The organism is Jeotgalibaca sp. A122 (assembly GCF_052266715.1).
Lineage (GTDB): Bacteria > Bacillota > Bacilli > Lactobacillales > Aerococcaceae > Jeotgalibaca.
On the sequence record NZ_JBQPRB010000001.1, the window covers coordinates 115,344 to 173,014 of the forward strand.

The window sequence follows — 57,671 nt, forward strand, 5'->3', positions numbered from 1 at the left end:
ACCGACGACATAATCATCTCCAGTTCGTGGTAATCATCTTCACGTTTAAACAAGACGTCTAGTGTCAGATTAATCTTCGCAGGCGCACGTTCAATCCATTCCATCCGAATACTCCCCCTTTTCTATTAATACTACATGATAATCAGGGTTTTAGAAAGAAAAAAAGATCAAAATCCCAATTAAGGATTTTGATCTTTGCTATGTATTCTATAATTACTAATGCGAGTGGTTATGCGTATTGACTCGTTTCTTCATCGTAGAAGGAAATTTCAACGGAAGATGTTAGCACATCGGCATAACTATATGAAACACGTTCAAATGCATTCTCTTCTTGATCTAAATCCACGACAAAAACGGAATGGTAAGTTTCACGTAAAATTCCTTTTCTTTCCGTTTTACGCTTTCTACCTGCTTGAGCTGTCAACAACACTTTTTTACCTAAGCGACTGTCAAGTTCTTCTTTAATATCCATCAAACTTTCTGGCATGCTCTTCACCTCACTGAGGATTATTGTACCACATTATTATAAAATTTTCAAGTATATCATAGGACGTATTTCTTGACAATACTAATTTTATATTTTTTAGATGTTTTCTGAAAAAATTGATGCTTCAAATCGAACTTCGTTCTAGTAGGCCCGTAAATGGCGGTAGAGATAAAAAGGAAAGATGCCAGACACGCATCTTTCCTTTTCACTTTTATTTAAAATCGTCTTGATGCTTCCGAAAAAAATCATAATATGTCCGGACATTAGCTAATTCAGTCCATCTCTTTACCGAAACCGGATTGGTATCCAAATCGTAGATACGTGCTTCTTTCAAAGCCAACAGGAATGGTGAGTGGGTGGAGATGATGAACTGGCAACCAAAAAATCGGGCAGAATCCTCTATAAACTGCATCAATTCCAATTGTCTGGCGGGAGACAAACTGTTTTCTGGCTCATCCAATAAATACAAACCATTTTCTTCTATCTGGTTCGTAAAATAACGAAAAGCATTTTCACCGTTGGAATATTCACGCACGTTACCTGGCATTTCTTGACGCACATAACGGGATTGCGTTTTTCGACGTGCCTCGACCACTTGACGGAGTTGCTCATAATCATCAAGTGAACGTAATTGAAACTTGGAATGTTTAAGACTCAAATATTCTTCAAACATTTCTTCCCGTTTTTCATCGATTCCCTCATTTACCGTTCGAATATTCAAAATATAGTCAAATACATCATCACTCGTAATGATACGGCTATGTTCAGGAACGGTAGTTTGATAGGTTGCCGTGCAAAACTTCAAATAGTCTTCATAGAAATTTGAACGGTTGTATTTTGCTTGCCTACGCAAAGCCAATTTTTCCGCAATCACATTTAAAGCCGTCGTTTTCCCGGACCCATTACCCCCATATAGAATGGTGATAGGAGCACAGTCAATTCTGTCCAGGCCTTGATTTGATAAAACCTGGAAGGGATAGAAAGTATCATAAACAGTACGCTTTATTTCAATGAAAAAATCAAATTCCGCTTCACGATTCGGAAAATTAAACGAATCCAGATAGAGCATAAGCGACCTCCTGGCTAGTTGAATCCTAACCTATGCGTTTTTCAAAACATCCGATTTAAATAATTCATTGGCCAACTCTGCGAATTCTTCAATCGAAAGTGTCTCAGCACGGCGACTGGCTTCAATACCAACTGCTTCCAAACCAACACGGAGCGCTTCTTTGGCTTCATCAGATTTACCAAAGATAGCCATTAAATTATTCCACAAGGTTTTACGGCGATGTTGAAAGGCACCGCGAGTCAAGCGGAAATAAAAATCTTCATTGGTTACGACAACTTTTGGGGTTTCTCGGCGTTTTAATCGCAATACCGCAGAGTCTACATTCGGTTGTGGTACAAACACCGTTTTTGGCACGATAAATGATATTTCAGCTTCGGTATAGTAATCAATAGCAATGGTCAATGAACCATAATTCTTTGAATTTGGCGATGCGGTCATTCTTTGTGCGACTTCTTTTTGCATCATCATGACATAAGCATCAACTGGCAGGTTCGCCTCGATGAAGTTCATGATGATAGGTGTCGTGATGTAGTAAGGCAAGTTTGCGGCTACAACAATTCTGTCAGTCGGTTCGAAGCGGCTGGCGAATAATTCCGGTAGATTCGCTTCCAGAATATCCTGGAAAATAATCTCGACATTATCGTAAGGCGCTAATTCTGTTTTCAAAATCGGCTCCAAGCGTCTATCCACTTCAAAAGCGATGACTTGTTTAGCAGACTGTGCCAAGCGTTCAGTCAAAGCCCCAATCCCGGGTCCGATTTCGATTACAACTGTATCTTTATCAATTTCCCCGGCCGCCAACATTTTGGTTAAAATGTTTGGTTCAATCAGAAAGTTTTGACCCAAACTTTTTTTCATGGTCAGACCATATTTCTTAATAATTTGTTTCGTTCTGCTTGGTGTCGCGATGTCTTTATTCATCATCAAACCAACTCCTGTCCTTGTGCCGTTGGAATCGGAAGTCCGATTTTTTCCATAGCGGCAATGATTTCTTGTTTTGTTATTTGAAACATGTGTACTTTTTTGACAAATTGTTTCCCGTTGGTATGCCCAATCCCCAATTCATCGCCCAGCTTTTCCCGATAAATTGCGGAGTGAGGTTGTCCCAATAATCCAGCTTCCAGGAAAAAAGGTTTTAAATTTTCAGTGGGTGCATTCAGATAAGGTGTTTGGATATTTTCCAAAGCTTGCCTTATAACTGCGACTGAGGCGTGTTCAACGCCCAAGCTTCCACCTACAGGCGATTGACAATCCTGTTTCCGGATAAAAGCATGTTTGATTCCTGGAATCCGTTGCGTCAAGGTTTCACGGATCTTTCCACCCGGAAAATCAGGGTCAGTCAAAACAATAACGCCACGTGACGCTTGCGCCTTTTCCACTTGTAAAATGGTTGCTTCATCCAGCGCCGACCCGTTGGTTTCGATGGTGTCTGCTTCTACAGCCATTTTGATACGTACGGAATCGTCCTTGCCTTCCACAACAATTATTTCTTTAATTTTCATATTTGATCCAATCTAAAAAGCTTATTTGCATTTTGCATTGTGATTGTCGCAATTTCTTCGGTTGTCATTCCACGTAATTCGGCAATTTTTTCGGCTACGTATTTCACATAACTTGGTTCATTCCGTTTACCGCGGTAAGGAACAGGGGCCAAATAAGGGGCATCGGTCTCGATCAACAATTTATCCAAAGGAACTGCTTTTGCGACTTCATGGACTTCTGTCGCTTTCTTAAAAGTAACGACCCCACTAAGGGAGATATGCATGCCCAAGTCCAAAAACTTCTCCATGTAAGAAACGTCCCCACTGTAGCTATGCATAATACCACCAATTTCCGACACACCTTCGTCTTTTAAAATACGATAGGTGTCTTCAATAGCGTCTCGCATATGAATCGAAATCGGTAAATCGAGTTCCTTGGCGATTTGAATTTGGCGACGGAAAACATGTTCCTGGACTTCTTTGGAATCTTCCATCCAATAGTAATCCAGACCCATTTCCCCCATCGCGACCACACGCTCGTTTTTCAAAAGGGGAATTAACGCCTCTTCCACATCCAAGGTATAACTGCCGGCCTCGGTTGGATGCCAGCCAATGATACTATAGATTTCAGGGTGAGCAGCGCTAAGGGACAGTGATTTTTTGATTGTGGCCGCATCAAAACCAACCACAGCGAAGCGCTCCACACCAACTTCTTTGGCACGCTCAATGGCGGCTTCGACATCATCTGCAAAAGCATCAACATTCAAATGACAATGTGTATCAAACAACACGCGCTTCATCTTCCTCTCTCAACAATATTTAGGTCTATTATACATGAAAATAGGGTTGGAGCCTAAGCGCCAACCCACATTTTCATTATGCTACCGTTGAGCCGTTTTCTGCTTCTTGCGGTGCCAAAATAACTTGTAACTTGCCATCTTTTTCAGCGGACAAAATCATGCCTTGACTTACTTCACCCTTCATCTTACGTGCTTTCAAGTTCGCAACGATGACTACTTTTTTACCGATGAAATAAGATGGATCTGAATACCATTCCGCAATACCGGAAAGGATTTGGCGATGACCTTCATCACCAGCATCCAGACGGAATTTCAATAGCTTGTCAGCCCCTTCGACTTTTTGACAGTCCATTACTTCTGCTACTTTTAATTCCACTTTATCGAAATCATCATATTTAATTTGTTTTTCTTTTTCAGAAACAAGTTTTGTTTCACTCGGATCAAAAGCTGCTTCTTCTTCCGCTTGAGGCGTTCCAGTGGCAGCGATTTGTTCTTTTAAAAACGCAACTTCTTCTTCTTGGTCCAAACGTGGGAAAATCGGTGTACCTTTTTTAACAACGTTTGTGCCGGCTGGGAACTGGCCGAATGCCAAGTTCTCCCACGCTGCATCAGTTTCAAAATCCAAGCCCAATTGTTCAAAGATTTTAGCTGGTGATGTTGTCAAGAATGGAGAAAGCAAGATTGCCGTAATGCGCAATACTTCCGCCAAATGAACCATCACGCTACCCAATTCTTCTTTACGGGATTCATCTTTAGCCAATACCCATGGTTCTGTTTCGTCGATGTATTTATTCGAACGGGAAATCAAACGCCATACCTCAGCAAGTGCCACACTGAATTGCATGTTATCCATTTCTTTGGAATATTTTTCAATAACAGCATTTGCAGTTGCTTCCAAGTCTGCATCAAAAGCAGTCTTATGATCTGCCCATGCCGGGATTGCACCATCGAAGTATTTATTGATCATGGCAATCGTCCGGTTCAACAAGTTCCCCAGATCATTTGCCAAATCAAAGTTAATGCGGTTGATGTAATCTTCCGGCGTAAAGATACCATCACTACCAAAACTTACTTCACGCATTAAGTAATAACGTAGGGCATCTAAACCATAGCGTTCCACCAATGGTTCAGGGTAGACAACGTTTCCTTTAGATTTGGACATCTTGCCGTCTTTCATTTGTAACCAACCATGACCAAAAATTTTGTCTGGCAATGGAATATCCAAAGCCATCAACATGATTGGCCAATAAATAGTATGGAAACGCACGATTTCTTTACCGACCATATGAACATTGGCTGGCCAATATTTTTGGTAAAGCGAATCATCATCCGACCCATAGCCCAGTGCCGTGATATAGTTTGCCAATGCATCAATCCACACGTACACAACGTGTTTTGGATTACTCTTCACCGGAATACCCCATGAGAAAGTTGTCCGTGATACAGCAAGATCTTCAAGACCTGGTTTGATGAAGTTGTTGATCATTTCATTTTTACGAGATTCTGGTTGAATAAATCCTGGATGATCCTCATAATATTTCAATAGACGATCGGCGTATTTACTCATGCGGAAGAAATAAGATTCTTCTTTAACAAGTTCGACTTCGTGACCACTTGGAGCCACTCCACCGATAACTTTACCATTCTCATCTTTGTATACTTCAGCCAGTTGTGTTTCCGTGAAGAATTCCTCATCAGATACAGAATACCAACCTTCGTATTCACCTAGATAAATGTCACCTTGTTCAACTAATTTTTCAAACATCATTTGAACAGCTTTAACATGGTTTTCGTCCGTCGTACGTACAAAGTAGTCATGGGAAATATCCAGTTTCTTCCATAAAGATTGAATATCTTCTGCCATTTTATCAACATATTTTTTTGGTGAAACGCCAAGTTCAGCGGCTTTCTTTTCAATCTTTTGTCCATGTTCGTCCGTTCCCGTTAAATAGAAAACGTCGAACCCTTGCAGTCGTTTATAACGTGCCATAACATCACAAGCAATCGTGGTGTATGAATTCCCGATATGCAATTGACCACTTGGGTAATAGATCGGGGTCGTGATGTAAAATGTTTCCTTTTCTTTAAACACGAATGAGTGCCTCCTTAGAAATTCTAGTTCTATATATGCAGAATCCATTCTACCACAGAATTGACATTCATGCGTGTTTATTTACAAAATCTATTCCGCCGCAAATATACGAATCGCATCCCGTAAAAACTGTGCTGCGCCTTCACCGGCTGGCCCATCATAATAGTTCTTAAAGCGTTCATCCACGACGTACATATCTGCCAAACCACGATGTGCTTCTTTGGAGTAGCTTGGCCATGTGAATGCCAACCATTCTTTATGCAGAGCGGCCACTGCTTGTGCTTCTTCTCCACTAGGGTCATTCGTTTTCATGGCTGCTTGTAAATCGTTCAGGATTTGGCTAGCCATTTCTTGGAGTTGATTATATTGGTCTTCACTAAGGTTTCCAAATTTCTTATTGGCTTTCTCGATGGTGTCTTTCCCATATTTCTCACGGATTTCGTTCCCGTATTTTTGTTCGTTTTCATCTAATTGTTTTTGTTTGAAGCCTTCGAATTTTTCTTTATCAGTCATGCCACTCTCTCCTTTTATATGTTGTATCGTCTTGTCGATGGTTTTTAACAGATGGTCCAGACGCTCCCTTTTGGCCAGGAGTTGCTGGCGATGATGAGTCAGGGCTTCACTGTTTTTAAATTCCGGATCATCCAGGTAACTTTTTATTTCTTCAAGCGGGATTTCAAATTCCCGGAAAAATAAGATTTGTTGGAGCCGATCAACTTCGGCTTGTCCATAAATTCTGTATCCTGAGGAATTAATTCGCTTCGGCTTCAGTAAGCCAATTGTGTCGTAATAACGCAGTGTGCGGCTACTGACTCCTGCGAGTTCCCCTAATTTTTTGATGCTGTATTCCATCTGCGTCCCTCCTCGTATCTCTATACTAAACCTTTACGTTGCGTCAAGGTCAAGCGGGAAATACCAAAAGTCAAAAAATATCTTTCGAACCGTATTGTTGGTCAGGTGCGGCGTTCGTGTTTCCCATAATTTTTAATCGCCGCTTTTTAACTCGTAAGTGCGGCGATTAAATTTCTTGCGAGTGCGGAACGCCGCTTTTTAACCAAAAATGCGGCGTTAAGGTCCAGCATTTTCACTGAACGCCGCATTTATGAAGAAAGTGCGGCGTTCCCAACCTATATATTTTTTTAACGCCGCATCCAACGACCAAAAAAAGACAGCCCTCTCGGACTGTCTTGTCATATTCAGTATTAGTTTACACGTACTGCAAATTGTGGTGTGAAGTATTGTGTATAGTTAACTTCAACTGTACGGCCTTCGTATGGAGCATGGATATATGCGCCACCACCTAAAGAAATCGCTACGTGATAAGTACTTCCTGGACTACCCCAGAATAATAAGTCGCCTGCTTGTGCTTCAGAAACGCTGATTTTTGTTCCAGCACTTTCTTGAGCAACTGTGTTGTAGCCAATGTTCATTCCATAAACTTGTTGGAATACATAGTAAGTAAGTCCTGAACAGTCAAATCCTGATGGTGACTTACCACCCCAAACATAAGGAACTCCCAGATATTTGTAAGCTTCGCTGACTGCATCACCTGTGTAAGATGGCGCTGGAGCTGGTGCTGGTGTAGGAGCCGGAGTAGGAGCTGGTGTAGAAACTGGTGTTTCTGCCACTTCTACAACTTCTACAACTTCTTCCACTTCTTCTTGAACTACTGGTGCTGGTGTTGGTTGTGGCGCGTTAACAACAGTTTGAGCAACAGGTGCGTTGTTTGCTGCTGTAGGGGCAGTCGTTGCAACAGATGCAACTTCCACTACTTCTTCTGCTGCGGCTTCAGCAACGCGCGCTGCTTCTTCAGCGGCTGCGACAGCTGCAGCTTCTGCTGCGGCAATAGCTGCGGCTTCTTCAGCTGCACGACGGTCTGCTTCTTCTTTTTGAGCCATGAATTTATCACGGTCTGCTTGAACCGTTGCTTTTTCAGCATTCAAGCCAGCAATCGCGCTTTCTTCTTCAATCTTTTTAATATGTAAGTCCGCTTTTAGTTGTTCCAACTCAGTAGACATACTGATAATTTCTTGAAGTTTTTCTTCAGAAGTTTGTTTTTTTGCTTCAACAGCTTCTTGGTCGGCTACTTGTTGTTCAACCATTTCTTTATTAGCAGAAACCATTGTTGTTACAACATCAACACGTGCAAATAAATCTGTTAAAGATTCTGATGCAAAAATGAAGTTCATGTAGTTTGTATTAGAGCCGTTCACTTGTACAGAACGAGCTTGTTCTTTTAATTGACCTTCACGTTGTTCAATGATTGTTTGTAATTTCGCAATTTCTTCAGCTAATGTATTTACTTCATCTTGTGCCGTTACACGTTGATCAAGCAACTCATTTGAACGCGTTTCTGCAGAAGCAATTTCTGCTTGAACTGCGGACAAAGCTTCTTGAGCTGAGGAAACCTCAACCTTGATTTCTTCTAGTTTTGATTCTTGTTCTTCAATTTTATCTACTAATTCATCTGCGGAAGCTGTGATAGGTGCTAGCATCGTTGATGCAAGCATGGAACTTGTTAATAGTAATGTGGCAAGTTTCTTCTTCAAGTTAGTACCCCCGGTTTTTATCATCTATAATTTATATAAAATTAATTATTTTTGTCAGTGATGAAATCATAGCACAGTTAAGTAGTAAAAAATCGTTTTTCGACAACTTGTATTTTTTTTGTAATAGTCCTGTAACAATCAGCGACTTTTGTTTGAAAACGCTTTAATTAGTTGACGGAACTATTTCCGACCGTTATAATTATTGCAATCAAAAGAATATAAAAAGTTATGACGGAATCCAGTAGGGATAAGGTTTTGCGATACTTAGAGAGCCGGTGGCAGGTGGGAACCGGTACAACCTTAAACTGAATTACACTCCCGAACTTTCTTAAACAAGCGTTGAGCATACGTTACATGCACAAGAGGTTTCTTCCTTGCGGAGAAGCAATCTGGGTGGTACCACGGTAAATTATCGTCCCTGACAGCAATGTCAGGGGCTTTTTTTATTCTTATAAAACGGAGGAGATAGTGATATGAATATTATTGAAGATTTAGAATGGCGCGGCGCCATCAATCAACAAACAGACGCTGAAGGATTAGTAAAATTAATTGAAAAGAAAAGCATTGGTCTATACTGCGGTATTGATGCTACAGGCGCAAGTATGCACATCGGCCATTTGATTCCTTTTATGATCCTGAAAAGATTCCAGCTCGCTGGTCACAAACCGGTTATCCTGATTGGGGCAGCTACAGGTTCAATCGGGGATCCAAGTGGAAAATCGGAAGAACGTGTGTTGCAATCTGAAGAAACGGTTGCTTACAACGCTCAAAAAATTACCGAGCAAATGCAAAAACTATTCAAGGCTGGGGAAGCAGATTCCCAAATACGTTTGGTAAACAACCTTGATTGGACGAAAAACCTTACACTTTTGGACTTTTTGCGTGACTTCGGTAAAAACTTCAACTTAAATACCATGCTGGCAAAAGATATCGTGGCCAGCCGGTTGGAAACGGGAATTTCCTTTACTGAATTCTCTTACCAAATTCTGCAGTCCATGGACTTCCTTCACTTATACCGTAACCTGGATGTACAATTGCAAGTCGGTGGTGCCGATCAATGGGGAAATATCACAGCCGGTTTGGAATTAATCCGTAAAAAAGAAGGCACGGAAGCAGAAGCATTTGGCTTAACCATTCCTTTGATGTTAAAAGCTGATGGAACAAAATTCGGTAAAACAGCAGGAGGCGCAGTTTGGCTGGATGCTGAAATGACTACACCTTACGAATTTTACCAATTCTGGGTAAACCAGGACGACCGCGATGTCATTAAATACTTGAAATACTTTACTTTCCTGACACAAGAAGAAATCAACGCCTTGGCTGAAAAAGTAGAAACAGAACCGCATAAACGTGAGGCACAAAAAACACTTGCTGCGGAAATGACAAAATTTGTCCACGGTGAACAAGCTTTGAAGGATGCCTTGAAAATTACCGAAGCTCTTTTCACAGGAAACGTGAAGGAGCTCAACGCCAATGAAATCGAACAAGGCTTCAAAAACATGCCTACCTTCGAATCCGATTTGACAGAACAAGAATTGGTAACGTGGTTGGTAGACTTGGGGATCGAACCATCCCGACGTCAATCACGTGAAGATATTCAAAACGGCGCTATTACCATCAACGGTGACAAAGTTACTGATTTGGATTTCGTCATTACCAAAGAAAATTCATTTGAAGGCCGCTTCATCATCGTCCGTCGCGGTAAGAAAAAATACTTCCTTGTGAAACTGGTGTAAGGGATGACTAAACTCGTTGCGGTAAAAGACACGCTTCAAGTCGAAGACATTGCCCAGATGGCAGATATCATCTGGCGCGAATATTACACACCCATTTTAGGCGAAGACCAAGTCAACTATATGCTGACCCATTTGCAATCTGAAGCCAAAATGATCCAAGATATTGCAGACAGTAAAGCCGAGTATTTTATCGTGGAAGTTGGGGTAAGCGATAGTGGCTACGTCGCTATCGAATGGCACGAAGATGCACTTTTCCTGAGCAAGCTCTATCTTTTGAAAGAAGCACGCGGACAAGGTAATGCCTATGTGATTTTGCAACAATTAATTGAAATGGCTAAAAACCGTCATCTCGGTGCAATTGAACTGACTGTAAACAAATACAACGATGCCTCCATCGCCTTCTATGAAAAAATAGGCTTTGAACGCATCGATGCAGTCGTTTCCGATATCGGTGGCGGCTACGTGATGGACGATTTCGTCTACCGCCTTAGCATCCACTAAACGTAGGAAAGAGGCTGGGACAAAATGAACTGCCCCCTGTCAAGTAGACAGGTAAAAAAACAAAGTATTTTAGACCATGCATGTAAAAATGTGTGGTCTTTTTTGTCGCGTTTATGCAATCATTTGTAGAATCTTCTCTTCCGTAGGAATCGCTAATCCCATATCCAAAGTGACGCGTTCATTGTTGAAGAACGCGATGTATGCCTTGATTTTCCGGTCTAAGTACGCCGGTGTGTCAAACGTATCCAGGTTAAACATCTCCACCTTGAGCGTACCCCAAAAGCCTTCCATAGGGCCGTTGTCAATACATTTCGAGACGCGCGACATACTATGGATTATCTCGTGATCTTTGATTATCTTGTTAAAGGCATGGGAGGTGTACTGGGAACCGCGGTCGCTATGGATCAGGGTAGTTTCAGGATTTACATCACCCAAAATCTGCTTTAGTGTATCCAGTACTAACGGGTTGTCATTGCGGTGACTTGTTTTATAAGCCACGATTTTCTTTGACCCAAGGTCATAAATGGCGCTCAGGTAACGTTTCGTCCCGTTGGTCAACCGAAACTCCGTGACATCAGTCAGTAACTTCTCCATGGGATGCTCTGCGTGGAACTGACGGTTTAACAGATTCTCCGCTACATGTAAGGCCTTGTGCGGCACATAGTTCTTTCTCTTGCGACGGATGACTGCTGCTATCCCCATGATTTTCATTAAGCGATGGATACATTTGTGATTCACTTCTGCTCTTCTAAAGAAGTTTAGAAAGATGGTCATTCTCCGGTAGCCGTAAATCCCTCCAAAAACCTCATGGATCCCTTTAATCGCTCGCATCAGTTTCAGGCGCTTCAATTCGGCTTCTGAAGGCTCGCGTTTCAACCATTTGTAATAGCTCGATCTGGCAATGCCCAGTATATCGCAAAGATGGGTAATGGGATATTTATGCTTTAATTCTTCAATAGTCAGATATTCTACTTCTTGTCTAACTCCTGAGATTTGAGACTCCCAGCGATCTTTCGGCGCTTTTTTAACGCATCGTTCTCCATCTCCAGCCATTTGTTTCTGGCTTTGAGTGTCTCTACTTCTGCGTTTAAATGTTCTTCCGTTGTTTGAATTTCCGTGGGCTTCCCGCGGCCCCGGTTGTCTTCCAGACCTTTCGGTCCATGCTTTTTGTATTTGTTCACCCAGGAATAAATGTTATTGTAACTTACCTGGTTTTCTCCGCTGCTTCCTGATAAGTCAGGCGATTGTCGATGTAATCTTCTACGATTTTTAATTTTTCTTCATATGATTTTTTGACACCCGTCATGTGGTACACCTCAGATTTCGGAGAATACGTCTCATTCTCTTTTCCTTCAGTATACCGGTTTACCCATTTGTTTACCGTTGTTTTCGATGGAATGTTATATTTAGCGGCTAAGTATGAAAAGCCGTAACCCGTCTGTAGATATTCAGCCACAATTTTCTGCTTGAATTCTTTCGAATAACTGTGGTAATTCTTTTGGTATCGGATCCCTTCCATGCCATGGTCCTGGTACCGATGGACATAATTCATAAAAGTGGTGTCAGATAGTTTTAGATGGTGCTGATCGACAAGCGTTTGATAAGGAACACACCTCAGGTGTAAACCAATGAAATGTAACAGTTCTGCCTCGGTATGTTTTCTAGCCATAGAAAAAAGCCCCCTTCAAAGTAGTTTGCTTTTTACAGTGTCTACTATGAAGGGAGCTTATCAAAACTCCCAGCCTCTTTCCTGTATACGTACATCTGCCCCGTAAACGTGTTCCAAAAGGCAGCCCCGACGTCACTTCACGAAATAATGCTCAGATGGTCTGCGACCATCTGAGCATTATTCGTTCCAGTGATTCGGGGCTAAACGCCTTTTGTCCCACTCTCGTTCTTTTTGATTTCTCTTCTTTTTAATTTGATGACAACGTTGATGCCAATAACCAACACACCCACAATGACCATTATCCAGATATTGGTGACATGCAACCAGTGCAGCACCAACAATGCGATTCCGTAAAAGATAAATGTTACAAAATCCCATTTATCTTCCCAATTATCACCTTCACTGCCACTTTTATCCAGGCGCTTCAATACCCAATTGACGGAAAAAAGCCCCAGGGCGGCAACAAAGACAAATATGATGTTCTCATAATCACCCAGTATCTCACCAAAATTCCGCTTCAAAATAACTATCAAAACGACGAATAAAGCTTGAAAAAGATTTTCTTTTTCCTTTAAATTCATACAGACGTCAACCTTTTATAATAGTTTTGTCCCAGTACTTCGCCCTTTTGAACATTTTCTTTCCCCATAATCATATCTACAAAGGTCGGCACTTCTGATTCTTCCAGATTATACAGGACTTCAATTTCCCGATTTAAAAGGAACGGTGTGGTTTGCATCACGATATCCAGGCTCGGAACTGGTGTCTGAATCAATTCATCCACGCCCAAGACTTGTTTCAAGGCGTTTTCCAATGCTTCATACGGTTGAGCACCGACAATTTTAACCCCTTGGTTTTCTTGGTTAACCAATACAATGGTCGGGAAACCAGTGGCTGTCAATGCTTGTGACAAGCCCAAATCACTATTAAGAAGTGTGCGTCCTTCAAAAGAATCCGCATCATCCAAAATTTTAACTGAATCGAGACCCATCTCATCCAGAATCGAAGCCAGAACATCACGTTTGGAAATATCCTGGTTCCAGACCATGACGTTTTCGCGTAATTTACGTAAAAAAGGACTCGCTTTTTCCGGGAAATCACGGCGCACAATTTGGTACGCTTGGGAACTCGGGAAAGATGAATCAATCGGTTCATCTAACCATATACGGCCATCAATGACCATGCGCGAGTAATCGCCAATTTCACGCCAGTGTTGCGCTACATCAGCCGCTGTGTTAATACCGTTACCACTATCGCCCCCAAATTTTTCCCATTTCTCAATCATGCCACCCATTACGGTTACATCTTTATTGAAATAGGAAGCATATTGATAACGAAATTTTCGTAACGTGGGCTCAAATGCCCAACAAAATGAACACAAAGGATCCGTTGCGTAATACAAATCAACTTTATTCATCAGCTTCACTCTTTTCTTCAGCTTCGTCGTTTGTTTCAAGCACTGGTCCACATAATCCTGTAACAGGATCACAGAACATCCCTGCGGGTACTTCATTTGTTTCTGGTTCAATAAAAGTAAATTTAGGTGTTGTCATTCATTATTCCCCTCTCATCATCTAGTTGCCCCACTCTTTCGGACTCCAAGAACGCCCATCAATTTCACCTTCAGCTTGTTCAATTCGTTTATACTGTTCCTGAATGAGTTCGGCGAATTCCTGATACAAGGCAATCTGGCGGTAATCTTTACTTATTTCTTTTAAATAGTTAATTTGAGAAAGCATCCATTCCTTTTGTTCCATCGCTTACTCCTTCATTTCCTGAAGTGTCCAGTTCAAGTCATTCAAATATTCACGGTTGGTTTGCATTTGATCAATTAACAAATCAACCAATGTACGGTCTTCGGCTGGTAACATTTCTTTTCCAAGTATCAATAGCTCCCGTTCAAACCACATTTCCCGCTCTTCCAACGTCATTTTCGCTGGACCTGTTAAAGCTTGACGATAACGAATCAATAACTTGCGGCGTTCACTTTCACTCATGTAATCAAATTGTGAAATGACAAATACCGGCAAATATACCAGCTCGCATTTTGTTGCCATAGCTTGAAAGGGCCGTAATAGTTCTGGAAGGGTGAAATCTTCAGATTCACCCGGTTGGTAGGCTTTTTCAGGGACCCCAGTAGCAATGACCAGCAAGAGTTCTTTACTTGCAAGCTGACTACCATAACGACCATATGCAAAGCCCTCCGTTAAAACCGAATCTTGCCATTTCTTTAATAATGGTGGCGAACTGTACCAGTAAAGAGGAAATTGAAATACGATTCGGTCATGTGCTTTTAACAAGTTTTGTTCCTGGTTCACATCGATGATGCCATCCGGGTATTTCTCTTCTAAATGATGCCACGTGATATTTTCTGTTGGCAAACTTTCCCATAAAAACCGCTGTGTGTGCGACTCCCTTAATTCGGGATGTGAAACGATGACTAAAGTCTTCATGAATTCTCCTTCCTCTACTGATAGTGCTTCTAAAATCATAGCAAGGGTAGTCGAAAAAAGCAATTTTACTGCTTATTTTAAAGGAAAGCAAAGAAGCCAGGACAATAGCCCCAGCTCCTCTCTTGCTTGCCAACCATTATAGTTTAGCTTGCCATTTGTTCGCCCAAACATTCTCGTTAGGCGTTCCTTTAAATTCGGATTTGCCTTCCAGTTTGTCAATTACTTGACGAATTGTTTCTTCGTTATTGTGGTAAGCATTCACGAATGTCTTAACCATTGTTGCATCATGCAAGTGTGTCGTGAAGTTCAATGAAACAAATACGGTTGGAACTTCCCAGACATACCAAGGAACTTCATTGGACATTGCTGTCTTCCATTGGATACGGTAGTTGTTTTGTGCACCATAACCAGCAACATTTGAAACAGTCAAAGCTAAGTCAACATTTTCACGGTATTCCAAAGTTTTACCTTTGACACGTGTATTTCCATCGTTGACTGTAACTTCGTAACCGCGACGCTTTAATTCCTCAACAAAGAACTCCAAAGCGTTATCCTCTGTTGCTACGTTCATCGCTTTTTCGCCTTCTAAGTAATACAAACGCACTCGGCGGTGTGTTTCCGGGCTGATTGGCAAGTTGTTTTGTGTGTCCTTAACCAATGTAATTCCTTTGTCAGCTGCATCTGCACGCATTTGTAAATGTTTTTCAGAACCAATGACTTCAAGTTCGGATTTGTCTTTCAACAAAGTACCTTCTGCTTGTTTCACATGTAGGTTCAATTTAGCTTTCAAACCGAGGATACGACGCAATGCATCTGTCATACGCTCTTCAGTGATGACACCATTTTTATAGCCGTTCATCATGAACATGAAGTCTTCTTCAATATCATTGAAGAACAGGAACATGTCACAACCTGCTGCGATGGATTGTGGTACATAGTCTTCACGGCGCATTGCTGACGTCATACCCAACATGTGAGCAGCATCAGTAATAACCATACCGTTAAAGTCTAGATTAGTTTTTAACAAACCGTTAATCAATTCAGGAGCCAATGTTGCAGGCAAGATCTCTTCATCTTTCAATGAAGGATCTAATTGTTTTTGGTATTCAGGCAACGCGATGTGACCTGCCATGATCATTTCAACACCGTTTTCGATGTGGTTGCGATAAACGCGGCCAAATGAATCTTCCCATTCGTCAACGGACAATTCGTTAACACCTAAAACCAAATGTTGGTCACGTTCTTCAGTACCGTCTCCTGGCCAGTGTTTGATACATTGGATGATTTCACTTTGCGTTAAACCTTCCAAGTATGCATTTGTATATTTGATTACACTGTCTGCGTTGGTACCGTAAGCACGTGTGTTTACGATGGTATTGCGCCAGTTCATTAAAATATCTACACATGGGTCGAAGTTCGTATTAACACCTAATGCAGTCGCTTCAACGCCGGAAACATATCCAGCATTGTAAGCAACAGACGTATCTCCAGCCGCTTCGGCTTGTGCACCAGAAGCGATGTAAGTACCATCGTTCGTTGCACCGTTACCACCCGCGTCACAGTTTGCAGCGACAAGCAAAGGAATTTTACTGTATGACTGCAATTCGTTCAACAAGTTTTGTACTTGTTCTGAATCTTGGCCTTTATAACGTGCCCCACCAATGTGATATTTCTGAACAATTTGTTCGTTTGTCAATGCATTACCACTGTACTCGTCTTTCCCCGGGAAGAACAAGTTAACAAAAAGTTGCCCTATTTTTTCCTCGTCAGTCATGGATGCAATCGTATCTTCCACCCATTTGATTTGATCAGAATTCAAGTTATAAGGCTTCTTTGTTAAGTCTACTAATTTAGCCACTATTTTATCGCTCCCTTTTCTTTTCTTAGTCGTATTGACTTAGTAAATCATGGAATTCTTTTTTCAGCATTTCTTGATATTCGCCAGCGAATTCGCCGTTCATCAATTTAGGAAGAGCTTCGTTCTCTAGACGATCCCAAGAAGCTTTTTCTGATCCGAATAAGATTGGGTAGAAGAATACGCCGTTTTTATCAGCAGCTGCTTCATCCCCAGGAGCATCTCCAACCATTAGGATGTTTTCTTTATCGTAGCCGTATGTTAACAAGTCAGCGATTGCTTCTGCTTTGCTGCCTCTTTCTTGTCCGTAAACCACGTCAACAGAAGCCATCAAACCATGACGGTTCCATTCGCTATCGATTGCTTCGCTGTTAGCAGAACTTACGATTGCAACGTCTGTTAATTGTGTGATATGTTCCAAACCTTCTTTAGCGCCATCGAATGGACGGTCGTCACCAGCAAGTTCTGTTTCAATACCGTGATTAACTTTTTTACTCCAGTCAAGAGCTTTTTCTAAATCTTCGCTTGTTCCTTCAGCAATCAATGCTTCCAAAGAACCATTTGATAAAGAGCTAGCTGTTTCTGCCCAGTCAGTCAATTTAGCGATGTCGCCAACTTCTTCACCACGTTCGATAGCGTTTTGCAAAGTCATTACCAACGCTTTGAAACGGTTAACGCCACGTGTGCTTGAGAATAAGTTGATACGGTTCCAGTCTTTTAAGTATGTTTCACGATCTTTGATACCGAAAACGTCAGCGGAAATAGGTCCGAAGAAACGTTCATGTTTTACGTTCATCGTGTCCATTGCACATCCGTCAGAATCCACACAAACCAAGAAATCTTTTTGTTTAGTAAAAGTTGTCATTAATTTTTCCTCCCAGAAAAAAAGAGGGGTAGATAGAATCCTCTTCGAATGAAGTATTTTTCTACCTTTCCCCTCTCCTGATTAGTTAATCTTATTAAACGCCAGAGTAAGCGCTGAATCCACCGTCGATCGGTAATACTACACCGTTTACGAAGCTAGCTGCTTTTTCGTCAGCCAAGAACATTAGTCCACCTAATAGTTCTTCAGAATCACCGAAGCGACCCATTGGTGTGTTGTTGATGATTTTTTGTCCACGAGGTTTCAAAGTTTCGTGGTCAGATTCGAACAACAAGTCGCGGTTTTGGTTTGAAACCAAGAAACCTGGTGCGATTGCGTTACAACGGATACCTGCTTTAGAGAAGTGAACTGCTAACCATTGTGTAAAGTTAGAGATAGCAGATTTAGCACCTGAGTATGCAGGGATTTTTGTTAGTGGTGTGAAAGCATTCATACTTGAAATGTTGATGATGTTTGCTCCCTCACGGCCAACCATGTCTTTAGCAAAAACTTGTGTTGGCAACAATGTTCCCAAGAAGTTTAAGTTAAATACAAATTCAACACCGCTTTGATCTAAGTCGAAGAAAGATTTAGTTCCTTCAGGCATATTAGCTTCGTGGAATTCATTGTCTGTAGTAGCACGTGCGTTATTTCCACCAGCACCGTTAACTAAAATGTCAACAGTACCTAAGTCAGCGTCGATACCTGCTTTAGCAGCTTCGATTGACTCTTTGTCTAAAACGTTACATTTGTAAGCTTTAGCCACGCCACCAGCAGCAACGATTTCGTCTGCATAGCCTTGTGCTGCTTCTTCGTTTAAGTCAAGAAGAGCCACTTTTGCGCCTGCTTTTGCGAATGCTTTAGCGAAATCTGAACATAAAACGCCGCCAGCACCTGTAACTGCAATTACTTTATCTGTAAAATCATGTACGAATGGATTAGACATATTTAATTACCTCTTCTTCTCTTATTTTTGAGCTTTCAAGTTTTTCTTAACAGCTTCTTCTAGACCTGTTAGGTAAGTTGCTCCCAATGCACGGTCGTATAAACCGTAACCTGGTTTACCAGTTTCGCCCCAAATCATACGGCCGTGGTCTGGACGGATTGCGCCTTCGAATCCAGCTTCAACACATGCTTTAACAACTTCATACATGTCGATTGAACCCATTTCAGAAAGGTGAGCAGATTCTTCGAATGAACGTCCGCCAACCAATTTAACGTTACGCGCGTGAACAAAGTTAACGCGTTTTTTAGCAAGCATATCTTTCAAGATAGCCACTGCATCGTTCTTAGGATCTGATGCGTAAGAACCAACACATAGTGTTACACCGTTGTATTCTGAATCATACAAGTTGATGAAACGGTTCAATGCTTCGCCGCCTGTGATGATACGAGGCAATCCGAAGATTGAGTATGGCGGATCATCAGGGTGAATAGCCATTTTCACGCCAGCTTCTTCAGCAACAGGCATGATTTCTTTGATGAAGTATTCTAGGTTTTCCCATAGTTTTTCTTCGTCAACTTCTTTGTACTCATCCATCAAAGCATTCATTTCTTCAGAAGAGTAGCTTTCGTCCCAACCTGGAAGTGAAAGTGTACGTGGGTCCATTTTGTTTACTTCTTCTTCGTCGAAGATCAAAGCGTTTGAACCATCTGGTAATTCATAAGCCAAGTTTGAACGCGTCCAGTCAAAGATAGGCATGAAGTTGTAACATACAACTGGAATACCAGCTTTACCAAGGTTACGCAAAGTTTCCTTGTAAGCAGCGATGTATTGGTCACGGTCTGGACGACCTAATTTGATTGATTCGTGAACTGGAACAGATTCGATAACAGAGATATGCATACCTTCTGCTTCAACGTCTGCTTTCAATTTTTCGATACGTTCCAATGGCCAAGCTTGTCCAACTGGAATATCGTAAACTGCAGTAACGATTCCTTTCATGCCAGGGATTTGGCGAATATTTTTCAAAGTAACTGGGTCTTCATGACCATACCATCTAAATGACATTTCCATAGATAAGCACTTCCTTATTTTGATTTTTTTATTTTTTAAATCCAAAGTATTCAACTGCATTGTTGTAGCTAACGTTCTTAATCAATTTTTCCAACAATGCATCATCGTTAGGAATTTCGCCACGCTCTACCAAATCTCCAATGTAGTCACAGAAGAGACGACGGAAGTATTCATGACGCGTATAAGAAACGAAACTACGGGAATCTGTTAACATACCTACGAAGTTCATCAATAGACCTGCTTCAGACAATGCCATAAATTGTTTCAACATACCGTATTTCGTATCATTGAACCACCAGCCGGAACCCAACTGGATACGGCTCTTGATTCCTTCATCGTTAGCTTGGAAGTTGGCAGCAGTTGTACCGGCCAAATCAAAGTAACCAGGATTCAATGGATAAATGATGGTCTTAGGCAGTTGATTTGTTCTATCCAATGCATTCAAGATTGCATTTAATGCTTCAGCAACGCTTGCTTGGTCATTGATTGAGTCCAAACCAGCGTCTGGTCCCAATTGATTGAATAAACGTTCGGAGTTGTTGCGGATTGCACCAAAGTGCAACTGCATTACGAAACCTTCAGCATGGTAGATTTTGCCAAGTTCAGTCAGCAAAGCTGATTGGAATTGGGCATATTCGTGTGCTGAAACTTCTTCGCCTTTAGCAGCTTTTTGGAAAATAGCTTCGATTTCTTCTGGTGTTGATTTGGCATAAACCAATTTAGCCAAACCGTGGTCAGAAATGTTTGAACCAGTTTCCTTGAAGAATTTGATACGATCTTCCAAACTCTCAACCAATTTAGCGAATGAATCGATGACGATGCCGTTAGCTTTTTCCATTTTCGGTAGGAAATCAACAAATTTTTGTTCGCCTACAGCAAATGCTTCGTCTGGACGGAAGCTAGGAGCCACTTTCACATCGAATGTTTCATCAGCCATAATGGCACGATGATATTCCAGAGTGTCATAAGGATTGTCTGTTGTACCGATATATTCAACGTTTGAATTTTTGATCAAAGTACGAGCAGTCAAGTTTTGTTCTTTCAACACTTTGTTACAGTGGTCATAAATTTCTTTCCAGTTGTCGCCATTCAAAATCTCATCGACATTGAAGTACGCCTTCAATTCCAAAGCTGTCCAGTGGAACAATGGATTGCCCAATGTATTCGGAACTGTTTCAGCCCAAGCTTGGAATTTTTCTTCTGGAGAAGCATCACCAGTAATCAATCTCTCATCGATTCCCATTGCACGCATACCACGCCATTTGTAGTGGTCGCCACCTAACCATAATTCTGTAACGTTCGCAAATTTATGATCTTCAGCAATTTGTTGTGGTGATAGATGACAGTGGTAGTCAAATATCGGCATATTTTTTGAAAAATCATGATACAAGTGTTTTGCTGTTTCGCTCTGTAACATAAAATCGTCATGAATAAAAGACATGTGCCAAATCCTCCCTTTTAATTAAGAAAATTATTTACCTTGGATTGATGCAAGTTTGTCAGCAAATTCTTTAGCATTTGCTTCAACTTGTGCGACGCCACCTTCAGCCATTCCTTTAGTCAAGGCACTTCCGACACCTACAGACCATGCACCATTTGCAATCCATTTATCCATGTTATCCAAAGATACGCCACCTGATGGCATAGCTTCTACCCAAGGAATAGGTCCATGCAAATCTTTAATGAAGCCAGGTCCTAATAATCCACCTGGGAACAATTTAACAACTTCACAGCCTGCTTCCAATGCATGAGAAACTTCCGTGATAGTTCCACAACCTGGAAGGTAAGGAATTGTATAGATGTTACACATTTTAGCGATTTTTTCATTGAAGTTCGGGCTAACAATAAACTTCGCACCATTTAGAATTGCAAGTCTTGCAGATACATCGTCAAGTACTGTACCAGCACCTACAACCATGTCTGTTCCTTCAAATTCATCTGCCAAACGACGCATAACTTGTTCTGCGTTTGGAGTGGAAAACGTTACTTCAACGTTTTTGATTCCACCTTTATAGACTGCTTTAGAAATTTCATATCCTTCTTCTTGGGATTTCCCACGAACAACTGCGAATAGAAAGTTTTGTTGCATTTGATTCAAGACATCTCTTTTGAAGCTCATTATTTTTCCTCCATTTCATCGTTTGCATTTCATAATGTGAAACGCAATATCGCATTCCGAACTTATTATAGTTTGTTACAAAAACTCTGTCAATTAACCGCTCTTTTCATTTTCCACTAGCCGCCCAACAGTTGCGTGATGCGTTTGGAGCATTCTAAAACCTTACTAATATAGAATTCCTGCCTCTGTTTCTCGGATATTGGCAATGAGATACTAAAGGCACCGGCAGCTGGTTCTTTGTAACTTGAAAAGGCAGCCCCAACACAAAAGACGCCATATTCGAACTCTTCATCATCCAAGGCATAGCCGCGTTCTCTAACTTCAGCTAGCTCAATCAATAAATGATCGAGTGTGGTAATAGTCCGATTCGTCTTTTCTTCCGGGATAAGCTGATGCCAATACGCTTCCACCTCTTGGTTCGACCGCGTGGCTAAAATCGCCTTCCCCACTGCAGTACAATACAATGGTGCTTTTTGACCAATCTTGGAACGCATTTTTGATTCTTGGTCATCACCATTTTTATCGATATAAAGTACCTCGTTGTTATCTTCGATAACAAGATGTACTGTTTGGCTAATGTCTTGCGACAATTGCCTGATATTACTTTTAGCTACGTTTACAAAGTCAATGTTTTGAACACGCTTGTTGCCAAGTTCAAACATCCGCAGCGAGATACGATAATGCTTCGTATCACCCAGTTGCTCGACAAAACCATTTTCGACCAATGACTGGACGAGACGGTGTGTTGTAGCTTTATGCAAATCCACTTGTTCACTCAAATCATTCAGGCTCAAGCTTGGATAATTGGATAGTGTTTCCAATATGCTTATCGCCCTATCGATAGATTGAACTTTTGAACCACTATTTTGTTCCATTTTAGATGACATGCGCTTACAACTCTCCTGTTTGGAAGTGTTCTCGTACCTTGATTTATACATTACAATTATAGCAATTAAATATACCGTTTGGCAAATGTACTATAATGACTTCAAGTTGTAAAAACGTGATATTTCCGGCAACGTAATCGCTTTCTTTGAAGAAGGCCTTTCCCGTTCCGTCCAAAAATAAGAACAGCCCTCTCAGTCAAATTGTAATGAAATTGGGAAAGTCTTTTCGCGAAAACAAAACCCGGACCAGAGTCCAGGTTTTTCCGCTACACATTTACTTAGTTATATTGATTGCTTGTTCTTGTGCTTTTAAGCAAAGTTCTTGTGCTTTAAAGATATGCTCTTGTGTCATCGCATTTTCAGTGCCATTGATAATATCCAAGATCATTTCACCAAAGAATGGGAAACCAACTTCACCGGTCACTTGGAAATGTTCCTCGCCCTCTTTGGTTACCAAGAACACGTGGTCACCGGTTGCCTCTGTCGCAACGTTGATGTACTTACGGATTTCAATCGTTCCTTCTGTACCCGTAATGAACGTCCGACCGTCTCCCCATGTACCCAATCCATCTGGCGTGAACCAGTCCACTTTGAAGATGAAGCTTGCGCCGTTTTCGCCTAAAACAGTTGCATCACCATAGTCTTCAAGTTCTGGCGTGTCCGGGTTATTGTAGTTCCCCACTTTACTGTGCAACACTTTTGCATCTTTGTTTCCAGTGTAATAAAGGAATTGTTCAATTTGGTGACTACCAATATCTGCTAAAATGCCACCATACTGTTCTTTCTTGAAGAACCATTCTGGACGTTTTTCTTTGTCCAATCGGTGCGGACCAAAGCCAGTCACTTGAATGACACGTCCGATTTTTCCCTCATCAATCAGTTGACCAGCCAATACTGCTCCTTCGACGTGCAGACGTTCACTGAAGTAAACCCAGTATTTGCGGCCTGTTTCTTTAACGACACGTTTTGTTTCTTCTAATTGTGCCGTTGTTGTAAAACCTGTTTTATCTGTGAAGTAGTCTTTTCCAGCCCGTAAAACACGGTTTCCTAATTCACTACGCAAGTTCGGAACTGCCGCCGCTGCCACTAATTGTACTTCAGGGTCTTCCAGGATTTGCTCCAAGGATTCTGCTGCTGGAATATCCGGGAATTGTTCTTGATAAGCTTTTACTTTTTCTGCATCTGGATCGTATACGTATTTAATGGTAGCACCAGCTTCCAATAAACCATTTGTCATCCCATTTATATGTCCATGATCCAATGCTGTTACCCCAACTACAAATTCTCCTGGTTTAACGACTTTATTTTCTTTTCCTTTAGGTGCGTAATTCATTCCGTCTTTAGATGCCAAAATATGACCCCTTCCAATTGTTTATTTTTTTAGTTAACGCCTATGCTCGTTTCGAGGTGGCTGGGTGTATCCTTTTTTAATTCATCCATATCAATGGTTCTGCCCACTTTTGTAGAGTGCTTCATGGCATCAATCATCAACATGGATGGTAATGCCTCTTCTACAGTAACATAATCTTCTGTATCTTGTTCTACTGCATCGTAGAAATGCTGAATCAAGATGGAATGGCTTGGTCCGTAATAGGATTTTGTGTCTGGTTTTTGCTCATCTTTAGCTAAAGAGACCAAGTTTCCTTCCATATCCATGCCAAATAGTTGATTATTTTTTATTACATACGTACATTTTTCAGTAACCACTTCAATCTCCACACTTGAGTTTGTTGCGTAAGCATTAGTGGACATATAAAACCCAGTCACATCGTTGTCAAACGTGAAATTAGCTACAGCGGTATCTTCAACTTCCACATCGTAGTCGGTGATATTGGACAGGCTAGCCTTGCATTTCAATAACTCGCCACCGAGCAGTTGCAACAGATCCAGGGTATGGATTGCTTGGTTAATGATGGTGCCACCACCAGCAGTGGCCCATTTGCCACGCCAAGGTTTCTCGCTGTAATACGTTCCTGCTCGATTCCATGCAACGATTCCCTTGACTGCCTTAACTTTTCCATGATCCTCTTCTTTTAATAAACGTACCAATGCCTGAAACGTCGCATTATAACGATTTTGGAAACAAATCCCGATTTTCCCTGGTACATTTTTTGCCAATTCAGCCGTTAACAGGCCTTCCTGGTAGTCCAGAGCCAGTGGTTTTTCCTGAAGGACATTTACGCCATACTCCGCACAAATTTTAGTTACCGGATAATGAAGGTAATGCGGCAAGCAAATATGGACGATATCCAACTCCTCTGATGCCAACATCATTTCTACATCCGTGTAAAAGGGAATATCCGGATAATTTTCTTTCATATTTTCATCAACATCACAAACTGCTACAAGTTGGCCGTTATGCGTTTCTTTAATAGCTTGTTCATGTACCGAAGAAACGGTTCCTAAACCGATAATAGCTGATCTTAGCATCAACTTCACATCTCTTTCTTTTTTTATCCATTGTTAGCACGAGAAACTTTTACGATACCGATTGGGTGTTTGGCCAAAATTCTTCTTGAAAAACCGACTGAAGTGGGCATCGCTCTCAAAACCATTTTCAAAAGCGATTGCCTTGATGGACTTCGAATGCTCAGTCAACAAAGCATCCGTGGAAGCAGTTAAGCGATAGCGCATCAAGTAATTCATGATTGAGTAGCCTGTAATTTCCTTAAAGACATGGGAAATATAAGATTTACTCAAATCCAGACCCTTTGCGATGTCCTCAATGCTTATGGCATCACGGTAATAGCGGAAAATAAAAGTCAGGACGTCTTCAGCAATCTTGCTTTTTTCTTCCTTGTATACCTTATCTTTATCCACGACTTTTAAAGTACTCGTTTCTATCCTTAATAGAAGCTCTGCTAATACCAGTTTTCGCATGGCTTCGTTTTTATAAGTATGTTTCGAATCGTTCATCTGGTCAATCATAAAAAATGACTGTTCAATTTTTTCAACGTCATTTTTTTCAAAAATACGAATCAAGCCATTTCGATTTTCGGTGAACATATTTAGTAAATAATCAATCTTCAAATCTTTTAATAAGGGCATAATCCATTCAGAATCAAAATGAATAATACTTCTTTCATAGTTTTTGCTCTCATCGATTACATGCGCACGCTGGATGGTTCCCCCATCCATCAACAACAAGTCTCCTGGTTGAAGTTCATAAATCCGATTCCCTACTAAATACCGACATTTTCCGGAGTGGAAAAGAAACATTTCGTATTGTTTTTGGTCATGGAAATCCAGATGTGTCACTTTGCCTTTTTTTCGATAAGCCGCTTTTAATTTAATCGGAATGTTTCTTCCCCCTTCCAGAAGTTTGATTTAATTATAGCTGAAACGCTTTCTTTTTAACAATGACTGCAACTGCTTACAATTTTATTTTATTGACTAAGAATGCTTTCTTGTTTACTCCTTCACTTATGTTGGTTTCCTCACTGATGGTAAGGATGGTGAAAAGAACCCAGGTCAAGGAAGTTCTAACGCAAAAAGAACAGCCTCCAAACGGAAGCTGTTCTCTCATTAGGTTGTTTCAAAAGAGCCTTCTTTTTGCATGCGGTACATTTGAGCGTAAACGCCGTTTTTTTGCAGTAACTCCCGATGTCCGCCGCGTTCCACAATTTCACCGCTATCCAAAACCAGGATTTGATCGGCATGCTGGATAGTTGACAGACGATGCGCAATGATAAAGGTCGTACGCCCCTCTTTCAAAACATCCATGGCATGCTGGATAATCTGTTCGGTTTCGGTATCAATGGAGGAAGTCGCTTCATCCAGAATCAAGATTTTTGGATCAAAAGCAAGTGCACGGGCAAAGGAAATCAACTGACGTTGTCCAGAGCTCAATGTTGCCCCTTTTTCAACAACAGGCTCTTGCATGCCTTTTTGGAAATGCGCTAACATAGGGCCTCCGCCAACTTCTTCAAGGGCTCGCCGCGCGGTTTCAGTACTGATGTTTGGATCACCTAACGTTATATTCGACTCCAAGGTACCTGTAAACAGGAATGGATCCTGAAGGACGATTCCCATCGACTTGCGGACACTTTGCCGTGAATAAGCCATTGTGTGATGGCCATCAACCTTGATTTGACCTTCTTGAGGATCATAGAAACGGAACAAAAGGTTCATAATGGAACTCTTTCCAGACCCCGTATGACCGACCAAGGCCACCGTTTCGCCTGGATTCGCTGTAAAGTGGATATCTTTCAAAACTTTTTTATCTTCATTATAACCAAAACTGACATGGTCAAAAACAACCTCGCCTTCCGCTATCGGAAGCTGCGCATCATTTTCCACTTCGCCAGCGGTATCAACAAGTTCGAATACCCGCTCTCCGGCTGCAATTGCTTGCTGGACGAATGCCATTTGCTGGATAATCCCCTGAATCGGATCAAACAAGCGCGTGATATAATCCCCGAATACATACAATGTCCCGATGGAGATCCCCAAAACCCCATCCAAATAACGCGTTGAGAAATAGACCATCATCAATAATAAGGAGATATGACGTAACAACCCGCCTAGTGTGAATTGCGCTGCCGAATCAAGAATGACGTACTTGCGCTCTGTTTCAAACCATTCCTTATTTATTTCCTGAAATTCCTCCGCAATTTGATCTTCTTGCTGAAATGCCTGAATAATAGACATCCCTTGCACAGATTCGTTAATTTTCCCGTTGATGTCACTGTTTAATTCCCGTTCCTTGCGGCTAAGCGCACCAGCATATTTACTGTAGAATTTATGCCATGTAAACATCAAAGGGATCAATACCAGAAGCGCAATTCCCAACCCTTGGTGCAAACGTGCAATTGCAAAGTACGTTCCCACGACATAAGCAACGTTCAATAACACATTGCTGATCGTCGCCACGTAAAACTGTTGGCGTAGCACTTCTGTATCATTAGTAATTCGTGACACGACTTTTCCGGCTGGCAAATTGTCAAAGTAGCGAATCGGCAAGGTTTGCAAGTGACGATACGCTTCATCACGGATGCGTTTCACAATGCCATTCGCAGCTTTCGTCAAAATCAAAAAACTAATATACCGCAACAACGCCGTCAACAGCATCAAGCCTGCATAAATTACCAATAAACGCAGTAAGACGTCGGTTAAAAAAGTACCTTCCGCTGCTGCCGGGGTGATGACATCATCGATGACACGCTGGGCGATCAACGGTGCTGACAAGTCGGAAACAACAGCCACAATCAAGAGTGTGAAGCCGATCAAGAACTTCAGTTTATCGAATTTCATATAAGACAACAGACGTTTGACGGTTTTCATTCTTCGTCACCTTCTTTCAATTCTTGACGAAGAAATTGGGTATAATACCAGCCACCTTGTTCTATCAAGGATTCATGTGTGCCTCTTTCAGTGATGACACCATCCTCCAGAACAATGATTTCATCGGCTTGTTTAACCGCAGAAAGGCGGTGCGTTGAAATGATGGTCGTCTTCCCTTTTCTAACGTTTTGAATATTTGCTATAATTTTTTGTTCCGTTTTCGCATCAACAGCGGACAGTGAATCATCTAGAATCAAGATTTCCGGATCCTTGATCAATGCGCGGGCAATCGAGACCCGTTGTTTTTGACCTCCGGAGATGGATACGCCTTTTTCCCCGATCATCGTGTCGAGTCCTTTTTCCATCTTCAGTAAATCATCCTCGAAAGCGGCAATACGGATGCTCTCCATAACCTCTTCATCTGTTGCTGCCCCTTTTCCAAAGGCAATGTTGTCCCGGACGCTACGCGAGAAAAGAATATGGTCTTGCGGAACGTAGCCAATGAGTTTTTGGAAATAACGGCCTTGGTAGTCGAGGACGTCATTCTCCCCGTAACGGAATTCTCCCTCGCCAAGTGGATACTGACGCAAGAGTTGGCGCAAGAACGTTGTCTTCCCGGCACCTGTTTTACCGACGATTCCCAGCATTTTCCCTTTCGGGATAACGACATCAATCTTCTTCAAGTTTTTATCGGTACTGGATGGATATTGGAAATCCAGCCCATGCATGATAATATCATCGGCGGTTTCGATAATTTTAACGCCATTTTCTTCCATATTATCTTCCGTATTCATAACTTCCTCGACCCGGATCATTGAGGCGCTACCTTGGCGCAACACGTTGGTCAATTCACCAATGGAAATAATCGGCCAAACAATCATGCCCAGATACATTTGAAAGGCAACCATGTCACCGACTGTCAGCACGTTGTCACTGACGAGGTAGGCGCCATAACCGAAACCAATGATATTACTGAAGGTGATGAAAAATTTAACCATCGGCGAAAACAAGGCATTCGCTTCGGCAACCTTATTGTTTTTTGCCAGCATACTCTCGGTTTCTTTACGGAATGTCTCGACATAATCTTCTTCTTTCACGTATGCCCGGATGACGCGGATGCCATCGATGACTTCAAGCACGTCGTTATTTAAGGAAGAAAATGCATCTTGGGCGATGGTGTACCGTTTCTCCACGATATTGCCCACTTTTCCAAAAGCGTAAGCCAGGAATAAAAGTGGCATCAGGCTGAAAATCGCCAACCGCCAAGAAACGGTCGCGCCCATCATGGTTATGATGGTAACCAGGAACAAAGTCGCATTCATCAAGACCATCATCCCATACCCGGCTGTATCGGAAATGGCACGGATATCCTGGGTCGCCCGCGCCATCAAGTCCCCTACGCGGAATTTCTCGTAAAAGGAAGCGCGCATACGCAAGAAGTGCGCCATGATATTTTTGCGCATATCACGCTGTAATTTGGCTGATCCCGTGAAGAGAAAGTAGGACCAGGTGAATTCAAGCAAGTATGCGGCGACAAGGCTGAATAAGAAAGCCCCGCCGAATTTAGTCAGCAAGGATGCCGTAAGCTCCTCTTTGATGATGCTGTCGATGATTTGACCGATTAAATAAGGGATAAATACACTAAACAAATTACTGCCTATCATCGTAAAAAATGAAATAATATAGTCTTTCTTATTTTGCTTGAAAAAGTCTTTCAACTTAAACATGACACTAAACATTCTGGCTTTCCCTCTTTTCTGCCTTCCAACGATTTAGCTTATTAAAAATAAGCACAAAAAGAGCGTAATCCGTCCGAGAACAGATTACGCCCATTTTTATTTAAAATGATGCAATCAAATCGTTTTGTGGAAGGAGGTAGTTTCGTATTCAATTAGAACGCACATTGCAACAATGTTAATCATTGTCTTACCCTCCTTTTCATAGTCTAGTTCTATTTTAACCGTTTGCACATAAGAGGACAAGTAAAATATGAACACAGAGTTAAAAAAATAATCTTTCTTCATATCACATAACCTGTTATGATAGTTAGAAAATAATGAGAAATATGAGGTGGCACAATAAATGCATCAATGGTCGACACTATCCCAGAATTATCCTGCTTCCAGTATCCGAAAAATGGCGAAACGCGCGCGTGAAATAGGCAATCCGATTATGTTAACAATGGGCGAACCGAACTTCGAAACGCCAGAGTTTATTAAAAAAGCAGCAATCGAGGGAATTAATCAAAACCGTACGCACTACGGCCCGAATGTTGGAGAAACTAATTTTCAGGAAGCCGTGGCTGAAAAATATACAAACATGACTGGATTCACTTTTGAAGCAGAAAATGTGATGGCTTCATTTGGTGCGACAGAAGGCATTTTACTGGTCATGATGAGCGTCTTGAACGAGGGCGATGAGGTGTTGGTTTCCAACCCCCACTACCCGAATTACCTGGGACAAATCATGACAGTTGGTGCCAAAGCGGTTGATGTCCCCGTTTATGAAAAAAATAAATTTAAAATGCAGGCTGCCGATATCGAAGCAGTTATTACTGACAAAACGAAATTATTGATTATCAACTCACCAAATAATCCCCTGGGTTCTGTTTTGGAAAAAGAAGATCTGGAAGAAATTCTGGCAGTGGCGGATAAACACAAAATCACGATTTTATCGGATGAAGTTTATGAGAGCATTATTTATGATGGCAAGAAACATTTTAGCTTGTTCCAAATCCCAGGTGCGAGTGAAAATCATTTTGTCGTGAACAGTTTTTCAAAAACTTATGCGATGACGGGGTGGCGTGCGGGTTACGTGGTCGGCAATAAGCACGCCATTAATGTGATGGCTGAATTCCGTGAAGGGATTGGTTTTGCGGTTGCGCCATTCACCCAAGATGCGGCGGTTGAAGCCTTGAAATCTGATCAACAAACTGTGCGCGACTATCTAAAGGCTTATGATGAGCGTCGCCACATTGTGGTCGATGGTTTGAATGCCATCCCTGGTTTCCATTGCCTCAAAACAGAAGGTGCCTTTTATGCCTTTCCTAATATTCAGGCATTCGGTCGCTCTTCCGAAGCATTTGCGATGGAACTATTGGAAAACACGCATGTAGCTATCACACCAGGTTCAGCATTTGGCTCGATGGGCGAAGGATACTTACGGATTTCATTCGCGCAGTCGAATGAAGATTTGGAAGAAGCTATTTCCCGAATTGCAAAATATGTAGCGGAAGCTTATCCGGAAATCAAATAAATGGTTTGTGCGGCGTTTAGCTGATCAGCCGGTGTAGAACGCCGCATTTTTTGCAAAAGTGCGGCGTTCATTGATACTGTGTTGTGCTCATCGCCGCATTTAGCTCGTAAAGGCGGCGTTAAGGAAGTATTATATTTCTGAACGCCGCTTTTTTTACAGAAATGCGGCGTTCTTGCACTTTTTATTTTCTAAACGCCGCACCTACCGTCAATCACACTAAAACAGGGAGTTGGGAAATAACTCCCAGCCCTTTATCTATTTACGAATACTTTATCGCAAACGTGCTCAAAAAGGCAGCCCCGACGCCACTGGAACGAATAATACTCAGATGGTCTGTGACCATCCTAACTTATTCGTTCCAGTGGTTCGGGGCTAAACGTCTTTTTTCACACTCTCCTGTTTTTCATTTTGCTCTTTGTTGGTATTTTCCGTAAAATCGATAAGCATACTGCACGAATGTAATAGTCGCCAGGACTGCGACAATGACTTGAAGCCAATAGATGCCCGGGAACTGGAATACTGCCAGAATAATCGTTGCGAATACCAGTACGGTTGTGGTCTTGCCAAAAATATTGGCGGGCACGATGATGCGTGGTTTGAGGCTGACCATCCATAATCCCAATAAAATTTGAAAAACTTCTTTCACCAGGATGATCCAGAAGAACCATCTTTCTAAATATCCGTAATCATACAATGTATAGAGGACCGTTACTTGCATCATTTTGTCCGCAAAGGGGTCAGCAACAATCCCGAATTTGGATACGACATTGTATTTCCGTGCTAAATAACCATCCAATACATCAGTTAAACTAGCAGCGATAAAGATATACAAGGCGTACATCATGGCATTTTTGTGATCCATATAAAATACCAGCAAATAAAAAGGAATCATGAATAATCGCAATAAGGTCAATAAATTCGGTATGTGTTTCATAACGGTCCCCCCTTTTTATTTATAATACCACAAGAGCCTACTCATAATGTAGAACGTTTACATCAAAATTAAATCTTATTCAACATGAAGTATAGGATTTTATTTTTTTATCAGACTTATTAATCGTATAATGATAGTAGCACGAAATGATAGAAGCAAGGAGGAGTATACATGTTAGAGGTCAAACAGCTATACAAGTCATTTGGCAGTCTAAAAGCTGTGGACGATGTTTCATTTACCATCCATGATGGTGAAATCATGGGCATGATCGGACAGAACGGGGCTGGAAAAACAACGACGTTCCGATTAATCCTGGATTTCCTGACACCCGATAGTGGCGAAGTGTTGTGGAACGGGAAACCCTTGACCAAAGATGACTATAACGTTATCGGTTATTTACCGGAAGAACGAGGTCTATACCCACGCGTATCCATTGAGGAGCAATTAGTCTATTTTGCGCAATTACGGGGGATGTCAAAAAGCGATGCCAAAGGTAAAATTGATTTTTGGATGAATAAATTCCAGGTCAAAGGCAAAAAAACCGACAAAGTCAAAACGTTGTCTAAAGGAAACCAGCAAAAAGTCCAACTCATTTCTACCTTATTACATGAACCTAAACTGGTTATCTTGGACGAGCCGTTCAGTGGACTCGATCCGGTTAATGCCAGTTTGTTACAAGAAGGCATCAAGGAATTACGCAGCCAGGGCTCTTGTGTTATTTTTTCCAGCCATAATATGAATAACGTTGAAGATATCTGTGATCATTTAGTGATGTTGCGCGATGGCGCGGTCGTCTTGAACGGGGTCGTCTCTGAGATACGGGAACAGTTTGGCCGGACGAAACTTTTTTTAGAAACACATTTGAACGAAGCCCAACTCTTAGCCTTGCCGGGCGTCGAGAAAGTTACCGTCGATTCAGAAGGGTTCCAGGTACTCGACTTACAAAATGCCTCCTTCGGGCAGGCTATTTTTACTGAGGTTACGAAAGATGGCTATATCTCGACTTTCAGCCAACAACCACCAACACTGGATGAAATTTTCCGTTTGAAAGCAGGTGAAATACATGAGTAAATTTTGGGTGATTGTTTCCCAAGTCTATCGTAAAAATGTGAAATCACTTGGGTTTGTTACGATGATGCTTAGCCCCATTGTTCTTTTGGCAATTATCGCCGGCATTTTCAAGTACATAGAAAATATCGAAACAGCCATTCCAAATATCGCTGTGTTTTCGGATTCTCAAGCAGTCGTTGAAATCCTGCAACAAGAGGAAGAAAGTTTCACGGTAGAAGCAGGAGTGAAGTCCGTGGAAGATGCTGAAAAGCTGATGGAGCTGGACGGTTTGGATGGTTATTTAACAGTCTCGCAAGAAAATAAGACTTTTAATGCTTCTTACGTTCATTTGGCCGATAGCCAATCGTTTGACCTTAATTATCTTGGTGCCCTTTTGTCAAACTTGCAGATTAATTTACAAGCTGAAGAACTAGGTTTATCACCGCAAGAAATAAACGCTCTATCCACGCCACCTATCATTGAAACCAATACCATTTCTTTCGATGATGGACAAGCAACCTATGGCGATCAAACGGAACAAAATGTGAAAATAGGTGCTGCTTACGCAATCAGTATTGCCATTTTTACGTTTATTATGACTTACTCCAGCATCATTGCGGAGGAAATTGCTTCCGAAAAAGGTACGCGTATCATGGAAGTCATCTTGTCTAGCGTCAATTCAACCACGCACTTCTTTGGTAAATTAACGGCAATTTTCCTAATCTGCCTCACTCAAGTTGCCTTTTATGCGGTTATGATTGTGATTGCATTACAGTTCGACATTGTGACCGATTTGTTACCTGAAGGAATCAACATTTTTGAAACGCTCAGCGCCATCATCGGCGTCTCCATGTACTATTTCATTATGGGGATTTTCTTGTATGCTGTTATCGCCGCTTTCCTAGGTTCCTTGGTTTCGAAAATCGAAGACGTTTCCAAAGCCGTCACACCCATTGTTTTCATTGCCCTGATTGGCTTCTACGGTGGCATGTTCGCTTTTGTAAACACAACTCATCCCATTATCAAAATCGGTTCACACATTCCGCCCTTTACACCGTTTATCATGCCATTCAGAATTGCGGCCGACACGGTTTCGATTTCCGAAATTTGGATATCCGTCGTAGCCATGCTGGCGTTCACTATTTTGATAACTTTCATATCATTGATGCTGTACCGGTCGAATGTATTAATCTACTCTGATGCAGGTATGTTCAAAACGATTCAAACCTCAATACGAAACATCCGCAATGACCGCGCAGCAGCAAAAAAATAAACGAACAGAAGAGGGCGGGACAACTGTCCAACCCTCTTCTGTTCGTTTCAAATATGCTATAATTATTAACCCACTTCCTGCACACCATGATTGAAAATATTATAATCAATGGCATCCTCTGTTTTCGCTACTAGTAAGGCAGTAGTCGTATCCGCAGTAACGTTCAGGATTGTCCGTAACATTCCTACAAACCATTCCACCCCAGCGAAAAGTGCAATACTCTCAATTGGCAAGTTCATTTGTGGCACAACGATTGCCAATGACACCAATCCCGCTCCGGGAACAACCGCATTGGCTAAAGAAGCCAGGGCTGCCAAAAATGCGATGTAAATATAATTCGTTAAACTATACTCAACCCCATAAATTTGTGAAATGGTTACAACAGTGATAGCCATGTGCATCGCAGAACCGTTACTGTTCAACGTCATACCCAGCGGTAAAACAAGTTTCGAAACGCGCTCTTCGATACCCAATTTTTCACGTGCATCTTTCAGGGCCGTTGGTAATGTAACTGCTGATGATGTGGTTACTAATGCCATGATTGCGATTTGTGATAAGTTGATAACCAATCGGATAAAGTTGACGCGACAGAAAACGGCTGTCAATAATAACCAGATAATTAAGTATATTAGCGTTCCCAAGGCGTAAACACCCAAGTATTTCAATAAAGGCATGATGACTTGCAAGCCCATATTGGCAATGGTAGATGCGATAAGGGCAAAAATACCAATCGGTGCTATAATCATGACCATTCCAACCAAGCGTAAGATTATACTATTGAAGTGTTTGACAATATCAAGAATGTTATTATCTCCATCCTCCACTCTGACATAGCTCAGAGCCAATCCAAACAGAACCGAGAACACAATAACGTGAACGACGTTTCCTTCTGATAAGGCTTGCATGATATTTGTTGGGAAAAAGTTTAATATTGTTTCGCCAAGGGATAAAGCAGCCACCTCAACAACTTCAACACCTTCACCAGATATGGATGCACTGTCGATTCCGGCTCCGGGCTGGAAAAGGACTCCAAACATGACCCCCATTGCCCCGGCAAGAACGGACGACAAGAGAAAGACGGTAAAAGTCTTTATCCCCATTGTTCCCAGCGTTTTAGGATTCAGCTCCCCAACGGCCTCAATAATTTGGCCCATCACTAAAAGGACAATGGACATCTGAATTAAGCGCAAAAACAAAGTACCAATGATGCTCAGGAATCCAACCTGTTCCCCAAATAATGATCCAACCACAACACCCAAAATTGTCATGATAACAATCTGAGTTAATAAGTTCATTTTCCTCACTTATAAAACCTCCATTCTGTCTCTGATATATTCATTATACCTTCACTTTAAAGCGTTTACATTGCACGCAAGGGATAAATCCTCACTTTGAATTTAGCCATTATGGTATAAAAAAACTAGAGGAGGTCTAGCAGACCTCCTCTAGTCCATTCAAGACATCTTATTTAAATCGCCATTAACTCGTGTCTGTAACTCTTCGCGCATGGCTTGTAACTGTTCGTCAGAATCAGGATTTCTTCGCAAGGTAAACTTTTTGGGAACTGGATCAAAGCCACCTTTTGCCATGGGTTGGCACCTTAAGATTCGGGCCGTTCCCATCAAGGTTCCTTTGGCGGCACCATGTTTTTCAATTGCTTGAATCATATAAGTTGAGCAGGTCGGATAATAGCGGCAGCTTGGAGGAAATAAGGGGGATATATGTTTCTGGTACCCTCTTACACCTGTGATCAATACTTTTTTCATTGCAACCGTCCTTTCTGCTACTATTATACGCCATCATAAGAACAAACAAAAATACTCTGAATCAATCAAATTTATTTTTCAATCGATGTGCCTATTTTAGAACCTGTAACATTTAAGAACGGATACCGAAAACCGAGTGCATGCTTCGCAATTTTGACTGCATGGTCACTCATACGTTCGAGATTTGAAACGATATCCACGAACATGACACCATCACTTGGGCGTCCTACCCCTTGGTTCAAAAGTTCTAAATATTTACCACGCAAATGTGCCTCGAGTGAATTTATTTCTTTTTCTCGTTTAATGACACTACCAGCTAGTCGATAACTATTTGAGGTAAAGGACTCAACTGCCTCTGCAATATTTTTCTCTACCAAAGCAAACATTTCTACCAAATCTTCATCGTACAGGAAAGCATTTTTGTCATTATTAGGACGCGATTTTTTCGCTAATTGGTTACCTTCTTTGATATTATCTAAAATACTTTCTCCATGGTCCCCAATTCGCTCCAGATATTTGGTCACATCCACCATTATGGCATGCTCATTAGATTCCGCTGGGGATAATTCTTCCGCAACTATTAGCATCAAATACTCGGTCAATTTCATATCAATATCATTGACTACTTCTTCCAGTTGTAAGGCTTTTTCATAGGATTTCTCATCTCTATTTTTGAAATAATCAAAAACTGTACCATACTCTTCTAGGACAACATTTCCCATTTCTCCTATTTCAACCTTAGTCTGATTCAAAGCCATATTTGGTGAAGACTGTACCAATGAGTGGTCAAGACGTGAGGCATCATAACCAATAATTATCTCTTTACCCGGTACTATACGTTTCACGATTGCAGCAATTTGACTTATAAACCACATTTGAATCAAGACATTTGCGATATTAAATAGACCATGTGAGAATGCGATTTGCATTGCAGGATTTAAATCAAGTCTCATCGTCATCATTTCAATAACAGCGAGGAATGGATTAAAGAATAGCATCACGATAAGTGTCCCAATAACATTAAATATGACATGCGCCGCAGCAGTTCTTCGCGCTGAAAGGCTCGCTCCAATCGCAGCCAAAATCGCGGTAATCGTCGTTCCGATATTTGAACCAAATAAGATTGGCAAAGCTGCGGATAGGGACATTGATCCATGAGAGTACATTTCTTGCAGAATCCCGATCAATGCACTTGAACTCTGAACGATCAAAGTAAAAGCTGTTCCAACGATTACACCCAGGGATGGATTGACAGATAATTTTATCATTAATTCCCTAAACTGATCAAGATCCTCTAAAGGTGCCAAACCAGTACCCATTAATTCAAGGCCTAAAAATAGTGCACCAAAACCAAAAATAACTTCCCCGATATTTTTAACCATATGTTTTTTGGAGAAGAATATCAAAAATGATCCAATTGCAATAATCGGTAACGCGTAGGCTCCAATATCCACTCCAATAATAAAGGCTGTAATTGTAGTCCCTATATTTGCGCCCATCACAACACCAATTGCTTGTTTTAAAGACATAAAGCCCGCACTTACTAAACCAACTGTCAGCACAGTCGTTGCCGAGCTACTTTGAATTAAAACCGTAACGACAATACCAGCTAAAATAGAACGAAAGGGTGTGGAAGTAAATGAATTTAAAATTGCACGTAAATTTTCACCCGCTGATTTCTGTAATCCGTCACCCATAAAGTTTAGCCCAAATAAAAAGATCCCCAAACCACCCAAGAATTGAAACAGTATTTCTTGAAGATTCACACTATTAACCTCCATTATCAATTGACTTCCCAAAGTCATAGTTTACACTCTTATCTATTCTAGTCCCTATTAAGAAAAAAAAAAAAGAGAATGTGATGATTTATAAGTCTTTTCTCATCACATTCTCTTTTTTTTATTTATTACGGAGTCTTTCAATAAATTTCCCTAGTCGTAAAAAAGCTTCTCGCAATTCTTCAATCGAATAAGCATAAGAAATACGGATGAAACCTTCACCGGGAGCACCAAACGCGCTACCAGGTACAACCGCAACTTTTTCTTCCAGAACCAGTTGTGTCGCAAATTCTTCCGAAGTCATCCCAAATTCAGAAATATTCGGGAAAATATAAAAGGCACCGTATGGCTCAAAGCAAGGTAAATCCAGTTCCTTCAACGCATTCATCAAGTAACGGCGGCGTTGATTGTAACTTTCGCGCATTTCTCCCACTTCACGTTCACAATCACGCAAAGCCACAATACCAGCATATTGACTGGAAGTCGGCGCAGCCATAATCGCGAATTGATGGATTTTAGTCATTTCCTGTAAAATCACTTTGGGACCGGCTGCATACCCAAGCCGCCACCCTGTCATTGCAAAAGCCTTGGAAAAACCATTAATTACAATTGTGCGTTCGCGCATGCCTGGTAAGGATGCAATACTGACGTGTTCTTCTTGATAAGACAATTCACTATAGATTTCATCACTAATGACAAATAAATCATGCTCAATGATAACTTTCGCGATTGCTTCCAAGTCTGCCTTTTCCATGATGGCGCCTGTCGGATTATTGGGATAAGACAAAATAACGACCTTTGTTTTCGGCGTAATCGCCGCCTCCAATTCCTCTGGCGTCAAACGGAACTGATTCGCTTCCTGTAAATCAATCGTCACCGGAACACCATCCGCCAAAGCCACACAAGGGACATAGGAAACATAACTTGGTTCTGGAACAATAACTTCGTCTCCCGGATCCAACATCGCCCGCAAAGCTAGGTCAATGGCCTCACTACCCCCTACTGTCACCAATATTTCATCTTTAGCACCATAGGATAAATCATATTTACGGTATAGATAATTACTGATTTCTTCACGTAATTCCATCAAACCGGCATTTGCCGTATAAAAGGTAAAGCCTTTTTGCAACGTATACATCCCTTCTTCACGCACTAACCATGGCGTGTCAAAGTCCGGCTCCCCAACCCCCAAAGAAATTACCCCTGGGATTTCATTAGCTATTTCAAAAAAACGGCGGATACCCGAAGGTTTGATGTCCTGTACTTTTTTGTTCAAGGGGTTTCTCATGGGGAAACCACCATCCGTTTATCACGATCTTCCGAAACAAATAACGTCCCGTGATCTTTATAACGTTTTAAAATAAAGTGTGTTGCAGTCGATTGGACTTCATCAATCGTAGAAAGACGATTAGCGACAAATCCAGCGATTTCCTTCATTGGCGCTTTACGCATTTCTACTAGTAAATCATACGCACCTGACATCAAGTAAACCGCATCCACTTCCGGATACTGATACACGCGTTCCGCAATTTTATCAAAACCTGCTCCGCGTTGCGGATTCACTTTCAGTTCTATCACAGCTGAAACTTCATCATCGCCCGCTTTATCCCAATTCACTAAAGTATGGTACCCGCAAATTACTTTCTCTTCTTCCATTTCTTTTAACGTTGTCGCTACTTCAGTTGGATCCAAATCCAGCATCACAGCAATATCAACGTTTGTCAAACGACTATTTTTTTCAATCATTTTTAGAATTTTTTCTCTGATATCTCTTGTCATTTTTATAATCCCTTTCCCCTTTGGATAGAATTGAAAAATTGTCTTAATTTTAGCACCGCGCGACCTCATAAGCAATGGACAGCGCAATAAAATTTGTCTTAAAACAGAAATGACACATCCTATTCTGTTATATAACAAAACTCGGCATTAAAACGACTTTATTTTTGATATAGTGCCGACTTTTTTTAGAACTCGGCACTATAATCGCCAAATATATTTCTTCTTCCGAGTTTTGAAAAAAGTCGGCAATATAGCACTATCTTCTTCCGAGCACCACCATATCCGCGAAATAAAAAAATCAGAACAAGAATTAGTCCTGTTCTGAAGTCTTCATTGTATTTAGTTTTCTGAAATCGCGCGGTGTCACGCCTGTTGTCTGTTTGAAAAAACGACTAAAGTGAGAGGCATTTTCAAAGCCGCAGCGGGAACCCACTTCCTGATTAGTCAACTCGGGAAAAAGCTGGAGTTGATGCATGGCTTGCTTCAAACGGTAGTTCATGATGTATTCCATAATAGTACTGCCCGTCAGATTTTTGAACAGATGCACCAAGTAGGACTTACTCATGTTAAGCTCGTCGGCAACATCAGCCAAAGTCAGCTTCTCTTGGTAATGGTTTTCCACAAAACGGATTGTCTGTTGGACATATTCATACCGCTCATCCACCTCATCACTGAATGAGATGGCTTCTTTTGTTTTCAACTGTGACAAAGTCAATAGCAATTGCATCACGTGAAGCATCATTCTTTCCTCTGCATAAGTCTCTTTAGCACTTTGGAAAAGGACCGCGATACTTTTGATGTGTCCCATGATATCAGCCAATACCTCATTACTCTCGGTCCGAATCACCTGGAAATGTTCCTCTTCAAATGGAAGCAGTAACTTCTCCAGTTTCATTGCCTTCAAAGCGGGTAAAAGCCAGTGTTTTGAAAACTGAACAATGCTGCGATCATAAGCACGCGCATCACCTTCGATAAAAGGCCTGTGCATGACCGTCCCGTCCATTACAATAATGTCACCTGGTTCCAATTCAGCAATGCGGTTTCCCAGGAAATACTTAACATTACCACTATGCAGAACGAAGATTTCGTATTGTATGTGGGTGTGGAAAACAACCTTTCCAGTCAACCCCGTTTGATGGGTAATCCCGAAAATATCATATTCATTTGGACGAGTGGTCATGCCAGTCTAGCTCCTTTTATTCTGTTCTGCCTAACGCTACTTGAACTTCTTCAATTTTCTTCTTACTTAATGGGTATACAAAATGCATAGCCAACAAGATTAATACCATTCCTACCAAAGGCATTGTAACAGATAGGTTTTTAATTTCAACAACGCGCTCCGCTGTCCAAGTACCCGCATCACTCAAGTCGATACCAGGAATTGCAAAAGCGATAATTAGCGGAACCAAGGCTTGACCAACGCCTTGACCGATTTTTCTGATCATGGAAAAGATGGAATAAACGGTTGCTTCATTTCTTTCACCCGTTTGATATTCTTGGTAGTCAATAACGTCTGATACCATAGCCCAAGTGTAGATGGATAGACCAAAGGCAAAGATATTACCGAACATCAATACGCCCCACCATACATATGGATTTGATATCGGTGCAAAGCGCAAGAATACAAATGCTGCCATTGCAATAACCAAGGGATAACTACTGATTTCGCGTGTCCCAAAGCGTCGAACTAACTTACTCCCCACAGTAGCACCGATAACCATCGGAACCATTGTTGCAAAAATACTTAACGAGTTCAGACTACCATCACCAAAGTACAATTGGTAAGTCAAGCTTGTCAATTGGGATGAGCCATTAACGAAAATGATTTGAGCAAGCGCTGTCAAAACTAGACCAAGCATCGCGCGATTTTTCAATGTCTCTTTTAAAGTTTGGAAGAAACTATAATTTTCAATTTGTTCTGCAGTTTTTTCTTTCTGTTGCACACGTTCCTCTACATTATACAACATAATGAAGATGGAAATCAGCGCAAATACGCCAGTAATCATAGCGATTGGGAATAGGTATTCCCCTTGGAAAATACTTTGTGCTACCCCATCAACTGTTTTTGAACGGTAAATCAATTGTGGAATAAAAATTCCATAAACGATATTCGGAACGAATCCACCAATACTACGCGCCGTGGATAATGTGGTCCGTTCGGATTGTTTGGTAGTCATAACAGAGCTCAAGGAACCATAGGGAACGTTTACAAAAGAGTAGAACAAGTCCCAAAGAATGTAACCCCCACCACAGAAAAGAATCTTGGCAGTATAACTCATGCCTGCTGTATCAAAGAACATAACCCCGGCAACGAATGCCAAGAATGGTGTAAAACGTAAAATCCAGGGCTTGAATTTGCCAGGGAAGAGACCTGTTTCTTTTGGTTTGGCTCGGTCAATAATCGCCCCGATAATCGGATCATTAATCCCATCCAATATTTTCGAAATCAGAATAATAAGTGAATAGTGCTCTAGACGAATACCAACGTGTTGGGTGAAATAAAGAAACATGTACATAGTGACTAAGTCAAAACTAAAGTTACAACCTAAATCCCCGAAAAAGTAACCCACTACATCTCTTTTCCCAAACGGGCGTTTTTCCGCAACTGCAACATCTGTACCTTCATATGATGCCATAATCATTCTCCTTTTCTGTTTACGGCTTTTCAATAAACCGTTACCATTTTTTAACTTGGCTTAATTTTAACCGTTTTCATATCTCTCATTGAATAGCTCATCTGGCTATTCGATGGATAAAATTGACTCAAATGGCTTTGTTAAATTGAAGGAGTTGACTGGGCCGAAACCCAGTCACTGCTTCTTTTTTATCCGAGCACAAACGGCTGTGACCAATCAATGTTTTTACGTTCCCAGAACGAACCATCGTCGTCCTGGTCAGCATCCACTTCTGTCGCAAAAACGAGATACATGTTGCCGGTTTCGGTACTTGCTTCATCCAGATTCCCACCCAGGGTCAATGTCGTCCCCGCTTTAACCGTTTTTTTATAGAGAGCATGCCCCCAATTGTTGATAATCATTTTATGATTCGTTGGCTCGAATTCCTCCAGCAACCATTCTGGTTTTTCCAGATTAATATCATGCGCCACAAACACATCCGCATCTTTATTAATCGTTACATGAATTAAATCGAGTGCCTTGTAATTACGGTCAGCATTCGGCAGACACAACGCCTCACCTTCAATCAAAAATTCGGGCAAGAAACGAAATTCCGCCTCTTCATCAGCAAAAGCCAAATCCCCATTAATCAAATTACGCGTTGTAGGGCCGACTTCGTGGATACCCGAGTAAGAGAAATCAGTGAAATAAAACGCACTCTCATCTTCCATTGCCACTAAATCTTGATCCGAAACCGGACCTTCGCCCAATCCGGGGTATTCACCCAATGGAACCTGCTCTTTAACCGAGAAGTCCTGACTTAATCCATTTTCAATCGATACTGTTTTACTTGTGACAGTTATTTCTGCTCTACCAATCTCTGCCGACTTCACAAACAAGCGAATGTCGCCTGCTTCCAAAGTCGATCGAATAGCCACACGGTTAATTCCCGCTTCCAGATACAGTTCGTGTTTGTTGATGGTTCCCTCGCTACCACTATTGTAGCCACCCCGCCATATCGCCGGGCCATCCAATGTAAACACCACTTTCCCTTCAAACGTCGGCACGCGTCTGCCTTTTATATCGACCGCTTCCACATCAATATGGAGGTAATCAGCCCCATCCGCTTTCAACCCTTCTTCACCATGCATAGGCGTCAATACCAGATGATGGGCTTCGCCCGTTGTTTCTTTTTTCTGCGAAATAACGACCTGACCGTCTGCGTCGTAACCCACTGCCCTTATCATTCCTTCTACAAAGTTTATTTTTTTGAAAATAAACAAATAACTGTCACTACGCTCGCCTTCACCAACCAATTTGTCATTGATATACAGTTCCACTGACTCACAGTTCGCCATGACATACACATCTTTCACTGTTCCTTGGGGATAATTCCAGTGACCGATGATATGGAGCTGTGGATCCTGGCGGAAAATAGCACGTGTAGCATAATAAGACTCTTTCGGTAACATTACCCCGTCAACTTGACCACTGACGCGGGATACTTCTGAATACACCCGACCATGACTGGTTGAGTCAGAAAAAATCCAGTTTGCACCGCCACAATGGGCAGGATTGCTGATTTTTTTATAATGTTTTGCCTGGTTTTTTGCCAAGTCCTCAGACGTCAGGTCATAAGCTGAACCCGGTGTGGTATGGTAATCCTCATATCCTTCGGTGTAACGATCCCACACACGCCTTGCGCCTTCTTCACGGTTATACTCGCCTTCGATAATTGCGAATCCTTTACTACGCATTTCCCAGCTACCTTCCGTCCCGATCGAAAGATCGGCGTACGGGGCGGTTTCCGCTCCCATTCGACGGTAGGCTAACGGGCGTTTCCCATGCGGATCCCACTGCCGATGCAGTTCTTGAAAAGCAATGGCTTCATTTTCGGGCACACTCTGGTTGCCTGCTTCCCATACGAAAATTGAAGGACTGTTCCGGAAATAAATAATCAGGTCACGGAATGCCTTGATTCGGATTTGATAGGATTCTTCGCTATAAACGCCACCGATAGTACTTCCCTCACCATCGACGCCCGGTTGAACCGCAATTAAACCCAGTCGATCGGAAGCACGGATGTCAGCGGGCGCTCCCGCGGAATGTCCCCAACGGATAAAGTTTCCACCGGCTTCTTTCATCAATTCATGAATATGGGTATGCATCCAGTCCGGAAACGCTGCCCCTACTCCTGCCCACTCATTCGTTGGGCGTTGTCCCCAACCGGTTAATTTCATGGGACGACCGTTCATGAAGAAGCCCTGATTGGCTGTGAATTCATAGGTGCGAATACCATGTTCCACTGTTTGGGTATCCACAATTTCACCTTGGTGTTTTACCGCCACTTCTACTTCATACAAATATGGATAGTCAGGCGACCAACGTTTAGCGTTTTGTAGATTGCCCGAAAGCTTAACCACTTGTTTTGTGCCGGCTTCGAACGATGCCACCTCAGCAAAGGTCAGGACAACGTTGTCTGACTGGTCTTTTACAGTTACAACGATTTCTGTGGTTTTAGCCTGGTCGAAGTCATTCGCGACTTCTGCTTCCACAACGATGTCAGCAGTTGATTCTTCAATGTTTTCGTTATAAACATAGACTCCCTGTGTTGCCAAATAGCTATAAAGCGGCAAAGTCGTGTGGAGTTTATTTTTTACATGCAATTTAACGTTACGGTATATACCGCCATGTGTCGGGTGCCAATGCGAATCATGCCAACTTAAGATAGCGTCGGTTCCTTCCGCATAATAGGGAAAAGAGTTGTCCACCATGACTGCCAGAATATTCTCTTCGTTTCCGAAGTGAACATAATCGGTTAAATCATAGCCAAAAGCGATGAAGCCACTCTCGTTTTTACCGGCTAATTTTGTACCATTGATATAGACTTCAGCGGCTTGTCGCACGCCCTCGAATTCAATGTATATTTTCTTGTCTTTCTGATTTTCAGCGAGCTTGAAAAACTTGCGGTACCACGTTTTCCCAGTGAACATACTGCGTTCACCGTTATGGCCGCCTTCCATAAAGTTGTCAAACGTATCGACATCGTTATACGTGTGAGGCAAACTCACGTTGCTCCAACTGCTGTCGTCAAACGAGACTGCTTTAGCCTCAGGAACATCTGCTTTGATAAATTTCCAATCCATATTTAAGTTGTATGTCAGTGACACAATGGCCGCCTCCGTTTTCTATTTCGAATTTCTTGTGTTAATTTTACCAACTTTAGAAAACGTTCCCATAGCTCAAATCACCCATCCTCTTGGAATTCTTTGCTCAAATGGCTTTTTAAACACCACAATCATCATGCACAGCAATAATGAGGCGACTATTTTTCTAGAAAAATAGCTCACTCAGATCGTTTTTTCGTTCCGAGTGAGCTATTTCAACAATAAAAGCTCACTCGTGACATGCGAGTGAGCACATAAAAAAACACGGAGTCACAAGGACTCCGTGTTGGAAAGTTAGATTATCTTAGAATTTAGTATCTTCAAATCCACAGAATGCATCTACTGGAGATACGCCTGTAAATTCTGAACGGCCCAAGAATTTGTCAACCAATGCTTTCAAAGTAAATTCTTTACTGTCGTAAGCGTTGATGTAAGTTTGTACTTGAGGCACATCTGCCAAGTGGAATGGTGCTTGTAAGGAAACGAAGATTGTTGGTACTTCGTGAACGTAGAACGGAATGTCCGGAGTTCCTTTTGAAGCTGGCCATTGGATACGTTGGTCAGTGTTAGGGTTAACAACTGCCAAGTTAATGATCAAGTCATAGTTATCAGTCAATTCAGCGATTGGACGTTTTTGAGCATATACGTTACGCAATGCTGCTTGACGCTCTTCTGCTGGCATTCTATTGATACGCTCTTCTGCAGATTCCCAAATTGTAACTTCGAATCCTTCTGCTTCAAGAACTTCTTTCATCTTAGCAGATGGTTTTTCGTTGTTACCGATCATCGCTCCGAATCCACCTTTAGTTCCAGCAACGTCTACCAATAGCACACGTTTTTGTTTCTCAACTGAAAGTGGGAAGATGTCTTCGTTGTTTTTAACCAAAGTGATTGCTTTGTCAGCAACTTCTTCAGAAATTTTAACGTTTTCTGGCAAGCCGATTTTAGCCATAGCTTCTTCTTTAGAAGGAAGAATTTCTGTTTTAGCTTTTTTGTGCAAGCCAAGCATAGCTTTCATACCCAAGATACGTGTCAAAGCTTCTGTCAAACGATCTTCTGTGATTACGCCATTTTTGTATCCTTCTAGCATCCATTGGAAATCTTCGTCTGGATCATTGAAGAACAAGAACAAGTCAGAACCAGCAGCGATAGCTTGTGGAAGCATATCTTTACGTTTCATAACAGATGTCAATGCAACCATGTGGCTAGCATCTGTAACAACAACGCCGTTGAAGCCCATTTGCTCGCGCAACAAATCTGTTAGGATTTCTTTGCTTAATGTAGCAGGCATGTTAGCTTCTTGAAGTGTTGCATCTGGTTTGAATTTACGTACATATGAAGGTAAAGCAATGTGTCCAGCCATGATTGATGGCAAACCTGCTTCAAACAATGAACCGTAAACACGGCCAAATGATTCGTCCCATTCTTCTACACTGTAGTGGTTAGGAGCAGCAGATAAATGTTGGTCACGCTCGTCGATTCCATCTCCAGGGAAGTGTTTTGCAGCTGGTGCAATACCACTTTCTTGGATTCCACGCATGTATTCCAAAGACAATTCGATTGTTTGGTCTACATCAGCACTCCAAGTACGAGTGGAGATGATTGGGTTACGCCAGTTACGTAACAAGTCAACGATTGGAGCGAAACTCCAGTTACATCCGATAGCAGCAGCTTCAACACCTGAAATACGGCCTAGTTCGTAAGCATATTTCTTGTCGTTTGTAGCAGCGATTTTGATTTCATGACCAACGTAAGTTCCGTCTGTACATGCACCGTTACCGCCTGATTCTGTGTTAGCAGCAATCAGCATAGGGATTTTACTGTTCTCTTGAAGAATCTTGTTTTGCTCGTATACTTCCTCAGCTTTACCTGGGTTGTAACGAACACCTCCGATATGGTAATTATTTAGGACGCCTGTCAAGTACTCTTCAGTACGCTCAGCTCCCATGTTGATGAATAATTGACCAATTTTTTCTTCATCTGTCATACCAGCAATTGTCTGCTCTACCCATTTGATGTCTTCAGCAGCCAAGTTATAAGGTTTTGCTGTTAAGTCTACTCTCATTATATTTAGTGCTCCCTTCGATTGGTTATAAATAAATTGTAACGGAAAACCCTTTAAAGTCAAAGCCATTTTGGTCAATAACCTTTCCTTTTGCACTTTTAGGTCAAAATCGCAAGTTTAGTACAATTTATAACCACGGCTATTTAAACGTTTACCAAAATTCACAAGCTAAATGTTATGCTCCCCAAATAAGTTGGCAAAACTGACTCTGCAACATTGTTATAATTTACGAAAATAACTTCGTTGACAACATTAAAATTCGGTGTTATATTTAATTAAATTATAATAAAAGCGTTGAAGAGAAGAGTAACTTTGGATATCTATCAAAAGAGAGCTTCGGTTGGTGTGAAGAAGCATAGAGGGAAAAAGCGAAGATGGTCTTGGAGCAGGAATCACGAATAATGGTTCCCGGTTTGTCACCGATATCCAACAGGAGTATGTCCGTACTTTTTAAGATATGAATCGTGAGATTCATATGAACCAGGGTGGTAACACGAAAAACCTTCGTCCCTGCATATCAAATCTGATATGCGGGGCCGAGGGCTTTTTTTATGCCTCGATTTCATCCAAAAACAAAGGAGCGACTCAAATGACTGAACATAACTATCAATTTGAAACCCTGCAAATCCACGAAGGCCATCACGTAGACCCAACAGGATCTCGTGCCGTTCCCATTTACCAAACAACGGCTTATGTTTTCGATAACGCCGAGCATGCAGCAAATCGTTTTGCATTAGCCGATGCCGGAAACATCTACACACGTTTGACGAACCCGACGACCGGCGTGGTGGATGCCCGCGTTGCTGCTCTTGAGGGTGGTACAGCCGGTCTTACCGTTTCATCCGGCCAAGCAGCTATCACCTACGCTATTTTGAACGTTGCAAACAGCGGCGACGAAATCGTGGCGGCCAACACGCTATATGGTGGAACACACACCCTTTTCAGCAATACTTTGAAAAAAATCGGCATCCATACGACCTTCGTTGATCCGGACAATCCTGAGAGCTTCGAGGCAGCCATCACCGACAAAACCAAGGCCATCTTTATCGAATCAGTGGGGAACCCGGGCATAAACATCATTGACTTCGAGGCAGTCGCTGAAATTGCCCACCGACATGGCATTATCGTGATTGTCGACAATACCTTTGCTTCCCCTTACCTTTTCCGTCCCATCGAACATGGTGCTGACGTGGTTGTCCACTCCGCTACTAAATTTTTGGGCGGACATGGAACATCCATGGGTGGCGTAATCGTCGAATCTGGAAAATTTGATTATCAAGCAAGCAACCGTTACCCTGGATTTACAGAGCCCGATCATACCTATAACGGATTAGTGTTCGGCGACTTAGGACCCGGCGCCTTTACAACCAAAATCCGTGCCCAAGTTTTACGTGATACGGGTGCAGCCATCAGTCCATTTAATTCCTTCCTATTATTACAAGGAATCGAGACCCTCTCTTTACGGATGGAACGTCACGTGGAAAATACGCGCAAAGTCATTGCGTTTTTGAAGAACCATCCAAAAGTAGCCTGGATCAATTATCCCGAATTGGATGACAGCCCTTATAAACCATTAGCGGATAAATATTTCCCTAAAGGCGTTGGCTCTATTTTCACATTTGGTATTAAAGGTGGCCGCGAAGCGGGAACAGTTTTCATTGATAACCTGAAACTATTCTCCCTATTGGCAAACGTCGGCGATGCCAAGTCATTGGTGATCCATCCGGCCAGCACAACCCATGCTCAATTGTCAGAAGAACAATTACTGGCAGCCGGAGTGACACCCGATCAAATCCGTTTGTCAATCGGGATTGAAAATAGCGCCGATATTATCCATGACTTGGAGCAAGCTTTTGCCGCTATTTAAACGCGAGCGGACATAATTATGTGTGCGTTCGAAAGTTATGTCCGCCTCCTTCCTCTTCTCCAAATAAAAAAAGCCCCAGAGGGCTTTTTTTATTTGATTACTGTCGTTACTTCACCAGTTCCGGAGAAAAGCTTGTTCGCATTTTCCAAAGAAGTGATGATGGCTTTTCCGTTTGCAGCTTTTTCCACGAATTGAATCGCGGCTTCAACTTTCGGCAACATGCTGCCTGGTGCAAACTGTTCTTCAGCAATATAGGCTTTCAATTGGTCAACAGTGACATCTTCCAGTTTTGTTTGATCTGGTTTACCCCAGTTTACGAAGACATTGTTAACACCTGTCAAGATGATTAAATAATCCGCATCCACCAACTCAGCCAGCTTGGCAGCCGCAAAGTCTTTATCGATAACAGCTTCAATACCTTTGTAACCTTCTTCTGAGGCAATGACTGGGATACCGCCACCACCAGCAGAAATTGTCACGACATCATTATTAATCAATGATTCAACGACCGGATATTCCACAATACTTTGTGGTTGTGGTGAAGGAACAACTTTTCTCCAGCCACGGCCCGCATCTTCGATAAATGTTCCGTTCCCTTTTTCCATTTCTTCTTTTGCGTCTTCTTCGCTCAAGAAAGGACCGATTGGTTTTGTAGGATTCTTGAATGCTGGATCGTTTTCGTCTACTTGAACTTGCGTCACCAAGGAAACGACTTGTTTCTCGACACCGTGTGCGATCATCGCTTCACGCATGGCATTTTGCAACCAGTAGCCGATGCTTCCTTGTGTCATCGCAACCAATGAATCCATTTCAAATGCCGGATTTTTTTCTGAATCAGCTGCTACATGTTGCAGTAACAGGTTTCCCACTTGTGGTCCATTACCATGCGTGATAATCAATTGGTGTCCGTCTTTTACAAAACTTACTAAATATTCCGCTGTTTTACGTACAGCTTCTTTTTGCGCTTCTGCCGTTGGAACGTCCGTTAAAATGGCATTTCCACCTAAAGCGACAACGATTTTCTTTGTCATTAAATTTTAACTCCTTTTAGATTTGCTAGGTGTAGGGACAGCCCGAACAGCGTGTCCCAACCTGATGTATGGCCATATTTAGAAATTTTCTCAATCAAGGTGTCCCATTTTTCCCACTCTCCGCGTTTAATTGCCTGAAGCAGGTCAACAAAATGCGAACTCGTATAACCCTTAATCAAAGCATCATAGTAGGCATGACTGACCGCAGTCGTATTGTTGCCTGTCAATCGTTCCTCCAGAGCTGAAATCCAGATATCATGGCCCCCTACAGCTTTTTCGCCAATCAGAATACCCATCAACATATCATCCCCGCTCGGCGTCAGTCCTTGACCCCGACCAAGGAAATGTTGGATGAAAACTTCCTGGAAATTTGAATCAGCCAAACTGGAATCAATGAACATATCTATCAATACCCGATTGCATTCACTTGTGAAAAAATCCGTTTTTTCTATAATCGGCAACTTTTTGAATCTGTCTACCACCTGATCTGGTATGGATCCAAGCGAAGGGATACGACAATCAAACGCGATGAACAACTTCGTATCGATTTGAATAACCTCTTGACGGGTATAAAAAGAAAAAACCTCATCCCGCCAAATCACCCTATTCCCGACTTCCAGGACCGCTATCAAAGCATCTACCTTCGTATCCGGAAGCACCAGGCCGAAAGCCGAGATGCCTTCCCGTTCCTTTCCGACATGAACCAACTGTCCCTGAAATATGAGATTGAAACTGTTTTTGAAGATGGAATGAACGGTTCCAATCGCACTATCCGAAAGAACATGGGATAAAAAGTTACTTTTTATCCCATGTTTGTTCTTCGGTTCCATATTAATCTACCTTGATGCCTAGTGACTCTGCATAGGCAACTAGCGCTTTCTCGAAACAAGCAAGTGGTGCACGAACTGTACCAGCCCCAACTTGTCCCATTCCAGCTACCTTATGGGCAATACCAGTGTTGATCAATGGCGTAATCCCTGTTTCGACAACTTTACGCACATCAATACCCAATACACTTCCCTTGAAGTCCCATGTAGGAATAGTCCAGGTCGGATTGTGATCGATACAAATTTCAGCCATCTCGTTGGACACGTCCAACGCGTCTTGGAAACCACCAGCTCCAACGAAACGTGTTACACCCGGAGCAGCAATCATGGCCATACCACCGACACCGATTGTTTCTGTAATGGCACTGTCCCCGATATCCTTGTTACCATCTTCTTCAGAGTAACCAGTGAAGTACAAACCACGTGGTGTGTTAACTGGTGCAGTAAACCATTGATCTCCCATAGCCGCAATACGAACGCCGAAGTTTTCACCATTACGGGTCATTGTCGTTACAACGGTACCTTCTTTAATTTTACGTGCATAGTCAACCAATGCTTTACCTGTTGCCATCATAACGTTCAAGAAGAATTGATCTGTTTTAGCCAAGAATTCAATTACTTCTGTTTTTTCTTTTTCAGAAATATCTAAATTAATGATTGTTGGAGTCATGTCTTTCAAGAAAATTAATGAAGCAGCAATATTACGTTGGTGGAACTCATCTCCCATTGTAATTGCTTTTGCAACAATAACGTTTACGTTCAAGCCACCGTCCATTTTACGCAATGCTTTTCCTAGAACTGGTCCTAAAACGTCTTTCATCCAAGTTAAACGATCGACTACTTCTTCGGAGAATGCACCGAAACGTAGAACTTTACCGATACCTTCGTTCATTTGGCAATACGCTGTCGTACCGTCTGCCTTATTTTCAACAACAAGTACTGGCATGTTTGCGGAAGTGATACCACCCATTGGTCCTACGGCATTTACATGGTGACAAGGAATGAAGGTAATTTCTCCGCCTTCAAGTTGACGACGTGCATCATCTTCGTCTGTTGCCCAACCTTCAAATAACATCGCTCCCACACAAGAACCTTGCATTGGGCCTGTCATGTTTTCATACTTGATTGGTGGACCAGCATGCAAGAGTACTTTGCCATTAAGTTCAGGAATAACAGAACCTGCTGGAACAACATCCGTCAAGAATGGTTGTGAATCGCGCAAACGTCCAATTACTTTTTGGTTGGATGCATCGATTGCTTCAGCATGTTTTTCCAATTCGTTCAAGATTCTGATCAGTTTTTGGTTTCCACCAGCAACTGGTCTCCAGTCGTATTGAACTGATTTACCGCCATAAGTATTGATAGGCTCAGTGAAACTTTCCAATCCAACGTTCACAACAGCAGGTTGTGAATTCAACAATTGGTCTACACCCTTGCTTAACTCTGGTAACTCTTTCAATGTGCTCTCTTTAGCAACAACTGCTTTTTCATTTTCCGTAAAGGTATGGCCCATGAATTCCAATGCCAAACGAATGGCACGTGCATTGCTCTCTTCAACCAATACACCCATGTCTTTAAGAACTTGAACGGATTTATCGTAATCTTGCGGATCATATTTTGTTCCGACAACAGTAGCGATAATATGGAATTCACGGTTTGCTGCTTTGGCGTTAGCCAGTGCTTCTTCAATAGCTGGTTTCAATGCTGTAGCCATATCCGGGTGAGCACCATAACCAAGAACAACATCCAATAAAATAACGCCGGTTGTTTCATCAGCAACTGCTTCTTTAATTTTCTTCACACGAACATCTGGATCGATCATTGGGTGAGGTTTACCTTGGGTATACATATCGTCTCCCAAATCCATCACTTCGAAACCATTCGCATTTAAAATATAACCTTCAGATTTTTCAGTTTTACCTAACTGTAGCGTTTCTGAAATCAACATCGCTGCTTCGTTAGCCAATGTTCCGCCTGAGTATAAACCTTTAACGGTTGTTCCCTCTGGCAATGTATCCGTTACTTTATTCGCCAATGGCTCTAAGTATTGTTTTTTCACTTCGTTTCCATTAGCCAAATCGATTGCAATTTGTGCTGTTTCTTCTAATGTATGAGCTAAGTAAACAGAGCCCTCATGGTTTTCTGGATTTTCGCCAAGGAAAATAGCTACCACTGGTTTAGAAACGGCTTGCAATAATTCCATTACTTCATCCCGTACTTTTTTAGCAGGTGGCTTGGAGATTACTACGATAACTTCTGTTGGATCATGGTGCTCCAATCCGATGATTGCATCTTTCATCGTAATTCCGCCTACATCTTCGTGCAAGTCACGTCCACCTGTACCGATAGCATGAACAACTCCGCCACCTAAACGTTCGATAATAGTTGTCACTTCTTGAATACCTGTACCAGAAGCTCCTACAATACCGATGTTTCCTGGATTTACAACGTTTGTAAATGCCATCGGAATACTTGAGATAATTCCCGTTCCACAGTCAGGACCCATCAATAGAAGACCTTTTTCATGAGCTTTCTTTTTCAAACGAACTTCGTCTTCCAAAGACACGTTATCACTAAATGAGAATACGTGTAACCCACGATCTAAAGCCTTTTCAATTTCACTTGCAGCATAGATTCCTGGAATTGAGAAAAGTGCCATGTTTGCATCAGGTAAAACTTCCAGTGCATCATCCCAATTTTTTACCGATTTTGTACCACCAGATTCTTTCTTAACAGAAAGATCGTTTAAGAATTGTTCAGACTTTTCAAGAACGGTATCCACTACAGATTCATCCTCTGTTTCAACAACGATAACCATATCGTTCGGGGTTGCGCTTTCAACTTTATCTGTGTACAAGTTAGCTGTTTTGAAAATATCTTTATTAGCGTCGGTTCCCATCATCACCTGACTTTGGATAACGCCTTCAATTGCGCTTACTTCATTTGTAAGCAACATTAAGTTGATTGAATCTTGATATGAATTTGCTTTAATAACTGTATATAACATGTTGAACCTCCTTTTGATACTATCATTATAGATGAGTAATGGTTTCGCATACATTGCAAAAACAACTAAACTTACCCCCGCTTTTTATCCAATATGGACAAAAAGAGAATTTTAAGGCAAGATAGGTACTAGTTATTCATTGAAAAGGAGAAATTTAATGACATCGGTTAAGGAAATCATGAGTTATCGCAGTTTTGAAAAAGCAAAATTGATAACGGGCGAAATGGGTCTAGGCAACGAAGTAAATGGCGTCATGGTCATGGAAGCTCCGGATATCGAATCATGGGGTCGCGAGGGATTGATGATCCTCACCAGTTATTTCGCCATGGAAGATGTCTCCAGGGAAAGGATTGCCCTTTTCTTCGAGCATGCAAAAAAAATTGGCATCAGTGCAATCGTTGTGAAAATCGACCGGTTAGTGAACGAAATTCCCGAAGTTTTTATCGATTCTTGCGGGAAATATCAAATCCCCCTATTCCAAATAGATAAATCGACAACCTATGAAAAAATCATTACTGAGGTCTTGGAGACCATCATTAATCGCAATGCGTATGTCCTGCAAAACTTTTACGATGTCCACAAACAGTTTACGCGCTTGATGATGCGTCAACCCGAGATACCGGAAATTTTGCAAACGTTGAAGCAACTACTTAAAAAACCTGTTTCCCTGCTGGAACTTCCGCGCAACCGCATGATTGGGACGGATGCCATATATGATGATTTTGAGATTCTGGACACAGAAGTCCAAAACGCCAAAAAGCACCTGAACCTGTCCTTCACACAGAACACGGTCCGCTACGCGAGCGATCCCAATCATATTTACAAACAACTAGTCGTTCAAATACCTAACTTAAGTTATGAAAAATTCTACCTGATTATCCATGAACGAAACCAGAGCAGTGACGACGTTGATTTGATGGCCATCGAAAACGCCGTAACAGCCCTGCAGATTGAATTACTGACCCGTTATACCATCCGCCAAAATAATCAGTCGCGATTGAATGAAATGGCATCAGATTTATTACACGGCCGCCTGAGCAAACAGGAGGATATCGATGATACCATTTTCCAATTGGGGCTTGACTACGCCAGAAAGTATCGCGTCATCTTGATCAATTTTGATTCCGAGGTTGAAAATACGCAGGAAGAAAATACACTGGCCGCCCGTTTCTCGGATGCGATTATCACGCATTCCCGGGTTGCTTTCCCGGACCGCGTCTATGTAACACGTAAAAACAAGGTCATTCTGATTGCTCCAAGCGATAAAGTTTCAATCGAAGAGACAAAACAAAAAATCAGGCTTGCAACGAAAGATTTGCTGAAACTGGAGATGTATAGTCACTTCAACCTTTATACCACCATCAGCAATGACGTGACATTATCCGAATTGTCCATCGGTTACCGACAAGCAGTCGACGCTCAAAAAGTCCTGCAATTGACGGGTAGCCAACAAGCTATTTCTTCCTATCAAGATATGGGTATTTATCAAATTTTTGTCGAGACGGGTAACTTTGATTCTTTACACCGCTTCATTCCTGAAAATATACTTCGGCTGCAAAAAGAAAATCCGGAACTGCTGAAAACGTTACATACATTTATTGACTTGAACCAGAACTATACAGAAACCGCCCAAAAATTATACATCCACCCCAAAACGGTTCGTTATCGTATCGACCGTTTGAAGGAGGTCTACCACATCGACTTGGGAAGTCCCGAAGAAATATTACGCTATAGCATAGGATTCCGCTTGTTAAATTTTATTGGAGATGACAGACATGATGCACACTTACGAAACATACATAATTGATACAATAGAAAACACGGATTTGCATCTTTATCTTTACCGAAGCTCTTTGTCCGAAACGAAAGGTAACGTGCTTTACTTGCACGGCGGCGGCCTCGTTTATGGTTCCGCCCGCGATATGCCAGCTAGTTATATCGAACAAATTACCGCTGCCGGCTATAACTTCCTGGCCCTTGAATATCCGCTCGCTCCCGAAGTCAAGTTGGATACAATCTTTACCTCTGTCAAATCAGGAATACACTGGTTTGCAGCCAATGCCACAATCAAATTGGGATTGGACCATTCAGACTACATCCTCTTCGGTCGGTCAGCCGGTGCATACTTGGCGGTAAATGCCGCTTTGAGGACGGATCAAAAACCGCAAGCCTTGTGGTTATTCTACGGGTACCACACCTTACGGGAAGCCACATTTCAGGTCCCAAGTCGACATTACCTCCAGTTTCCGCGAGTGGATGAACGCCTAGTCAAGCAACTCATCAAGTCGCACCCACTTGCTGACGGTCCCAAAGAAACACGTTATGCACTTTACATCCATTACCGCCAAACCGGAAAATGGATTGCCGACCTTGTCCCTGCTGGCAACAAGCCGATTACTTATTCACTGACGAAAGCAGACCTCGAGACCTTGCCGCCCACTTTCTTGGCTGCCAGCACAAATGACCCGGACGTTCCTTATCGCCTCTCTAAAACGATGGCCGCTGCCATCCCAGATGCGCTACTGGAGACGATTGAATCCGACGAACACGACTTCGATCGCACGACAACCGAAACCATCGGAAAAGCGGTCTATGCCAAAGCTTTGAGTTGGTTGGCGGAACGTCTCTAATATGACAATAAATAGGCTATCTCATTTTTCTTGAGATAGCCTATTTTCGTATTATTTAGGCCATTCCACTCGCAATGACTTATCCAGTTCAACCGTCACTTTTCCACGCTTCAAGACCAAAAGACGATCGGGGATGTCGATGACTGCTTCTTGATAGCGGGTCGAATCCAACAATACCAACGTTGCTGCTTTCCCTTCTTCGATACCGTAATCATCAAATTTCAACGCTTTCGCTGGACCAGTGGTGATCATTGGCAATACAGTATGCAAATCATCCGCTCCGCCTAAATGTCCCACCGGAACTGCCAGCATGGCCACTTGCATCAAGTCGCCATTACCATATGGCGTGAAAGGATTCCGGATATTGTTGGTTGCCAGGACGACATTCACCCCGCCATCCCGTAACTTGCGAATCGGCGTTACTGCACGACGAACATTGTATTCGTCATGGCGTCCGCCCAAATGAAGGTCCGTCATCGGCAAGCTCATGACATTAATCTGCGCTTTCGCCATCAACTCTATCACCGCTTGCAATTCAGCATCCGGCATCGCGCCCAAACTGGTTAAGTGTCCGACTGACACACGTCCAATATACCCTTCGTCAATAGCACGTTGCGCCACCATTTCAATTGTTTGACCATCATAGTCATCCTTGAAATCTTGGTGCAAGTCGATATCCTTGTCATATTTCTTGGCGATTTCAAATACAATATCCAAATGTTCCTTGGCATCGGTATCGTTATAAGGAATTCCACCAACGACATCGG

The 57,671-nt window shown here is 42.0% G+C and carries 49 protein-coding genes, 1 pseudogene and 2 other annotated features (2 of these 52 cut by a window edge); of the genes and pseudogenes, 8 read left to right on the forward strand and 42 right to left on the reverse strand.

The window, feature by feature from the left end:
- The 9 genes from ispE to ACTU7M_RS00655 form a co-directional block, all read right to left on the reverse strand.
- Positions 1-104: the 5' end (the start) of a 4-(cytidine 5'-diphospho)-2-C-methyl-D-erythritol kinase gene (ispE, locus tag ACTU7M_RS00615; RefSeq protein ID WP_443472430.1), read on the reverse strand. The gene continues 751 nt to the left of window position 1, outside the view; 104 of the gene's 855 nt are visible here — the first part of the coding sequence; the start codon lies at positions 102-104; its stop codon lies off the left edge, out of view.
- A gap of 125 nt (positions 105-229) precedes the next feature.
- Positions 230-487: a Veg family protein gene (locus ACTU7M_RS00620; protein ID WP_443472431.1), complete on the reverse strand. Its 258-nt coding sequence runs from the start codon at positions 485-487 to the stop codon at positions 230-232.
- 211 nt (positions 488-698) lie between these two features.
- Positions 699-1,556: an AAA family ATPase gene (locus ACTU7M_RS00625; RefSeq protein ID WP_443472432.1), complete on the reverse strand. Its 858-nt coding sequence runs from the start codon at positions 1,554-1,556 to the stop codon at positions 699-701.
- Positions 1,557-1,586: 30 nt separating this feature from the next.
- Complete coding sequence (gene rsmA / locus ACTU7M_RS00630) at positions 1,587-2,483, reverse strand: 16S rRNA (adenine(1518)-N(6)/adenine(1519)-N(6))-dimethyltransferase RsmA (RefSeq protein ID WP_443472433.1); 897 nt, start codon at positions 2,481-2,483, stop codon at positions 1,587-1,589.
- Entirely contained in the window at positions 2,480-3,058 is a 579-nt protein-coding gene (gene rnmV / locus ACTU7M_RS00635; protein ID WP_443472434.1) for a ribonuclease M5, read from the reverse strand. The genes rsmA and rnmV overlap by 4 nt, the downstream gene beginning before the upstream one ends.
- Positions 3,055-3,828, reverse strand: coding sequence for a TatD family hydrolase (locus ACTU7M_RS00640; RefSeq protein WP_443472435.1), 774 nt, complete (start codon positions 3,826-3,828; stop codon positions 3,055-3,057). Before ACTU7M_RS00640 ends, rnmV begins: the two co-directional genes overlap by 4 nt.
- 85 nt (positions 3,829-3,913) lie before the next feature.
- Positions 3,914-5,929, reverse strand: coding sequence for a methionine--tRNA ligase (gene metG / locus ACTU7M_RS00645; protein WP_443472436.1), 2,016 nt, complete (start codon positions 5,927-5,929; stop codon positions 3,914-3,916).
- A 90-nt stretch (positions 5,930-6,019) separates the two neighbouring features.
- On the reverse strand, positions 6,020-6,781 hold the full coding sequence (locus tag ACTU7M_RS00650; RefSeq protein WP_443472437.1) for a MerR family transcriptional regulator: 762 nt from the start codon (positions 6,779-6,781) through the stop codon (positions 6,020-6,022).
- A gap of 350 nt (positions 6,782-7,131) precedes the next feature.
- Complete coding sequence (locus ACTU7M_RS00655) at positions 7,132-8,478, reverse strand: C40 family peptidase (RefSeq protein WP_443472438.1); 1,347 nt, start codon at positions 8,476-8,478, stop codon at positions 7,132-7,134.
- A 219-nt stretch (positions 8,479-8,697) separates the two neighbouring features.
- Positions 8,698-8,901: a binding site (T-box leader), on the forward strand.
- A 50-nt stretch (positions 8,902-8,951) separates the two neighbouring features.
- Between ACTU7M_RS00655 and tyrS the strand changes: the two genes are divergently transcribed.
- Positions 8,952-10,214 (forward strand): tyrosine--tRNA ligase, encoded by a 1,263-nt coding sequence (tyrS, locus tag ACTU7M_RS00660; protein WP_443472439.1) that lies wholly within the window; start codon positions 8,952-8,954, stop codon positions 10,212-10,214.
- 3 nt (positions 10,215-10,217) lie between these two features.
- Complete coding sequence (locus tag ACTU7M_RS00665; RefSeq protein ID WP_443472440.1) at positions 10,218-10,715, forward strand: GNAT family N-acetyltransferase; 498 nt, start codon at positions 10,218-10,220, stop codon at positions 10,713-10,715.
- A gap of 111 nt (positions 10,716-10,826) precedes the next feature.
- Here the strand turns inward: ACTU7M_RS00665 and ACTU7M_RS00670 are convergent.
- From ACTU7M_RS00670 to ACTU7M_RS00760, 19 genes and pseudogenes are all read right to left on the reverse strand, one after another.
- Positions 10,827-11,792 (reverse strand): annotated as a pseudogene (locus ACTU7M_RS00670) (IS3 family transposase); the annotation flags it as partial.
- Positions 11,793-11,919: 127 nt separating this feature from the next.
- The gene (locus ACTU7M_RS00675; RefSeq protein ID WP_443472441.1) at positions 11,920-12,384 is read right to left on the reverse strand and encodes a transposase; all 465 of its coding nucleotides are present in this window, start codon (positions 12,382-12,384) and stop codon (positions 11,920-11,922) included.
- Positions 12,385-12,584: 200 nt separating this feature from the next.
- Positions 12,585-12,965, reverse strand: a complete 381-nt coding sequence (locus ACTU7M_RS00680; protein ID WP_443472442.1) for a hypothetical protein — start codon at positions 12,963-12,965, stop codon at positions 12,585-12,587.
- Positions 12,962-13,801, reverse strand: a complete 840-nt coding sequence (locus ACTU7M_RS00685; RefSeq protein WP_443472443.1) for a DsbA family oxidoreductase — start codon at positions 13,799-13,801, stop codon at positions 12,962-12,964. Before ACTU7M_RS00685 ends, ACTU7M_RS00680 begins: the two co-directional genes overlap by 4 nt.
- Entirely contained in the window at positions 13,794-13,937 is a 144-nt protein-coding gene (locus tag ACTU7M_RS00690; RefSeq protein WP_443472444.1) for a hypothetical protein, read from the reverse strand. The genes ACTU7M_RS00685 and ACTU7M_RS00690 overlap by 8 nt, the downstream gene beginning before the upstream one ends.
- Positions 13,938-13,958: 21 nt before the next feature.
- Positions 13,959-14,141 (reverse strand): hypothetical protein, encoded by a 183-nt coding sequence (locus tag ACTU7M_RS00695; RefSeq protein ID WP_443472445.1) that lies wholly within the window; start codon positions 14,139-14,141, stop codon positions 13,959-13,961.
- A 3-nt stretch (positions 14,142-14,144) separates the two neighbouring features.
- On the reverse strand, positions 14,145-14,837 hold the full coding sequence (locus ACTU7M_RS00700; RefSeq protein WP_443472446.1) for an NAD(P)H-dependent oxidoreductase: 693 nt from the start codon (positions 14,835-14,837) through the stop codon (positions 14,145-14,147).
- Positions 14,838-14,973: 136 nt separating this feature from the next.
- Entirely contained in the window at positions 14,974-16,695 is a 1,722-nt protein-coding gene (locus tag ACTU7M_RS00705; protein ID WP_443472447.1) for a glycoside hydrolase family 3 protein, read from the reverse strand.
- Between the two features lie 25 nt (positions 16,696-16,720).
- Complete coding sequence (locus ACTU7M_RS00710; RefSeq protein WP_443472448.1) at positions 16,721-17,557, reverse strand: HAD family hydrolase; 837 nt, start codon at positions 17,555-17,557, stop codon at positions 16,721-16,723.
- Between the two features lie 94 nt (positions 17,558-17,651).
- Complete coding sequence (locus ACTU7M_RS00715; protein WP_443472449.1) at positions 17,652-18,500, reverse strand: SDR family oxidoreductase; 849 nt, start codon at positions 18,498-18,500, stop codon at positions 17,652-17,654.
- Between the two features lie 21 nt (positions 18,501-18,521).
- Positions 18,522-19,571: a mannonate dehydratase gene (uxuA, locus tag ACTU7M_RS00720; RefSeq protein WP_443472450.1), complete on the reverse strand. Its 1,050-nt coding sequence runs from the start codon at positions 19,569-19,571 to the stop codon at positions 18,522-18,524.
- 28 nt (positions 19,572-19,599) lie between these two features.
- Positions 19,600-21,012 (reverse strand): glucuronate isomerase, encoded by a 1,413-nt coding sequence (gene uxaC / locus ACTU7M_RS00725; protein WP_443472451.1) that lies wholly within the window; start codon positions 21,010-21,012, stop codon positions 19,600-19,602.
- A gap of 30 nt (positions 21,013-21,042) precedes the next feature.
- Positions 21,043-21,690, reverse strand: a complete 648-nt coding sequence (locus ACTU7M_RS00730) for a bifunctional 2-keto-4-hydroxyglutarate aldolase/2-keto-3-deoxy-6-phosphogluconate aldolase (protein ID WP_443472452.1) — start codon at positions 21,688-21,690, stop codon at positions 21,043-21,045.
- Between the two features lie 116 nt (positions 21,691-21,806).
- Entirely contained in the window at positions 21,807-22,577 is a 771-nt protein-coding gene (locus ACTU7M_RS00735) for an IclR family transcriptional regulator (protein WP_443472453.1), read from the reverse strand.
- Between the two features lie 274 nt (positions 22,578-22,851).
- Entirely contained in the window at positions 22,852-23,928 is a 1,077-nt protein-coding gene (locus tag ACTU7M_RS00740; protein ID WP_443472454.1) for a Gfo/Idh/MocA family protein, read from the reverse strand.
- A 29-nt stretch (positions 23,929-23,957) separates the two neighbouring features.
- Positions 23,958-25,007, reverse strand: coding sequence for a Gfo/Idh/MocA family protein (locus ACTU7M_RS00745; RefSeq protein WP_443472811.1), 1,050 nt, complete (start codon positions 25,005-25,007; stop codon positions 23,958-23,960).
- A 33-nt stretch (positions 25,008-25,040) separates the two neighbouring features.
- Positions 25,041-25,835, reverse strand: a complete 795-nt coding sequence (locus ACTU7M_RS00750; protein WP_443472455.1) for an AraC family transcriptional regulator — start codon at positions 25,833-25,835, stop codon at positions 25,041-25,043.
- Positions 25,836-26,102: 267 nt separating this feature from the next.
- Positions 26,103-27,860: an ABC transporter ATP-binding protein gene (locus ACTU7M_RS00755; protein ID WP_443472456.1), complete on the reverse strand. Its 1,758-nt coding sequence runs from the start codon at positions 27,858-27,860 to the stop codon at positions 26,103-26,105.
- The gene (locus ACTU7M_RS00760; protein WP_443472457.1) at positions 27,857-29,599 is read right to left on the reverse strand and encodes an ABC transporter ATP-binding protein; all 1,743 of its coding nucleotides are present in this window, start codon (positions 29,597-29,599) and stop codon (positions 27,857-27,859) included. The genes ACTU7M_RS00755 and ACTU7M_RS00760 overlap by 4 nt, the downstream gene beginning before the upstream one ends.
- A gap of 343 nt (positions 29,600-29,942) precedes the next feature.
- On the opposite strand from ACTU7M_RS00760, the gene ACTU7M_RS00765 reads away from it, so the two are divergent.
- Positions 29,943-31,115, forward strand: a complete 1,173-nt coding sequence (locus ACTU7M_RS00765; protein WP_443472458.1) for a pyridoxal phosphate-dependent aminotransferase — start codon at positions 29,943-29,945, stop codon at positions 31,113-31,115.
- Positions 31,116-31,518: 403 nt separating this feature from the next.
- Here ACTU7M_RS00765 and pgsA read toward each other — a convergent pair whose 3' ends face one another.
- Positions 31,519-32,049 carry a CDP-diacylglycerol--glycerol-3-phosphate 3-phosphatidyltransferase gene (gene pgsA, locus ACTU7M_RS00770; RefSeq protein WP_443472459.1) on the reverse strand — a complete coding sequence of 177 codons (531 nt, stop codon included), beginning with the start codon at positions 32,047-32,049 and terminating at the stop codon, positions 31,519-31,521.
- Positions 32,050-32,220: 171 nt separating this feature from the next.
- Here pgsA and ACTU7M_RS00775 point away from each other — a divergent pair, with 171 nt between their 5' ends.
- Both ACTU7M_RS00775 and ACTU7M_RS00780 read left to right on the forward strand, forming a co-directional pair.
- Positions 32,221-33,120 carry an ABC transporter ATP-binding protein gene (locus ACTU7M_RS00775; RefSeq protein ID WP_443472460.1) on the forward strand — a complete coding sequence of 300 codons (900 nt, stop codon included), beginning with the start codon at positions 32,221-32,223 and terminating at the stop codon, positions 33,118-33,120.
- The gene (locus ACTU7M_RS00780) at positions 33,113-34,372 is read left to right on the forward strand and encodes an ABC transporter permease (RefSeq protein ID WP_443472461.1); all 1,260 of its coding nucleotides are present in this window, start codon (positions 33,113-33,115) and stop codon (positions 34,370-34,372) included. Before ACTU7M_RS00775 ends, ACTU7M_RS00780 begins: the two co-directional genes overlap by 8 nt.
- Positions 34,373-34,437: 65 nt before the next feature.
- On the opposite strand, the gene ACTU7M_RS00785 is transcribed toward ACTU7M_RS00780, so the two are convergent.
- From ACTU7M_RS00785 to ACTU7M_RS00825, 9 genes are all read right to left on the reverse strand, one after another.
- Positions 34,438-35,676 (reverse strand): dicarboxylate/amino acid:cation symporter, encoded by a 1,239-nt coding sequence (locus tag ACTU7M_RS00785; protein ID WP_443472462.1) that lies wholly within the window; start codon positions 35,674-35,676, stop codon positions 34,438-34,440.
- A gap of 150 nt (positions 35,677-35,826) precedes the next feature.
- On the reverse strand, positions 35,827-36,138 hold the full coding sequence (yidD, locus tag ACTU7M_RS00790; RefSeq protein ID WP_443472463.1) for a membrane protein insertion efficiency factor YidD: 312 nt from the start codon (positions 36,136-36,138) through the stop codon (positions 35,827-35,829).
- Between the two features lie 71 nt (positions 36,139-36,209).
- Entirely contained in the window at positions 36,210-37,904 is a 1,695-nt protein-coding gene (locus tag ACTU7M_RS00795; protein ID WP_443472464.1) for a Na/Pi cotransporter family protein, read from the reverse strand.
- Positions 37,905-38,037: 133 nt separating this feature from the next.
- Positions 38,038-39,204 carry an aminotransferase class I/II-fold pyridoxal phosphate-dependent enzyme gene (locus ACTU7M_RS00800; protein WP_443472465.1) on the reverse strand — a complete coding sequence of 389 codons (1,167 nt, stop codon included), beginning with the start codon at positions 39,202-39,204 and terminating at the stop codon, positions 38,038-38,040.
- On the reverse strand, positions 39,201-39,695 hold the full coding sequence (locus ACTU7M_RS00805) for an Lrp/AsnC family transcriptional regulator (RefSeq protein WP_443472466.1): 495 nt from the start codon (positions 39,693-39,695) through the stop codon (positions 39,201-39,203). The genes ACTU7M_RS00800 and ACTU7M_RS00805 overlap by 4 nt, the downstream gene beginning before the upstream one ends.
- 310 nt (positions 39,696-40,005) lie before the next feature.
- Positions 40,006-40,875 (reverse strand): AraC family transcriptional regulator, encoded by an 870-nt coding sequence (locus ACTU7M_RS00810; RefSeq protein ID WP_443472467.1) that lies wholly within the window; start codon positions 40,873-40,875, stop codon positions 40,006-40,008.
- Between the two features lie 16 nt (positions 40,876-40,891).
- Positions 40,892-42,331 carry an MFS transporter gene (locus ACTU7M_RS00815; protein WP_443472468.1) on the reverse strand — a complete coding sequence of 480 codons (1,440 nt, stop codon included), beginning with the start codon at positions 42,329-42,331 and terminating at the stop codon, positions 40,892-40,894.
- Positions 42,332-42,519: 188 nt separating this feature from the next.
- A complete protein-coding gene (locus ACTU7M_RS00820; RefSeq protein WP_443472469.1) occupies positions 42,520-45,480 on the reverse strand; it encodes a sugar-binding domain-containing protein in 2,961 nt (986 codons plus the stop codon).
- 301 nt (positions 45,481-45,781) lie between these two features.
- The gene (locus ACTU7M_RS00825; RefSeq protein ID WP_443472470.1) at positions 45,782-47,542 is read right to left on the reverse strand and encodes a glycoside hydrolase family 3 protein; all 1,761 of its coding nucleotides are present in this window, start codon (positions 47,540-47,542) and stop codon (positions 45,782-45,784) included.
- Positions 47,543-47,827: 285 nt separating this feature from the next.
- Positions 47,828-48,057: a binding site (T-box leader), on the forward strand.
- A gap of 74 nt (positions 48,058-48,131) precedes the next feature.
- On the opposite strand from ACTU7M_RS00825, the gene ACTU7M_RS00830 reads away from it, so the two are divergent.
- Positions 48,132-49,409: an O-acetylhomoserine aminocarboxypropyltransferase/cysteine synthase family protein gene (locus ACTU7M_RS00830; protein ID WP_443472471.1), complete on the forward strand. Its 1,278-nt coding sequence runs from the start codon at positions 48,132-48,134 to the stop codon at positions 49,407-49,409.
- Between the two features lie 89 nt (positions 49,410-49,498).
- Here the strand turns inward: ACTU7M_RS00830 and arcC are convergent, their stop codons facing one another.
- The 3 genes from arcC to fdrA are packed head-to-tail and all read right to left on the reverse strand — an operon-like array spanning position 49,499 to position 54,274.
- A complete protein-coding gene (arcC, locus tag ACTU7M_RS00835; RefSeq protein WP_443472472.1) occupies positions 49,499-50,440 on the reverse strand; it encodes a carbamate kinase in 942 nt (313 codons plus the stop codon).
- The gene (locus ACTU7M_RS00840) at positions 50,440-51,270 is read right to left on the reverse strand and encodes a DUF2877 domain-containing protein (RefSeq protein ID WP_443472473.1); all 831 of its coding nucleotides are present in this window, start codon (positions 51,268-51,270) and stop codon (positions 50,440-50,442) included. The genes arcC and ACTU7M_RS00840 overlap by 1 nt, the downstream gene beginning before the upstream one ends.
- 1 nt (position 51,271) lies before the next feature.
- Complete coding sequence (gene fdrA, locus ACTU7M_RS00845) at positions 51,272-54,274, reverse strand: acyl-CoA synthetase FdrA (protein ID WP_443472474.1); 3,003 nt, start codon at positions 54,272-54,274, stop codon at positions 51,272-51,274.
- Between the two features lie 157 nt (positions 54,275-54,431).
- On the opposite strand from fdrA, the gene ACTU7M_RS00850 reads away from it, so the two are divergent.
- Together ACTU7M_RS00850 and ACTU7M_RS00855 are read left to right on the forward strand one after the other, a co-directional pair.
- Positions 54,432-56,081, forward strand: coding sequence for a PucR family transcriptional regulator (locus ACTU7M_RS00850; protein WP_443472475.1), 1,650 nt, complete (start codon positions 54,432-54,434; stop codon positions 56,079-56,081).
- On the forward strand, positions 56,050-56,904 hold the full coding sequence (locus ACTU7M_RS00855) for an alpha/beta hydrolase (RefSeq protein ID WP_443472476.1): 855 nt from the start codon (positions 56,050-56,052) through the stop codon (positions 56,902-56,904). The genes ACTU7M_RS00850 and ACTU7M_RS00855 overlap by 32 nt, the downstream gene beginning before the upstream one ends.
- Before the next feature lie 51 nt (positions 56,905-56,955).
- Here ACTU7M_RS00855 and ACTU7M_RS00860 read toward each other — a convergent pair whose 3' ends face one another.
- Positions 56,956-57,671, reverse strand: partial view of an amidohydrolase family protein gene (locus ACTU7M_RS00860; protein WP_443472477.1) — the 3' portion only. It continues 514 nt past the right edge of the window; only the last 716 of its 1,230 coding nucleotides appear in the window; the start codon falls outside the window, past its right edge; it ends in the stop codon at positions 56,956-56,958.

What these genes read in the sequence shown, in the direction of transcription:
- ACTU7M_RS00735 (WP_443472453.1), bottom strand. Translation starts at nt 22,577, where the DNA reads ATGTCATCTAAAATGGAACAAAATAGTGGTTCAAAAGTTCAATCTATC.
- arcC (WP_443472472.1), bottom strand. Translation starts at nt 50,440, where the DNA reads ATGACAAAGAAAATCGTTGTCGCTTTAGGTGGAAATGCCATTTTAACG.
- ACTU7M_RS00780 (WP_443472461.1), top strand. Translation starts at nt 33,113, where the DNA reads ATGAGTAAATTTTGGGTGATTGTTTCCCAAGTCTATCGTAAAAATGTG.
- ACTU7M_RS00775 (WP_443472460.1), top strand. Translation starts at nt 32,221, where the DNA reads ATGTTAGAGGTCAAACAGCTATACAAGTCATTTGGCAGTCTAAAAGCT.
- ACTU7M_RS00850 (WP_443472475.1), top strand. Translation starts at nt 54,432, where the DNA reads ATGACATCGGTTAAGGAAATCATGAGTTATCGCAGTTTTGAAAAAGCA.
- ACTU7M_RS00760 (WP_443472457.1), bottom strand. Translation starts at nt 29,599, where the DNA reads ATGTTTAGTGTCATGTTTAAGTTGAAAGACTTTTTCAAGCAAAATAAG.
- ACTU7M_RS00620 (WP_443472431.1), bottom strand. Translation starts at nt 487, where the DNA reads ATGCCAGAAAGTTTGATGGATATTAAAGAAGAACTTGACAGTCGCTTA.
- ACTU7M_RS00765 (WP_443472458.1), top strand. Translation starts at nt 29,943, where the DNA reads ATGCATCAATGGTCGACACTATCCCAGAATTATCCTGCTTCCAGTATC.
- ACTU7M_RS00690 (WP_443472444.1), bottom strand. Translation starts at nt 13,937, where the DNA reads ATGACAACACCTAAATTTACTTTTATTGAACCAGAAACAAATGAAGTA.
- ACTU7M_RS00745 (WP_443472811.1), bottom strand. Translation starts at nt 25,007, where the DNA reads ATGCTAAGATCAGCTATTATCGGTTTAGGAACCGTTTCTTCGGTACAT.
- pgsA (WP_443472459.1), bottom strand. Translation starts at nt 32,049, where the DNA reads ATGAAACACATACCGAATTTATTGACCTTATTGCGATTATTCATGATT.
- ACTU7M_RS00675 (WP_443472441.1), bottom strand. Translation starts at nt 12,384, where the DNA reads ATGGCTAGAAAACATACCGAGGCAGAACTGTTACATTTCATTGGTTTA.
- ACTU7M_RS00800 (WP_443472465.1), bottom strand. Translation starts at nt 39,204, where the DNA reads ATGAGAAACCCCTTGAACAAAAAAGTACAGGACATCAAACCTTCGGGT.
- fdrA (WP_443472474.1), bottom strand. Translation starts at nt 54,274, where the DNA reads ATGTTATATACAGTTATTAAAGCAAATTCATATCAAGATTCAATCAAC.
- ACTU7M_RS00755 (WP_443472456.1), bottom strand. Translation starts at nt 27,860, where the DNA reads ATGAAAACCGTCAAACGTCTGTTGTCTTATATGAAATTCGATAAACTG.
- ACTU7M_RS00730 (WP_443472452.1), bottom strand. Translation starts at nt 21,690, where the DNA reads ATGAGCTTCAAAAGAGATGTCTTGAATCAAATGCAACAAAACTTTCTA.
- ACTU7M_RS00680 (WP_443472442.1), bottom strand. Translation starts at nt 12,965, where the DNA reads ATGAATTTAAAGGAAAAAGAAAATCTTTTTCAAGCTTTATTCGTCGTT.
- ACTU7M_RS00695 (WP_443472445.1), bottom strand. Translation starts at nt 14,141, where the DNA reads ATGGAACAAAAGGAATGGATGCTTTCTCAAATTAACTATTTAAAAGAA.
- ACTU7M_RS00840 (WP_443472473.1), bottom strand. Translation starts at nt 51,270, where the DNA reads ATGGAACCGAAGAACAAACATGGGATAAAAAGTAACTTTTTATCCCAT.
- ACTU7M_RS00625 (WP_443472432.1), bottom strand. Translation starts at nt 1,556, where the DNA reads ATGCTCTATCTGGATTCGTTTAATTTTCCGAATCGTGAAGCGGAATTT.
- ACTU7M_RS00825 (WP_443472470.1), bottom strand. Translation starts at nt 47,542, where the DNA reads ATGAGAGTAGACTTAACAGCAAAACCTTATAACTTGGCTGCTGAAGAC.
- yidD (WP_443472463.1), bottom strand. Translation starts at nt 36,138, where the DNA reads ATGAAAAAAGTATTGATCACAGGTGTAAGAGGGTACCAGAAACATATA.
- ACTU7M_RS00815 (WP_443472468.1), bottom strand. Translation starts at nt 42,331, where the DNA reads ATGGCATCATATGAAGGTACAGATGTTGCAGTTGCGGAAAAACGCCCG.
- uxaC (WP_443472451.1), bottom strand. Translation starts at nt 21,012, where the DNA reads ATGTCTTTTATTCATGACGATTTTATGTTACAGAGCGAAACAGCAAAA.
- ACTU7M_RS00805 (WP_443472466.1), bottom strand. Translation starts at nt 39,695, where the DNA reads ATGACAAGAGATATCAGAGAAAAAATTCTAAAAATGATTGAAAAAAAT.
- ACTU7M_RS00855 (WP_443472476.1), top strand. Translation starts at nt 56,050, where the DNA reads ATGATGCACACTTACGAAACATACATAATTGATACAATAGAAAACACG.
- ACTU7M_RS00685 (WP_443472443.1), bottom strand. Translation starts at nt 13,801, where the DNA reads ATGAATAAAGTTGATTTGTATTACGCAACGGATCCTTTGTGTTCATTT.
- ACTU7M_RS00830 (WP_443472471.1), top strand. Translation starts at nt 48,132, where the DNA reads ATGACTGAACATAACTATCAATTTGAAACCCTGCAAATCCACGAAGGC.
- rnmV (WP_443472434.1), bottom strand. Translation starts at nt 3,058, where the DNA reads ATGAAAATTAAAGAAATAATTGTTGTGGAAGGCAAGGACGATTCCGTA.
- tyrS (WP_443472439.1), top strand. Translation starts at nt 8,952, where the DNA reads ATGAATATTATTGAAGATTTAGAATGGCGCGGCGCCATCAATCAACAA.
- ACTU7M_RS00810 (WP_443472467.1), bottom strand. Translation starts at nt 40,875, where the DNA reads ATGACCACTCGTCCAAATGAATATGATATTTTCGGGATTACCCATCAA.
- uxuA (WP_443472450.1), bottom strand. Translation starts at nt 19,571, where the DNA reads ATGGAAATGTCATTTAGATGGTATGGTCATGAAGACCCAGTTACTTTG.
- ACTU7M_RS00715 (WP_443472449.1), bottom strand. Translation starts at nt 18,500, where the DNA reads ATGTCTAATCCATTCGTACATGATTTTACAGATAAAGTAATTGCAGTT.
- ACTU7M_RS00665 (WP_443472440.1), top strand. Translation starts at nt 10,218, where the DNA reads ATGACTAAACTCGTTGCGGTAAAAGACACGCTTCAAGTCGAAGACATT.
- ACTU7M_RS00700 (WP_443472446.1), bottom strand. Translation starts at nt 14,837, where the DNA reads ATGAAGACTTTAGTCATCGTTTCACATCCCGAATTAAGGGAGTCGCAC.
- ACTU7M_RS00650 (WP_443472437.1), bottom strand. Translation starts at nt 6,781, where the DNA reads ATGGAATACAGCATCAAAAAATTAGGGGAACTCGCAGGAGTCAGTAGC.
- ACTU7M_RS00710 (WP_443472448.1), bottom strand. Translation starts at nt 17,557, where the DNA reads ATGACAACTTTTACTAAACAAAAAGATTTCTTGGTTTGTGTGGATTCT.